This window comes from Mycetocola sp. CAN_C7 (genome assembly GCF_015752285.1).
Lineage (GTDB): Bacteria > Actinomycetota > Actinomycetes > Actinomycetales > Microbacteriaceae > Mycetocola_A.
Genome location: NZ_JADOUY010000002.1, coordinates 288,358 through 346,028, shown reverse-complemented (window position 1 = coordinate 346,028; position 57,671 = coordinate 288,358). Strand labels below are relative to the sequence as shown.

55 protein-coding genes (2 of these 55 only partly in view) are annotated in these 57,671 nt (G+C 66.1%); 51 read left to right on the top strand and 4 right to left on the bottom strand.

Translation table 11 applies throughout. The features are described from left to right. The 12 genes from IWX78_RS05310 to IWX78_RS05255 all read left to right on the top strand — a co-directional run. Window positions 1–464, top strand: partial view of a siderophore-interacting protein gene (locus tag IWX78_RS05310; RefSeq protein ID WP_196832410.1) — the final stretch only. The gene continues 490 nt to the left of window position 1, outside the view; the window shows 464 of its 954 coding nt (coding positions 491–954); its start codon lies off the left edge, out of view; it ends in the stop codon at window positions 462–464. Beyond that, window positions 464–1,501 (top strand): FecCD family ABC transporter permease, encoded by a 1,038-nt coding sequence (locus IWX78_RS05305; protein WP_196832409.1) that lies wholly within the window; start codon window positions 464–466, stop codon window positions 1,499–1,501. The genes IWX78_RS05310 and IWX78_RS05305 overlap by 1 nt, the downstream gene beginning before the upstream one ends. Further along, window positions 1,498–2,553, top strand: a complete 1,056-nt coding sequence (locus IWX78_RS05300) for a FecCD family ABC transporter permease (protein WP_334684574.1) — start codon at window positions 1,498–1,500, stop codon at window positions 2,551–2,553. Before IWX78_RS05305 ends, IWX78_RS05300 begins: the two co-directional genes overlap by 4 nt. Beyond that, entirely contained in the window at window positions 2,550–3,392 is an 843-nt protein-coding gene (locus tag IWX78_RS05295) for an ABC transporter ATP-binding protein (protein WP_196832408.1), read from the top strand. Before IWX78_RS05300 ends, IWX78_RS05295 begins: the two co-directional genes overlap by 4 nt. Window positions 3,393–3,434: 42 nt before the next feature. Beyond that, window positions 3,435–4,457, top strand: coding sequence for an iron-siderophore ABC transporter substrate-binding protein (locus IWX78_RS05290; protein WP_196832407.1), 1,023 nt, complete (start codon window positions 3,435–3,437; stop codon window positions 4,455–4,457). Between the two features lie 71 nt (window positions 4,458–4,528). Beyond that, entirely contained in the window at window positions 4,529–6,004 is a 1,476-nt protein-coding gene (locus IWX78_RS05285; protein ID WP_196832406.1) for a replication-associated recombination protein A, read from the top strand. A 331-nt stretch (window positions 6,005–6,335) separates the two neighbouring features. Next, a complete protein-coding gene (gene rpsD, locus IWX78_RS05280) occupies window positions 6,336–6,965 on the top strand; it encodes a 30S ribosomal protein S4 (RefSeq protein ID WP_196832405.1) in 630 nt (209 codons plus the stop codon). A gap of 143 nt (window positions 6,966–7,108) precedes the next feature. Then, a complete protein-coding gene (locus IWX78_RS05275; protein ID WP_196832404.1) occupies window positions 7,109–7,342 on the top strand; it encodes a hypothetical protein in 234 nt (77 codons plus the stop codon). A gap of 41 nt (window positions 7,343–7,383) precedes the next feature. Then, window positions 7,384–10,041 carry an alanine--tRNA ligase gene (alaS, locus tag IWX78_RS05270; protein ID WP_196832403.1) on the top strand — a complete coding sequence of 886 codons (2,658 nt, stop codon included), beginning with the start codon at window positions 7,384–7,386 and terminating at the stop codon, window positions 10,039–10,041. Between the two features lie 15 nt (window positions 10,042–10,056). Further along, the gene (ruvX, locus tag IWX78_RS05265; RefSeq protein WP_196832402.1) at window positions 10,057–10,533 is read left to right on the top strand and encodes a Holliday junction resolvase RuvX; all 477 of its coding nucleotides are present in this window, start codon (window positions 10,057–10,059) and stop codon (window positions 10,531–10,533) included. Next, window positions 10,530–11,969, top strand: a complete 1,440-nt coding sequence (gene mltG / locus IWX78_RS05260; RefSeq protein ID WP_196832401.1) for an endolytic transglycosylase MltG — start codon at window positions 10,530–10,532, stop codon at window positions 11,967–11,969. The genes ruvX and mltG overlap by 4 nt, the downstream gene beginning before the upstream one ends. Further along, the gene (locus IWX78_RS05255; protein WP_196832400.1) at window positions 11,969–12,835 is read left to right on the top strand and encodes a shikimate dehydrogenase; all 867 of its coding nucleotides are present in this window, start codon (window positions 11,969–11,971) and stop codon (window positions 12,833–12,835) included. The genes mltG and IWX78_RS05255 overlap by 1 nt, the downstream gene beginning before the upstream one ends. Window positions 12,836–12,844: 9 nt before the next feature. Here the strand turns inward: IWX78_RS05255 and IWX78_RS05250 are convergent, their stop codons facing one another. Further along, entirely contained in the window at window positions 12,845–13,582 is a 738-nt protein-coding gene (locus IWX78_RS05250) for an SDR family oxidoreductase (RefSeq protein WP_196832399.1), read from the bottom strand. Window positions 13,583–13,665: 83 nt separating this feature from the next. Between IWX78_RS05250 and aroC the strand changes: the two genes are divergently transcribed. The 7 genes from aroC (at window position 13,666) to IWX78_RS05215 (ending at window position 18,782) form a co-directional block, all read left to right on the top strand. Further along, complete coding sequence (gene aroC, locus IWX78_RS05245) at window positions 13,666–14,877, top strand: chorismate synthase (protein WP_196832398.1); 1,212 nt, start codon at window positions 13,666–13,668, stop codon at window positions 14,875–14,877. A gap of 41 nt (window positions 14,878–14,918) precedes the next feature. Continuing rightward, window positions 14,919–15,386 carry a shikimate kinase gene (locus IWX78_RS05240; protein WP_196832735.1) on the top strand — a complete coding sequence of 156 codons (468 nt, stop codon included), beginning with the start codon at window positions 14,919–14,921 and terminating at the stop codon, window positions 15,384–15,386. Then, the gene (gene aroB / locus IWX78_RS05235) at window positions 15,383–16,459 is read left to right on the top strand and encodes a 3-dehydroquinate synthase (RefSeq protein WP_196832397.1); all 1,077 of its coding nucleotides are present in this window, start codon (window positions 15,383–15,385) and stop codon (window positions 16,457–16,459) included. The genes IWX78_RS05240 and aroB overlap by 4 nt, the downstream gene beginning before the upstream one ends. A 3-nt stretch (window positions 16,460–16,462) precedes the next feature. After that, a complete protein-coding gene (locus tag IWX78_RS05230; protein WP_196832396.1) occupies window positions 16,463–16,906 on the top strand; it encodes a type II 3-dehydroquinate dehydratase in 444 nt (147 codons plus the stop codon). Window positions 16,907–17,001: 95 nt separating this feature from the next. Then, window positions 17,002–17,565, top strand: a complete 564-nt coding sequence (gene efp / locus IWX78_RS05225) for an elongation factor P (protein WP_196832395.1) — start codon at window positions 17,002–17,004, stop codon at window positions 17,563–17,565. After that, complete coding sequence (nusB, locus tag IWX78_RS05220) at window positions 17,565–17,978, top strand: transcription antitermination factor NusB (RefSeq protein ID WP_196832394.1); 414 nt, start codon at window positions 17,565–17,567, stop codon at window positions 17,976–17,978. Before efp ends, nusB begins: the two co-directional genes overlap by 1 nt. Window positions 17,979–18,104: 126 nt before the next feature. Further along, window positions 18,105–18,782: a M23 family metallopeptidase gene (locus tag IWX78_RS05215; RefSeq protein WP_196832393.1), complete on the top strand. Its 678-nt coding sequence runs from the start codon at window positions 18,105–18,107 to the stop codon at window positions 18,780–18,782. A gap of 4 nt (window positions 18,783–18,786) precedes the next feature. On the opposite strand, the gene IWX78_RS05210 is transcribed toward IWX78_RS05215, so the two are convergent. Beyond that, a complete protein-coding gene (locus IWX78_RS05210) occupies window positions 18,787–19,929 on the bottom strand; it encodes an NAD(P)-binding domain-containing protein (RefSeq protein WP_196832392.1) in 1,143 nt (380 codons plus the stop codon). A gap of 162 nt (window positions 19,930–20,091) precedes the next feature. Between IWX78_RS05210 and pyrR the strand changes: the two genes are divergently transcribed. The 29 genes from pyrR to pyk all read left to right on the top strand — a co-directional run bounded on the left by pyrR (window position 20,092) and on the right by pyk (window position 54,067). Continuing rightward, window positions 20,092–20,631 (top strand): bifunctional pyr operon transcriptional regulator/uracil phosphoribosyltransferase PyrR, encoded by a 540-nt coding sequence (gene pyrR, locus IWX78_RS05205; RefSeq protein ID WP_196832391.1) that lies wholly within the window; start codon window positions 20,092–20,094, stop codon window positions 20,629–20,631. Continuing rightward, a complete protein-coding gene (locus IWX78_RS05200) occupies window positions 20,631–21,578 on the top strand; it encodes an aspartate carbamoyltransferase catalytic subunit (protein ID WP_196832390.1) in 948 nt (315 codons plus the stop codon). Before pyrR ends, IWX78_RS05200 begins: the two co-directional genes overlap by 1 nt. 3 nt (window positions 21,579–21,581) lie before the next feature. Next, window positions 21,582–22,925 (top strand): dihydroorotase, encoded by a 1,344-nt coding sequence (locus tag IWX78_RS05195; protein WP_196832389.1) that lies wholly within the window; start codon window positions 21,582–21,584, stop codon window positions 22,923–22,925. Further along, a complete protein-coding gene (locus tag IWX78_RS05190; protein WP_196832388.1) occupies window positions 22,918–23,466 on the top strand; it encodes a PH-like domain-containing protein in 549 nt (182 codons plus the stop codon). Before IWX78_RS05195 ends, IWX78_RS05190 begins: the two co-directional genes overlap by 8 nt. Next, window positions 23,466–24,635 carry a glutamine-hydrolyzing carbamoyl-phosphate synthase small subunit gene (gene carA, locus IWX78_RS05185; RefSeq protein WP_196832387.1) on the top strand — a complete coding sequence of 390 codons (1,170 nt, stop codon included), beginning with the start codon at window positions 23,466–23,468 and terminating at the stop codon, window positions 24,633–24,635. Before IWX78_RS05190 ends, carA begins: the two co-directional genes overlap by 1 nt. Continuing rightward, the gene (gene carB / locus IWX78_RS05180) at window positions 24,635–27,928 is read left to right on the top strand and encodes a carbamoyl-phosphate synthase large subunit (RefSeq protein ID WP_196832386.1); all 3,294 of its coding nucleotides are present in this window, start codon (window positions 24,635–24,637) and stop codon (window positions 27,926–27,928) included. The genes carA and carB overlap by 1 nt, the downstream gene beginning before the upstream one ends. Continuing rightward, a complete protein-coding gene (pyrF, locus tag IWX78_RS05175; RefSeq protein WP_196832385.1) occupies window positions 27,925–28,767 on the top strand; it encodes an orotidine-5'-phosphate decarboxylase in 843 nt (280 codons plus the stop codon). Before carB ends, pyrF begins: the two co-directional genes overlap by 4 nt. Further along, window positions 28,760–29,689, top strand: a complete 930-nt coding sequence (gmk, locus tag IWX78_RS05170; RefSeq protein ID WP_334684573.1) for a guanylate kinase — start codon at window positions 28,760–28,762, stop codon at window positions 29,687–29,689. Before pyrF ends, gmk begins: the two co-directional genes overlap by 8 nt. A gap of 63 nt (window positions 29,690–29,752) precedes the next feature. Then, window positions 29,753–30,010, top strand: a complete 258-nt coding sequence (rpoZ, locus tag IWX78_RS05165) for a DNA-directed RNA polymerase subunit omega (RefSeq protein WP_196832733.1) — start codon at window positions 29,753–29,755, stop codon at window positions 30,008–30,010. Between the two features lie 16 nt (window positions 30,011–30,026). Beyond that, complete coding sequence (gene coaBC, locus IWX78_RS05160; RefSeq protein WP_334684572.1) at window positions 30,027–31,247, top strand: bifunctional phosphopantothenoylcysteine decarboxylase/phosphopantothenate--cysteine ligase CoaBC; 1,221 nt, start codon at window positions 30,027–30,029, stop codon at window positions 31,245–31,247. Window positions 31,248–31,395: 148 nt separating this feature from the next. Continuing rightward, window positions 31,396–32,589: a methionine adenosyltransferase gene (gene metK, locus IWX78_RS05155; RefSeq protein ID WP_196832384.1), complete on the top strand. Its 1,194-nt coding sequence runs from the start codon at window positions 31,396–31,398 to the stop codon at window positions 32,587–32,589. Window positions 32,590–32,591: 2 nt separating this feature from the next. After that, window positions 32,592–34,619, top strand: coding sequence for a primosomal protein N' (locus tag IWX78_RS05150; protein WP_196832383.1), 2,028 nt, complete (start codon window positions 32,592–32,594; stop codon window positions 34,617–34,619). Between the two features lie 31 nt (window positions 34,620–34,650). Further along, a complete protein-coding gene (fmt, locus tag IWX78_RS05145; RefSeq protein ID WP_196832382.1) occupies window positions 34,651–35,568 on the top strand; it encodes a methionyl-tRNA formyltransferase in 918 nt (305 codons plus the stop codon). 9 nt (window positions 35,569–35,577) lie between these two features. Beyond that, entirely contained in the window at window positions 35,578–36,999 is a 1,422-nt protein-coding gene (locus IWX78_RS05140) for an RsmB/NOP family class I SAM-dependent RNA methyltransferase (protein ID WP_196832381.1), read from the top strand. Between the two features lie 9 nt (window positions 37,000–37,008). After that, on the top strand, window positions 37,009–37,692 hold the full coding sequence (rpe, locus tag IWX78_RS05135; RefSeq protein WP_196832380.1) for a ribulose-phosphate 3-epimerase: 684 nt from the start codon (window positions 37,009–37,011) through the stop codon (window positions 37,690–37,692). Between the two features lie 13 nt (window positions 37,693–37,705). Then, the gene (locus tag IWX78_RS05130) at window positions 37,706–37,969 is read left to right on the top strand and encodes a phosphoribosyl-ATP diphosphatase (RefSeq protein ID WP_196832379.1); all 264 of its coding nucleotides are present in this window, start codon (window positions 37,706–37,708) and stop codon (window positions 37,967–37,969) included. Between the two features lie 60 nt (window positions 37,970–38,029). Further along, window positions 38,030–38,869 carry an ATP phosphoribosyltransferase gene (gene hisG, locus IWX78_RS05125; protein ID WP_196832378.1) on the top strand — a complete coding sequence of 280 codons (840 nt, stop codon included), beginning with the start codon at window positions 38,030–38,032 and terminating at the stop codon, window positions 38,867–38,869. A 13-nt stretch (window positions 38,870–38,882) separates the two neighbouring features. Next, window positions 38,883–39,647 carry an imidazole glycerol phosphate synthase subunit HisF gene (gene hisF / locus IWX78_RS05120; protein ID WP_196832377.1) on the top strand — a complete coding sequence of 255 codons (765 nt, stop codon included), beginning with the start codon at window positions 38,883–38,885 and terminating at the stop codon, window positions 39,645–39,647. Beyond that, window positions 39,644–40,024, top strand: coding sequence for a phosphoribosyl-AMP cyclohydrolase (gene hisI, locus IWX78_RS05115; RefSeq protein WP_196832376.1), 381 nt, complete (start codon window positions 39,644–39,646; stop codon window positions 40,022–40,024). Before hisF ends, hisI begins: the two co-directional genes overlap by 4 nt. Further along, the gene (locus IWX78_RS05110) at window positions 40,014–41,546 is read left to right on the top strand and encodes an anthranilate synthase component I (protein ID WP_196832375.1); all 1,533 of its coding nucleotides are present in this window, start codon (window positions 40,014–40,016) and stop codon (window positions 41,544–41,546) included. The genes hisI and IWX78_RS05110 overlap by 11 nt, the downstream gene beginning before the upstream one ends. Next, the gene (locus IWX78_RS05105) at window positions 41,543–42,157 is read left to right on the top strand and encodes a Trp biosynthesis-associated membrane protein (RefSeq protein WP_196832374.1); all 615 of its coding nucleotides are present in this window, start codon (window positions 41,543–41,545) and stop codon (window positions 42,155–42,157) included. The genes IWX78_RS05110 and IWX78_RS05105 overlap by 4 nt, the downstream gene beginning before the upstream one ends. 183 nt (window positions 42,158–42,340) lie before the next feature. Then, window positions 42,341–42,571, top strand: coding sequence for a DUF6704 family protein (locus IWX78_RS05100; protein ID WP_196832373.1), 231 nt, complete (start codon window positions 42,341–42,343; stop codon window positions 42,569–42,571). A gap of 4 nt (window positions 42,572–42,575) precedes the next feature. Next, entirely contained in the window at window positions 42,576–43,346 is a 771-nt protein-coding gene (gene trpC / locus IWX78_RS05095; RefSeq protein WP_196832372.1) for an indole-3-glycerol phosphate synthase TrpC, read from the top strand. Between the two features lie 2 nt (window positions 43,347–43,348). Further along, window positions 43,349–44,560: a tryptophan synthase subunit beta gene (gene trpB, locus IWX78_RS05090; protein ID WP_196832371.1), complete on the top strand. Its 1,212-nt coding sequence runs from the start codon at window positions 43,349–43,351 to the stop codon at window positions 44,558–44,560. After that, a complete protein-coding gene (gene trpA / locus IWX78_RS05085; protein ID WP_196832731.1) occupies window positions 44,554–45,345 on the top strand; it encodes a tryptophan synthase subunit alpha in 792 nt (263 codons plus the stop codon). The genes trpB and trpA overlap by 7 nt, the downstream gene beginning before the upstream one ends. Window positions 45,346–45,393: 48 nt before the next feature. Continuing rightward, window positions 45,394–46,365: a prolipoprotein diacylglyceryl transferase gene (gene lgt / locus IWX78_RS05080; RefSeq protein ID WP_442929211.1), complete on the top strand. Its 972-nt coding sequence runs from the start codon at window positions 45,394–45,396 to the stop codon at window positions 46,363–46,365. Between the two features lie 146 nt (window positions 46,366–46,511). After that, window positions 46,512–51,089, top strand: a complete 4,578-nt coding sequence (gene gltB / locus IWX78_RS05075; protein WP_196832369.1) for a glutamate synthase large subunit — start codon at window positions 46,512–46,514, stop codon at window positions 51,087–51,089. Continuing rightward, window positions 51,082–52,539 (top strand): glutamate synthase subunit beta, encoded by a 1,458-nt coding sequence (locus IWX78_RS05070; protein WP_196832368.1) that lies wholly within the window; start codon window positions 51,082–51,084, stop codon window positions 52,537–52,539. Before gltB ends, IWX78_RS05070 begins: the two co-directional genes overlap by 8 nt. Window positions 52,540–52,624: 85 nt before the next feature. Next, window positions 52,625–54,067, top strand: a complete 1,443-nt coding sequence (pyk, locus tag IWX78_RS05065; RefSeq protein WP_196832367.1) for a pyruvate kinase — start codon at window positions 52,625–52,627, stop codon at window positions 54,065–54,067. 54 nt (window positions 54,068–54,121) lie between these two features. Here the strand turns inward: pyk and IWX78_RS05060 are convergent, their stop codons facing one another. Beyond that, entirely contained in the window at window positions 54,122–54,298 is a 177-nt protein-coding gene (locus IWX78_RS05060; protein WP_196832366.1) for a hypothetical protein, read from the bottom strand. 147 nt (window positions 54,299–54,445) lie between these two features. On the opposite strand from IWX78_RS05060, the gene IWX78_RS05055 reads away from it, so the two are divergent. Continuing rightward, window positions 54,446–54,982, top strand: coding sequence for a DUF6328 family protein (locus IWX78_RS05055; RefSeq protein WP_196832365.1), 537 nt, complete (start codon window positions 54,446–54,448; stop codon window positions 54,980–54,982). Window positions 54,983–55,015: 33 nt separating this feature from the next. After that, entirely contained in the window at window positions 55,016–55,870 is an 855-nt protein-coding gene (gene ku / locus IWX78_RS05050) for a non-homologous end joining protein Ku (protein WP_196832364.1), read from the top strand. Here ku and IWX78_RS05045 read toward each other — a convergent pair. Next, a complete protein-coding gene (locus IWX78_RS05045) occupies window positions 55,867–57,360 on the bottom strand; it encodes an FAD-dependent oxidoreductase (RefSeq protein WP_196832363.1) in 1,494 nt (497 codons plus the stop codon). The genes ku and IWX78_RS05045 overlap by 4 nt on opposite strands. 201 nt (window positions 57,361–57,561) lie before the next feature. Here IWX78_RS05045 and IWX78_RS05040 point away from each other — a divergent pair, with 201 nt between their 5' ends. Next, on the top strand, window positions 57,562–57,671 hold the 5' end (the start) of the coding sequence (locus tag IWX78_RS05040; protein WP_196832362.1) for an SDR family oxidoreductase. The gene runs 772 nt beyond the window's last position; 110 of the gene's 882 nt are visible here — the first part of the coding sequence; its start codon is at window positions 57,562–57,564; its stop codon lies off the right edge, out of view.

Genomic DNA, 57,671 nt, shown 5'->3' with positions numbered 1-57,671 from the left:
TCCTTCTCGTCGGTGACGAAACAGCAGCCCCCGCGATCTGCAGCGTGCTCGAATCGTTGCCGACCGGTCGTACCGCACACGCCTTCATCGAAATCCCCACCGGCGACGACGTTCTTCCCGTCGACGTTCCTCCCGGGTCGCGGATCACCTGGCTCCCGCGCGGGAATGCCCCCATCGGAACCGCACTCGGCCCCGCCGTCCGCACCTGGGTCACACACAACCGGCCCCTGTACCGCGCAGCCATCTCGTCCACCGCCCAGAGGCTCGACGACGTCGACGTCGACCGTGAACTGATCTGGGATTCGCCGGAGGCGCAGAGCACCGGTGACTTCTACGCCTGGCTTGCCGGCGAGGCCGGCGTGATCAAGTCGCTTCGACGTTTTCTCGTGAGTGAGACAGGAATCGACCGTAAACGGATCGCGTTCATGGGTTACTGGCGGGCTGGGAAAGCCGAAGCCCAGTAATGGCGGCCTCAGTGGCGGTCGCTCCGCCACAGGCGCGGAGCTCGACGCGCCGACGCATCGGCCTGCTCGTCGCTGTCGCCGTGCTCGTCGTCATCGTCGCACTCAGCCTCAGCCTCGGCACGCGCGCGACGTCGCTCGACAGCGTGCTCGGCGCGCTCGTGAACCCGGTCGATGGAAACAACGACCACCTCGTGATTCGTGAACTCCGCGTTCCTCGCACCATCATCGGGATCGTCGTCGGATGCGCACTCGCTCTCGCCGGCACCCTCATGCAGGGAATCACCCGCAACCCACTGGCCGACCCCGGACTCCTCGGGGTCAACGCCGGAGCATCCCTGTTCGTCGTGCTGGCGATCGGTGTTCTCGGGATCACCAGCCCGTCCGGCTACATCTGGTTCGCCTTCGCCGGAGCGTCGGTCGCCGCGGTCGTCGTGTACGTCATCGGAACACTCGGGCGCGACGGAGCAACCCCGGTCAAACTGGCCCTGGCAGGCACCGCGCTGACCGCCGGTCTGACGTCGATCATCACCCTCCTCCTGATCACCGATGTCGAGACGCTCAGCAGCTATCGGTTCTGGTCGGTCGGTTCGCTGGTGAACCGGGACCTCGACACCGTCGGCGCGCTCCTCCCGTTCTTCGCGGTCGGCGCCGTGCTCGCGTTCGCAATCGGTTCGACCCTCAACGTGATGTCGCTTGGCGATGATCTCGCCAGGGGCCTCGGCCAGCGGATTGGACTCTCCCGCGCCTTCGCTGCTGCCGCCATCGTGCTGCTCTGCGGTTCGGCCACTGCCCTGGCCGGACCGATCGCCTTCGTCGGTCTCGTCATCCCGCACCTCGTCCGGCCGTTCACCGGGCCCGACTATCGCTGGATCCTTGCCTACGCTGCTGTTCTCGGTCCAGCCATGCTCCTGGCTGCAGACGTCGTCGGTCGTTTGCTCACCTACCCCAGCGAGATCGAAGCGGGACTCGTCGTCGCCGTGATCGGCGCCCCCGTGCTCATCGTCATCGTGCGCCGCTCGAGAGTGACCGGACTGTGAGCGCGACGCTGACGCCGGATGCCGTCTGGCCGTCTCGTTCCGCATCCGATTGGGCGCGGCGCGGCCGGGAGCGCGGGATCCTCGTCATTCTCAGCTCCCTCGCCATTGCCGTAGCCGCGCTGAGCCTCGCAATCGGTGCGTACTCCCTCTCGCTGCCTGATCTTCTCCTGACGCTTCTCGGACAGGGCACAGGGAGCGACAATGTGATCGTCTTCCGTCTCCGCCTGCCCCGCGTCGTCCTCGGCATCCTCGCCGGAGCCGCCCTTGCGGTCGCGGGAGCGTTGTTCCAGAGTCTGCTGCGCAACGCCCTGGCGAGCCCTGACCTCATCGGCATCTCGGGGGGAGCGAGCGTGACAGCAGCTGGAGCCATCCTTCTCTTCGGTGCGAGCGGTGCCGTCGTGTCCCTCAGCGCATTCGGTGGTGCTCTCATCGTCGCTGCGGCGATCTACCTCCTGGCGTGGAGGAACGGAATGAGCGGCTACCGATTCGTTCTCATCGGTGTCGGCGTCGCCTTTCTCCTGCAGGCCGTACTCGGGTACCTCCTGACCCGGGGCGACGTTCGAGACGTCTCCCAGGCGCTGGTCTGGATGGTCGGCGGCGTCGGAGGAGCTGAGTGGTCGGACATCGCTGTACTCGCTGCAGGACTCGCGATCCTCTTGCCGCTCGTCGGGGTACTCGCCGGACGCCTGCGGATCCTGCAGCTCGGCGACGACACTGCAGGCGGACTGGGGGTACCCGTCGAGCGAACCCGACTGCTCCTGCTGCTCATCGCCGTCGCGCTGTGCGCTGTCGCGACGGCCTACGTCGGTCCGATCGCGTTCGTTGCCTTCGTCTCGGCGCCGATCGCCCGGCGCCTCGTCGGCGACGGTTCCCTCGCCCTGGTCTCCAGCGCCCTGGTCGGGGTCGTGCTCGTGCTCGGTGCCGATTTCGTCGCCCAGCACGCGCTTCCGGGCGAATTACAGGTCCCTGCCGGCATCATCACGGGCATCATCGGTGCCCCCTACCTGCTGTGGCTCCTCGCCACAGCCGACCGAGGAGGCCGCGGCGCATGACCGGGAACCAGTTGCCGACCATCACCAAAGACGCTCACGACCTCGACGCCGTCGGGCTGAGCCTGTCCTATGACGGCCGTGCCGTGGTGTCCGACCTCGACCTCGCCATCCCCGACGGCGAGGTGACTGTCATCGTCGGGGCGAATGCGTGCGGCAAGTCCACTCTGCTCCGCGGAATCGCCCGGCTCCTGCGTCCGACCGCCGGCATCGTGAACCTCGACGGCCGCAGTGTCTCAAGCTACCCGTCGAAGGAGTTCGCCCGGGTAGTTGGCATCCTCCCGCAATCACCGATCGCTCCGGAGGGCGTGCGGGTTGCCGACCTGGTCGGTCGCGGAAGGCATCCGCACCAGGGGTTGTTCCGCCAATGGTCGAGCACCGACGATGAGATCGTCACCGAGGCGATGCGGGCGACCTCGACGGCGGAGCTCGCCGGTCGACGGGTGGAAGAACTGTCAGGAGGCCAGCGCCAACGGGTGTGGATTGCGATGGCACTCGCGCAGGACCCCGACATCCTGCTGCTCGACGAACCGACGACCTTCCTCGACGTCACCCACCAGATCGAGCTGCTCGACCTGCTCGCGGAACTGAACCACACCAGGAAATCCACCGTGGTGATGGTGTTGCACGATCTCAACCTCGCCGCCAGGTACGCCGACCACCTCGTGGTGATGGCGAACGGCTCGGTCGTCGCCAACGGAGCGCCGGCAGACGTGCTCACCTCCGAGCTGGTCAAGCGCGCCTTCGGGCTCGACTCGCGCATCATCGCCGACCCGGTCTGTGGGTCGCCCATGGTGATCCCCATCGGTCGATTCCATCGCCCAACCGGTCAAGAGTTTTAGGGTAGGCTTACCTAAACACCCCACGACGAATCTGGAGACCCTGTGTCCTACCGCCCCCGACTCGCCCTGCTGGCAACAGCAGCCGTCACCGCTCTCGCCCTCAGCGGCTGCGCGCCCGCATCCACCGGCTCCGGGAAAAGCACTGAAGCGCCCGAAGAAGGTGCGTTCCCTGTCTCGATCGCCCATGCGTTCGGTGAGACCGAGATCCCCGAGGCTCCCGAACGGGTCGTCACCCTCGGCTGGGGATCGACGGATGCCGCGATCGCCGTCGGCGTCGTCCCCGTCGGTATGGAAGCACAGAGCTACGGCGGAGACGAGAACGGCGTTCTGCCATGGGTCGCGGATGCCCTCGACGACCTCGACGCCGAGACCCCGGCGATCATCCCGTCAACGGTCGAAGAACCGGCATACGAGCAGATCGCAGAGCAGGCACCTGACCTGATTCTCGCCGTCTACTCCGGCATCACCGAAGAGCAGTTCGACCTGCTCAACGAGATCGCCCCGACCGTCGCCTACCCTGACGCTCCGTGGGCGACGCCGTGGACCGAGGTCGTGACCACGGTCGGGGAAGCGCTCGGCAAGAGCGACGAAGCCGCAACCGTCCTCGACGACATCGAACAAGCGACCGCCGACCAGGCCGAGGCGCACCCCGAGCTCACGGGTAAGACCGTGGCAGCCGTCGCCGACTCCGGCGGAAAGTTCTACGTCTACAAGGGCGCAGATTCCCGCGTCGACTTCCTCTTCGACCTCGGCCTCGAAGACGCCCCAGCGGTCGAGGAACTCGCGAACGGAGACTCGAGCTTCTACTACGAACTCAGCTATGAAGAGCTCGACAAGCTCGACAGCGACATCCTCGTGAGCTACTCAGACACCGAGGAAGCCGAAAGCACCTTCCTGAACTCCAGCTATGCACAGACGATCCCGGCCGTCGCTAACGGCTCAGTCGCATCCGTCGTCGGAGTCGAACTCATCGCCGCAGTCTCCCCGCCCAGCGCGCTGTCGCTGACCTGGGGCATCGACGAGTACGTCGCGATCCTCGCCGAGGCCGCTGCAGCAGTGAAGTAGCACCACTCCCACCCACAAGCCGGCCGCGCCCGCAGGACACAACTGTCTGCGGGTGCGGCTAGCCTTGTTCCATGGCAAATACGGCAGCAGCGCTGCACTCTGGCAGTGTTCCGCTCGCCGTGCGGATGCGACCGAAGAGTCTCGACGAGGTCGCCGGCCAGAAGCACCTCCTCAAACCGGGTTCACCGCTGGTGAGTCTCGCCACGAGCAAGTCCGGCGACAAAGGTTCGGTATCGGTGATCCTCTGGGGACCACCTGGCACCGGAAAGACCACGATCGCCCAGTCGATCGCTCACAGCTCGGGTCGGCGGTTCGTTGAACTGTCTGCCGTCTCTGCCGGCGTCCGCGACGTCCGTCAGGTGATGGACGAAGCGATGACAAGTCGCGATCTCTACGGGTTGTCGACGGTGCTGTTCCTCGACGAAATCCACCGTTTCACGAAAGCGCAGCAGGATGCCCTTCTGCCCGGTGTCGAAAACGGCTGGGTCATCCTCGTAGCGGCAACCACCGAGAACCCGTCGTTCTCGGTGATCTCACCCCTGCTCTCGCGCTCGCTGTTGCTGACCCTCGAGCAACTCACCGACGACGACCTCCGGATCGTGCTCGACCGTGCAATCGACGACCCGCGCGGACTCGGCGGCCGGTTCGAGGTCACCGACGACGCCCGCGACACGATCATCCGACTGGCGTCCGGCGACGCGCGACGTGCCCTGACGGCGCTCGAGGCGGCATCCGTCAGCGCTGATTCCCTCGACGCGGTCTCCACGGACGATAAGGGCGCGACGTCTCGCGACGACGCCGAAGTCGACGTCGACGAGGACGAGGACGAGGACGACGAGGAAGAGGAAGTCGACGAAGTCGACGAGGACACGGCCGCCGACGTTCCGACACCCGTTCCCAATCGCCGGCCGGTCATCACCGCCGATGTCGTGTCGTCTGCTGTCGACCGTGCGCTCCTCCGATACGACCGGAACGGCGATGAGCACTACGACGTGATCAGTGCGTTCATCAAGTCGATCCGCGGGTCCGATGTCGATGCCGCACTCCACTACCTCGCGAGAATGATCGAGGCGGGGGAGGACCCCCGGTTCATCTCGCGACGCATCATCGTCTCGGCGTCAGAAGACATCGGCATGGCCGACCCCAACGCCCTGCTCGTTGCCGTCGCCGCGGCAGATGCCGTCCAGTTCATCGGGATGCCCGAAGGCAGGATTCCACTGGCAGAGGCTGTCGTGTACCTGGCGACGGCGGCCAAATCCAACGCCTCCTATGTCGCCATCGACCAGGCGATCGCCGATGTGCGCGCAGGCAACTTCGGGCGCGTCCCGAAACCGATGCGCGATGCCCACTACGCCGGGGCCAAACGACTCGGGCACGGCAAGGGCTACCGGTACCCGCACGACGCCGACCTCGGTGTCGTCGAACAGCAGTACCTCCCGGATGAACTGCGCGGAGTGCGCTACTACCAGCCCACACAGCACGGGAACGAACGCGAAGTGTCTTCCCGGCTCGCGAAGCTCATGCGCATCGTGCGCGGAGGCCGCTGACCCGCGTTCGAGGAAAGCCGGTCGCGTCGCCATGCCTGGCTGCATCCACCGAGGTGCGAGGGCACCACTTCCGGACGAAAGCACCCCGCACGCCGGGAGCCCTCGACCGCACCGGATGCCCTCGCCGACACCGCCCGGCATCGCGACGCCGCCGGGCCTCTCCCGTGTTAGGATTGTTGCTGGCCTAGGCCCGATTTGAATGTATGGCTGCACTGAATCGGGTTGACGGACATGTTCTTTAGCCGAACTGTTCCGGCTCACCCCTCTTACTTTCCGGTCGTGCTTCTGTGCGCCGGCACCACACTGTCAGAGATTCCACCGAAAGGAACCCGTGTCTACCAAGTCACGTACCCGCAGCAAGACCCGCCTCTCGCGGTCACTGGGCATCGCCCTGACCCCGAAGGCAGCAAAGTACCTCGAAAAGCGTCCGTATGCTCCCGGTGAGCACGGCCGCACCAAGCGCAAGACCGACTCCGACTATGCGGTGCGTCTGCGCGAGAAGCAGCGTCTGCGCGCCCAGTACGGCATCCGCGAGAAGCAGCTGAAGATCGCCTTCGAAGAGGCTCGCCGCACCCAGGGCCTGACCGGTGAGAACCTGGTCGAGCTCCTCGAGATGCGTCTCGACGCACTCGTCGTGCGCGCCGGCTTCGCCCGCACCACCGCGCAGGCTCGCCAGCTCGTCGTGCACCGTCACATCCTCGTCGACGGCCAGCTCGTCGACCGTCCGTCCTTCCGCGTCAAGCCGGGACAGATGATCCACGTCAAGCCTCGCAGCGAGGGCACCGAGCCCTTCCAGGTCGCGGCCGCCGGCGGACACGCCGAGGTCCTTCCGAAGCTTCCTGCTTACCTCGAGGTCGAACTCGACAAGCTCCAGGCACGCCTCGTGCGTCGTCCGAAGCGTGCAGAGGTCCCCGTGACCTGTGAAGTTCAGCTCGTGGTGGAGTACTACGCAGCTCGCTAAGCACTGCTTATCGAACAGACGGGGTCGCGGCATTGCCGCGGCCCCGTTTTGTCGTCCCCGCAGCGTTCGGTCGGTCGTCAGGCTCACCCGATAGGATGAATAGCTTGGAAGCATCCGCCCCACAGTTATTGGAGGAGCCCCCTATGAAGAACTTGCTCTGGTTGATCGCAGGCATCGGCGCCGGCTTCGTCGTCGCCCACGAAATCAATAAGACCCAGCGCGGCAAGGAGTTTTTCGCCGATCTGGACCAGAAGCTCCGGGAGTTCAGCGAAACGGTCGCTGACGCCTACAAGGAGCGCGAGGCAGAACTCCGCGACAAGATCGACGACCTCGCCCGGGATGCCGAAGACGCTCTCGGCGACCTCAACAAGAACTGACCTGCGCTGCTGCGCACCCGAACACATCCCGAAACGGACCCATGAAGACCGCTGATATTCGCCAGCGCTGGCTCGACTTCTTCGCCGAGCGCGGCCACACCGTCGTCCCCTCCGCTTCGCTGGTCTCGGACGACCCGTCGCTGCTCTTCACCGTGGCTGGAATGGTGCCGTTCGTCCCCTACCTGACCGGGCTCGTTCCTGCTCCATACCCTCGTGCGACCAGCGTCCAGAAGTGCATCCGCACGAACGACATCGAAGAAGTCGGCAAGACTCCCAGACACGGCACGTTCTTCCAGATGTCAGGCAACTTCTCGTTCGGCGACTACTTCAAGGAAGGCGCCATCTCCTACGCCTGGGAGTTGCTCACCTCTCCTGAGAGCGACGGCGGCTACGGTTTCGACGAGAAGGATCTCTGGGTCACCGTCTACAAGGACGACGACGAAGCCATCGGCCTGTGGAAGAAGATCGCCGGCCTCCCCGAGGAGCGCATCCAGCGACTCGACAAAGACACCAACTACTGGCACACCGGTCAGCCGGGCCCCGCCGGCCCGTGCTCCGAGATCTTCTTCGACCGCGGACCGGCATACGGACGAGACGGCGGCCCGGCGACGGATGACGACCGGTACGTCGAAATCTGGAACCTCGTCTTCATGCAGTACCTGATCGGTGATGTGCGGTCGAAGACCGACTTCCAGATCGTCAGCGAACTGCCGAAGAAGAACATCGACACCGGCATGGGGCTCGAGCGCGTCGCTTTCCTCAAGCAGGGCGTCGAGAACATGTACGAGATCGACCAGGTCCGGCCGGTCCTCGACCGCGCCGCCGCTCTCGCAGGAAAACGGTACGGAGCCGACCACACCGACGACGTGCGGATGCGCGTCATCGCTGACCACGTGCGCAGCTCGCTCATGCTCATGAGCGACGGCGTCTCACCGTCCAACGAGGGTCGGGGCTACATCCTCCGCCGACTGATGCGCCGCACGGTGCGGGCCATGCGCCTGCTCGGTGTCGACGGTGCGTCCTTCCCCGAGCTCTTCGGGGCCTCCCGGGATGCCATGAAGTCGGCATACCCTGAGGTCGAACACGACTACCACCGCATCTCGCAGGCCGCGTTCGGTGAAGAGGAGACCTTCCTCCGCACCCTCGCCGGCGGGACGACCATCCTCGACCTCGCGGTCACGAAGACGAAAGATTCCGGAAGCGCTCGTCTCCCCGGCGATACCGCCTTCCTGCTCCACGACACCTACGGGTTCCCGATCGATCTCACCCTCGAGATCGCCGAAGAGGCAGGGCTCGCGGTCGACCGTTCGGCGTTCGACGCGCTCATGGCCAACCAGCGGTCACTCGCCAAGGCAGACGCCAAAGCCAAGAAGACGGCGCTGGCGGACCTGTCGGTCTACAGTGCCTTCCGCGCGCAGGGCGAAACGGTATTCACCGGATACACCGACCTCGAGACCGAAACCCGCATTCTCGGGCTCATCGTCGACGGACACTCCGTGACGTCTGCCGTCGCAGGAGACATCGCCGAGGTCATCCTCGCCGAGACCTCGCTCTACGCCGAGTCCGGGGGGCAGGAGTCCGATCAGGGACTCATCGTCGGCCAGGGCTTCGAACTCGAAGTCCTCGACGTGCAGAAGCCGGTGAAGGGACTCATCAGCCACAAGGTCCAGGTCAGCACGGGCGAGGTGGGCGTCGGCAACATCGCTCGCAGCGTCGTCGACGCCGACTACCGCCGCGGCGCGAAGCAGGCCCACTCGGGGACCCACATCATCCACGCCGCACTTCGTCAGATCCTGGGCCCCAACGCCCACCAGTCCGGTTCGTACAACAAGGCCGGCTACCTGCGCCTCGACTTCTCCTGGAACTCCGGCCTCTCCCCTGAGACCAAGTCGGAGATCGAAGACGTGTCGAACAAGGCCATCAGGAACAACCTCGAGGTCGTCACCCGTGAGCTGCCGCTCGACGAGGCGAAGTCGCTCGGAGCCATGGCACTGTTCGGCGAGAAGTACGGAGACGTGGTCCGTGTCGTCGACATCGGGGGACCATGGTCACGTGAACTCTGCGCAGGGACGCACGTCTCGTCGAGCGCCGAGATCGGGATGATCAACCTCGTCAGCGAATCCAGCGTCGGCTCCACCAACCGTCGCGTCGAGTCTTTGGTCGGGCTCGAGGCGTTCAAGGACCTCGCCGCCGAGCGGGCGATCGTCTCTCAGCTCACCTCGTCCCTCAAGACGCCGCGTGAACAGCTGCCTGACCGGATCGCCGAGCTCGTCGCGAACCTCAAGCAGGCCGAGAAGAAGATCCAGTCGTTCGAGGCCCGTGCGCTGTCCGAGCGCATTCCCGCCCTCGTCGCCAACGCCCGTACGGGTGGTCAGCACCGCATCGTCGCCGAGAGCGTCGGCGCTCTCGCCTCACAGGACGACCTGCGTGCGCTGGTCACCGGAGTGCGCGAGAGACTCGGCTCCGAGGCATCCGTCGTGGCCCTGGCCGCCACCGTGAACGACCGGCCGATCGTCATCGTCGCCACGAACGATGCCGCCAGGAAATCCGGGGCGAAGGCCGGGCAGCTCGCTCGCACTGCTGCCGGCATCCTCGGCGGTGGAGGCGGCGGCAAGGACGACCTCGCGCAGGGCGGCGGGTCGGATGCGACTGCGATTCCGTCAGCACTGTCCGCCATTGTCGACGCGGTCGCCCGCTAGCCGGTGACGTTCGGGATGCGCACGGGCGTTCGGGTCGGCATCGATGTCGGCAAGGCACGCATCGGTGTGTCCAGGTCAGACGCCCACGCCATGCTGGCGACGCCGGTTGAGACGGTTCCCCGCGCCGCAACCGGCGACGCAGATATCCGGCGGATCCTCCAGATCGCGGCGGAACTCGACCCGATCGAAATCGTCGTCGGGCTCCCGCTTGCGCTCTCCGGTTCGCGCACCGCCTCGACAGAGGACGCCGTGAATTTCGCGACACAGCTCGCGACGGCATCCACGATCCCGGTGCGACTCGTCGATGAGCGACTCTCGACGGTCTCAGCGAATTCTGCATTGCGCACGTCAGGGCGCAAGCAGAAGGGGTCGCGCGGGATTGTCGATCAGATCGCGGCCGTCATAATCTTGCAGCACGCCCTCGACGCGGAGCGCGGCAGTACCGTGCCGCCCGGCTCCCTCATCAGTACGAACGAAGGATCCCAGGAGTGACTGAACAGACGCCACGCGACGACGCGTTCGACGCCATTTTCGGATCGGGAGACGACGAAACTCCTGCCACTCGCGGGACGACGGATGCCGCAGACGCGACCGAGCAGACCAAGGCCACTGCCGCATCAGGCAGTGACGTGTCAGGCAGTGACGCCGTGTCTCCCGCGACGTCGGACACAGTATCCCAGGACGCACCGGCAGCAGCTGCCGCCGCCCCGGCATCGCGGCGCGAAGCCCGTGAACAGGCGGCACGGGGAGGATCCGCCGCGGCGACTCCGGATGCCGACGGCGCGGCCGTCCGCGCAGGCGTTCCTGCGGGTGACCGTGCCTCACGTCGATCGGCCTCGGGAGACTACCCTCCACGCGAGAAGCGCAAGAAGACCGGCTGGATCGCTGCGCTCGTCGTGCTCGTCCTCGTGGGCGGTATCGGCGGGGGAGGCCTCTACGTCTGGAATACCTTCGAGCCCCAGATCCGGTCCGTGATGGGCTGGGAAGAACCCAACGACTACGAAGGTGCAGGAAGCGGCGAGGTGATGGTGTCCATCGTCGCTGGCGACGATGGCACGGCGATCGCCCAGACGCTCACGAACAGTGGGGTCACCAAAACCAGTGAGGCCTTCTACGATCTGCTGGTAGCGCAGGATGCCGAGCCCGTCTTCCAGCCGGGCGTCTATCGGCTGGCCAAGAAGATGAGTGCGCAGTCCGCTCTCGATGCACTCCTCGACCCGGAGAACAAGGAAGAACGCACCGTTCTCTTGCGCGAAGGCATCACCGGGGCCGAGATTTTCACCGAGCTGTCGGCCGGCACCGAGATCCCCGTCGCCGACTTCGAAGCCGCAGCGGCAGACCCGGCGCAGTTCGGGATCCCTGCGACTGTTCCTTCCATCGAAGGGTGGCTGTTTCCTGCCCTGTACACCTTCGACCCTGGCCTGACCGCCGAGCAGGTCATCCAGGTTCTCGTCGACCGCACGATCAGCTCCCTGGACTCCGCCGCTGTTCCCGAAGCCGACCGTGAGCGGGTTCTCATCGTCGCATCGATCATTCAGCGCGAAGCCCGCCTCGACGACGATTTCTTCAAGGTCAGCCGGGTCATCTACAACAGGCTCGCCGTCGACATGAAGCTCGAGATGGACTCGACTGCCCAGTACGCAGACACAACCAAATCCGGATCCGTCTGGTCGACCAAGGAGGCCCTCGAATCCGACAATCCGTGGAACACCTACGTCCGATCCGGGCTGCCGATCGGGCCGATCGCGAGCCCGGGTGACACAGCCATCGCGGCCGCAATGGCGCCTGCCGATGGCAGCTGGCTCTTCTTCGTCACCGTCAACCTCGACACCGGAGAAACGGTTTTCACCGATACCGTGGCCGAGCACGAGCAGGCCGTCGCGCAGCTGCGGACCTGGTGCCGGGAGAACCCGGGCAAGGGCTGCTGATGAGCACCGAGCGGCTCGCGGTGTTCGGCTCACCGATCGCGCACTCGAGGTCGCCGCTGCTGCACCGCACCGCCTATGACCTGCTCGGGCTCTCCTGGGAGTACGGCTCCCAGGAGGTCGGTGCCGCCGACCTGGCTGGCATCGTCGCCGGGCTCGATGACGGCTGGCGCGGTCTCTCTCTGACGATGCCGCTCAAGTCGGCAGCGTGGGAGCTCGCGGACTCCCGTGACCGCCTGGCTGAGCTCACCGGCGCGGTGAACACCCTCCGCTTCACCGGAGTGGGTCCTGAACGCCGTCTCTTCGGCTACAACACGGATGTCGCTGGCATCGTCCGGTCGCTCGCTGCGGTCGGCGTCAGTGAGGCCACCCACGTGCAGATCCTCGGCGGAGGCGCGACCGCGGCGAGTGCGGTCGTGGCCGCTGCTGAACTCGGTGCACTGTCCGTGTCGATCCTTGCACGGGACCCGCAGAAGTCAGCGCCGCTCGTCGACCTGGGTCGCCGGGTGGGTCTCACGGTCGAGCTCGGCCTCCTCGACGACATCGGTCTCCGTGCCGTGCCGCAGCTCGTGGTCAACACTCTTCCCGGCAGTGCGCCGGCGCCTGTGGTCTACCCGGATGCCGTTCTGACGGGGGCCGCCTTGCTCGCGGTCGCGTACGAGCCATGGCCGAGCGATCTCGCATCGCAGTGGCAGGCCGCCGGTGGCACGGTCGCGAACGGACTCTCGATGCTCGTCCATCAGGCTCTCATCCAGATTCGGATCTTCGTCTCGAACGATCCGTTCGCGCCTCTCGACGGCGAGGACACCGTTCTCGACGCCATGCTGGCATCCGTCGGTCTCGACTCGTCGGGCATCCCGATCGCCTGAGCCCGTCGGTCATCTCGACGCGAGATACGTGCCGAACGTTCCCGAACCGGTCGGGAGCCCGCGAACCACGTTGTGCCCCGCGCGCAGTGCACGAAAGGTGGCGCCGGGCAGACGTAGCAGCACCTGACGACGGCTGTCGCCTTCTGCGCGCTGCCACTCCAGCGCGAAGTCCTGCGCCGGGCGTATCTCAGGCCCTCCGACATCAGGCACCCGTCCGGCCGGTTCCCCGGTGGCGAGGAGAGCGAGGATATCAGCCACCTCGGCGGCGTCGACCGGCTGTACCGGGACGGCGGGGACGAACAGCACAGGCAGTCGGTGTTGAACGTCGAAGATTCCGGCGAGCAGGGTGTGGAACTGGGTGGCACGGAGGATGGTGAACGGCAGCCCACTGCCGGAGAGAACTGCTTCGGCCCGCAGTTTCTGGCGGTAGTACACGAAGGGGATGCGATCGATGCCGACGATGGAGATGTAGACGATGTGGGGAACCCCGGCGCTGCCGGCTGCCCGAAGCAGGTTCGTGGTCGCGCGAGCGTCGTTTCTCCCGGTCGCGCAGTGCACGATGGAGTCAACGCCTGCGACCGCTGCTGAGAGCGACTCGCCGTACAGCAGGTCCCCGGTCACGACACCGGGCTTCCGCGAACGGCTGAGAACCCGAACGGTGTGGCCGACCGACCTCAGCCGGTCGACGACGAGTGAACCGAGCGTGCCTGTTCCTCCGGTGACGAGGATGTCCATGTTCTCTGCCATTCATCCGATCGGGTCGACGGGGCTTCTCTGCAGGCTAGCGTCCCCGGTCCGAGCGCGGCCACCCGCTGTGGAAGGATAGGAGCATGCTTCGTTGGCTCACTGCCGGAGAGTCTCACGGCCCGGAACTCATTGCAATCGTCGAGGGTCTTCCCGCCGGCGTACCCGTCTCGCTCGACGCCGTCCGAGCGGATCTCGCCAGGCGCAAGCTCGGCTACGGTCGCGGGTCCCGGATGAAGTTCGAGGAAGACGCGCTGTCCGTCTCCGGGGGCGTGCGCCACGGTTTCACCCTCGGCAGCCCGGTCGCACTCCGCATCGGCAACACCGAATGGCCGAAATGGGTCGAGGTCATGAACCCCGAGCCCGTCGAGGAGACCGAGAAGTCCCGCGGACGCAGTGCCCCGCTGACCCGTCCCCGCCCCGGCCACGCCGACCTCGTCGGCATGCAGAAATACAACTTCGACGAAGCCAGGCCGATCCTCGAACGAGCCAGCGCCCGTGAGACGGCCGCCCGCGTGGCGCTCGGCGCCGTCGCGCGTTCCTTCCTGGCCGAGCTCGGCATCACCCTGGTCAGCCATACCCTCTCAATCGGTCCCGTGCGTGTTCCGGAAGGCAACCCTCTTCCGACGCCCGCTGATGTCGACCGGCTCGACGCCGATCCTTTGCGGTGCTTCGACCCGGCCACCTCGGCCCTGATGGTCGCCGAGGTCGACGACGCCAAGAAGGACGGCGACACCCTCGGCGGTGTCGTCGAAGTCCTGGCCTACGGTCTTCCGCCAGGGCTCGGTTCGCACGTGCACTGGGACCGGCGGCTCGACGGCCAGCTCGCCCAGGCGCTCATGGGCATCCAGGCGATCAAGGGAGTAGAGGTCGGCGACGGCTTCCTCACCACCACCCGCCGCGGTTCGGCCGCTCACGACGAACTGTTCGCGCTCGGCGACCGGATCGTCCGCTCCAGCGACAAGGCCGGAGGAACCGAGGGTGGGATGAGCACTGGCACCGTGCTTCGCGTGCGCGCGGGAATGAAACCCATCGCCACTGTTCCGCACTCGTTGCGGACGATCGACATCGCCACAGGCGAGGCCGCCGGTGCGCACCACCAGCGTTCGGATGTCTGTGCCGTTCCCGCCGCCGGTGTCGTTGCGGAGGCCATGGTCGCGCTCGTGCTCGCGAACTCCGTCCTCGAGAAGTTCGGCGGTGACGCCGTCGAGGAGACCAAACGCAACCTCGACGGGTACCTCGCCGCGATTCCCGAGAGCCTGAAGAGCGCGACGGAGTCCGCTCCCGAACTCCAGTGACCGGGGAACACCTTCCGCTTCCCCTCGTCCTGATCGGACCGATGGGCGCAGGGAAGACGAAGATCGGTCGTCGGGTGTCTCGCACTCTCCAGGTGCCGTTCATCGACACCGACAAACGGATCGTGGCCGAACACGGTGCGATCACCGGGATTTTCGCCGAGCGCGGCGAGCCCGAGTTCCGCAGGCTGGAGCGCGAAGCCGTCTCGGCCGCCCTGCAGGAACCGGCAATCGTGTCGCTCGGGGGAGGAGCTGTCCTCGACCCGGCTACCCAACAGGACCTTGCCGGCCACACCGTCGTCCTCCTGACCGTCAGCGCGCAGGCAGTCGCCGCCCGGATCCGCACAGACAAGCGGCCACTTCTCGCCAACGGCACCGGCGACTGGCAGCGCATCTACGACGAACGACGGCCGATCTACGAACGACTGGCCACCATCACATTCGACACCTCGAGCGAGCCGATCGAACGCATCGCCGACCGGATCGCCGCCTGGGCGGAAGGACACTCATGACTGCCATCACCACCATCGAGGTCACCGGGGCAGACGCCTACTCCGTCGAGGTGGGCCGCGGCATCCTCGACCGCATCCCCGCTGTGCTCGGTGACGACGTCGCCAAGATCCTGCTCGTGCACCCGCCGACTCTCGGAGCCCGTGCCGAGAAACTGCGTGAAAGCCTCGCCGACCGCTATCAGGTGCTCCTCGCCGAAATCCCGGATGCCGAAACCGGCAAACGGGTCGAGGTGGCGGCTTTCTGCTGGCAGATCATGGGCCAGGCCGACTTCACCCGCACAGACGCCGTTATCGGCTTCGGCGGGGGAGCGACCACCGACGTCGCCGGTTTCGTCGCAGCCACCTGGCTGCGCGGGGTCCGACTCGTCCAGGTTCCGACCTCGGTCGCCGGGATGGTCGATGCCGCGATCGGCGGCAAGACGGGGATCAACACGAACGAGGGTAAGAACCTCGTCGGGTCGTTCTACGCGCCCGCTGGTGTGATCGTCGACCTTGATCTGCTCTCCACCCTCCCGAGGAACGAGATCCTCGCCGGGTTCGCCGAGATCGTGAAGTGCGGTTTCATCGCCGAGCCCGAGATCCTCGACCTGATCGAGGCCGACGTCGACGCGGTCACCGACCCGACGACGGATGCCTTCCGCCGGGTCGTCGAACTGTCCATCGCCCTCAAGGCACGCGTGGTCAGCGAAGATTTCAAGGAGGGCGGCATCCGCGAGATCCTCAACTACGGCCACACCCTCGGTCACGCGATCGAGCACGCGGAGCGTTACCAGTGGCGTCATGGAGCAGCCGTCGCTGTCGGCATGATGTTCGCCGCTGAGCTCTCCCGGCTCGCCGGACGGCTGCCCGACGCTGTCGCCGATCGGCACAGGAGCATCCTCGATTCGCTGTCGCTTCCGACGGAATACCCCGTCGGGCGCTGGAACACGCTCCTCGCCACCATGCAGCGCGACAAGAAGGCGCGTGCAGGGATGCTGCGATTCATCGTGCTCGACGATCTCGCGAAGCCCACCGTTCTGGCCGGTCCTGAGACAGCCCTGCTCTTTGCCGCCTACCAGGAAGTAGGCTCCTGAACCATGAGCTCGCAGACGATATACGTTCTCAACGGCCCGAACCTCGGACGCCTCGGGAGCCGCGAACCCGATGTCTACGGCTCGGGCGACCTCGACGACCTGCGCGCGCTTCTCACCGCCGTCGCCCCTGACAACATCGCCATCGATCTCCGTCAGACCAACGACGAGGCCGAACTCATCGGCTGGCTGTACGAGGCGGTCGATTCCGGTTCGCCCGTCATCCTCAACCCGGCCGCGTTCACCCACTACAGCTACGCGCTGAGGGATGCCGCTGCTCTCGTATCGAAGGCCGGGTTGCCCCTCATCGAGGTGCACATCACCAACCCGCATACCCGTGAGGTCTTCCGCCACACGAGTGTCATCTCCGGGGTCGCGACCGGGGTCATCGCCGGCTTCGGATTCGACTCCTATCGCCTGGCGCTCGCGGCTCTCTCATTCAGCCGCTGACGCTCTCTTTGGCGCCTCGTCGCCCCTGCGGGTAAACTCGTCCGGACGGCCCGGTCGGGCCGAACCTCTTCCCACTGAAACGGAACCCCCTCTTCATGGCATCTACCGCCGACATCAAGAACGGAATCGTCCTCAACATCGACGGCCAGCTCTGGAACGTCATCGAATTCCAGCACGTCAAGCCGGGCAAGGGCGGCGCTTTCGTCCGTACCAAGCTCAAGAACGTCGTCTCGGGCAAGACCGTCGACCGCACGTACAACGCCGGCACGAAGATCGAGATCGAGAACGTCGACCGCCGCGACTTCACCTACCTGTACAACGACGGCGAAGCATTCGTGTTCATGGATGTCGCCGACTACGACCAGCTCACGGTTCCGGCAACTGTCGTCGGCGATGCCGCCAACTTCATGCTCGAGAACCAGTCGGTCACTGTCGCACTCAACAACGGCAATCCGCTGTACGTCGAACTGCCGGCATCCGTCGTGCTCGAGATCACCTACACCGAGCCCGGCCTGCAGGGCGACCGCTCCACTGGCGGCACCAAGCCTGCCACCGTCGAGACCGGATACGAGATCCAGGTTCCGCTGTTCCTCGAACAGGGCACCAAGGTCAAGGTCGACACCCGCACCGGTGACTACATGGGCCGCGTCAACGACTAGTGAGCGCCCGCAGCAAAGCCCGTAAACGGGCTCTCGACATCCTCTATGGTGCCGACCTCCGCGACCTGCCGCTCCGCGACGCCCTGAGCGTCGAGGCGCAGCGGGCTGCGAGCGAACCCCAGCGGGAAGCATCCTGGCTCTATGCTCGCGATATCGTCGACGGGATCATCGACAACACCGAAGAGATCGACGAGCAGATCGAGACCTACGCGCAGGGCTGGACCCTGGCGCGGATGCCTGCCGTCGACCGCGCGATCCTGCGGATCGGCGTGTGGGAGATCCTGTTCAACGATGAGATCCCTGCAGCCGTCGCCATCGATGAGGCTGTCGAATCCGCGAAGACACTGTCGACGGACGACTCAGCCGGCTTCGTCAACGGACTGCTCGGAAAGATCGCACAGGCCAACGGCTGAGACGGCCGCTCAACGCCCGTTCCACACCGGTGGGACGGGCGTTCTGTGTCTGCAGGCTTTCTGTGCGTTCGGCATTCTGTCTGTCCGGTGTTCACCCGACTGATCGACGCGAGTACGCTCTGGGCCATGGCGAACTTCACCGAGCACCCGGTCGTCGTCGACTTCCCATTGCGCGGAGACGGCTGGCGTGCGGTGACGACGCCGGCCACTCGCGTGCCGAGCCACGGGACCGACCTGCTCGGCCAGCGGTTCGCCTACGATTTTCTCCGTGTCGACGCGCGGGGGAGCTACCACCCGGGGAGTCCGGCACGCACTGCCGTCGCGGGTGTCAGAACCCGGGAGTGCTACGCGTGGGGAGCAGCGATCTATTCTCCGGTCGACGCCGTGGTCGTCTCCGCCGTCGACGGGATGCCGGAGCGCACCTGGATACATCCGGTCAGGGAGGTCGCCCGTATGGCGTGGAACGGCTTCACATTCAGGCCCGACCGGATCCCGTTCATTCTCGGCAACCACGTCCTACTCCGGTTCGGGACGCTGTTCGCCGGATTCGCCCACCTCGCGCCGGGGACGGTCGACGTGGCGACCGGTCAGCAGGTCGCGGCAGGGGAACTGGTCGGCCGGATCGGTCACACGGGCAACTCGACGTCTCCCCACCTGCACTTCCAGCTGATGGACTCCGCCGACCTGATGGCGGCGCACGGGATCCCGTGCGCATTCCGCGCGTTCGAGATCCAGCGGGATGGCGCGTGGGTCGGCGCCGATGGCATCCCTGGCAGACGCGATCTTCTGCGATCGACGACCTGACCGATCAGCGTGCGGATTCCGCAGCGGCCGCATCGAGGAAACGCACGAGGCCCGCGACAGCAGACCGCCCGGCCCTGTTCGCGCCGATCGTCGACGACGACGGCCCGTAGCCGATGAGATGCACGCGAGGTTCGACCGCGACCGCAGTGCCATCCATGGCGATACCACCGCCGGGAAGCCGAAGGTGAAGCGGTGACAGATGGTCGAGGGCAGCGCGGAAACCGGTGGCCCAGAGTATGGCATCCGCGCGCTCGAACGTCCCATCGGCGCGGTGGACGCCGTCCGGTTCGATCGCGGTGAACATCGGATGCCGCTCGAGTACACCGCGAGCGGCTGCCGCCCGCAGTGCAGGCGTCCAGATCAAACCGGTGACGGACACGACGCTCTGAGGCGGCAGTCCCTGTCGCACCCTGTCCTCGACGAGTGCAACGGCTGCGTGCCCCGCCCGGCTGTCGAACTCCTCGTCGCGCCACACCGGTTCCCGTCTGGTGAACCACGTCGTCGTGGTGACGGCCGAGATTTCGTCGAGGAGCTGCACTGCCGAGATGCCGCCGCCGACGACGAGCACGTGTTGTCCGATGAACTCTTCTGCCGCCACGTAGTCGGCGACGTGCAACTGGCGACCCCGAAACGTCGACTGTCCGGGGTAGAGCGGCCAGAACGGGCGGGTCCAGGTGCCCGTGGCGTTGATCACGGCTCGTGCCGTCACCGTTCCGACATCCGATTCGACGCGGAGCAGACCGGTGGGGTGTTCGTCTACCCTCACCACCCGACGTACCCGAACCGGGCGCACAACGGCGAGGTCGAGTTGCCGCTCGTAGTCGCCGAAGTAGTCGGTGAGAAAGTCTGAGCTGGGTTGTTCCGGGTCGACATCGGGCTTCGGGACCCCCGGGAGGTCGCTGATCCCGTTCACCGTCGCCATGACGAGGCTCCGCCAGCGGTGGCGCCACGCACCGCCGGGCCCGTCTTCGGCATCGAGGACCAGATACCTGCGCTCGGAGCTGTCCTTCGCCACGCCCGCGGGCACGAACCCCCGGCGTTGCAGGTGGTAGGCCGCTGAGAGCCCGGCCTGGCCGGCGCCGATCACGACGACGTCGGCAACGACGGGCTCGCCTGCCGATACCGGTGTGGGGGAGTAGAGGGTCACGCCCGGCTGTAACGCCGATGTCGCCGAAGTCCTTCCCAGCACACGATCTCCCGTACGGTGCGAACCAGGGGCACGGCATCCCAGCGCAGCGGCCACTGGTAAGATGGAATCACATCGACAACCTTTAACGCCGTCCAGAGAGACGGAGAAGGGAGTCAGCGAATGAGTGCGCGTGTCGTACTGCAGCAGGCTGACATCGCCCGAGCGTTGACTCGGATCTCGCACGAGATCCTGGAGTCCAATCGCGGCGCAGAAGGCCTCGTCCTTCTCGGCATCCCCACCCGTGGTGTGATCCTCGCCGACCGCATCGCCCGGATCATCGCCGACATTTCAGGCTCACCCATCGACGCAGGGTCACTCGACGTGACCATGTACCGCGACGACCTGGCGAAGCATCCGACCCGCACACCTTCACCGACGCACATCCCCGCGTCTGGGATCGACGGCAAGACGGTTGTCCTCGTCGACGATGTTCTCTACTCGGGCAGGACGATCCGCGCCGCCCTCGACGCCATCGGCGACATCGGCCGCCCACGCGCCGTCCGCCTGGCCACCCTCGTCGACCGCGGCCACCGCGAACTCCCGATCCGCCCGGACTTCGTCGGCAAGAACCTGCCGAGCGCTCAGACGGAGCGGATCAACGTGCGCCTGGCCGAACTCGACGGCGCCGACCTCGTCTCGATCGATGCGGCGGTGCTCTGATGCGCCACCTGCTCTCCACCCGCGATCTCGACCGGGATACCGCCATCCGGCTCCTCGACGTCGCTGAAGACATGGCAGATACCCAGCATCGCGAAGTGAAGAAGCTGCCCACCCTGCGCGGCAAGACCGTCGTCAACCTGTTCTTCGAGGACTCGACCCGCACCAGGATCTCGTTCGAAGCGGCTGCCAAACGCCTGAGCGCGGATGTCATCAACTTCAGTGCCAAAGGATCCAGCGTGTCGAAGGGAGAGAGCCTGAAGGACACCGCCCAGACGCTGCAGGCGATGGGAGCGGATGCCGTCGTCATCCGGCACCCCGCATCGGGCGCTCCCCAGACCCTCGCGACGAGCGGCTGGATCGACGCCGGCATCCTCAACGCCGGTGACGGCACCCACGAGCACCCGACCCAGGCACTGCTCGACGCCTTCACCATGCGTAAGCGGGTGCACGGCGACGGCTCACGCGGCCACGGACTCGACAGCCTCGCGGTCACCATCGTCGGCGACATCCTGCACTCGCGGGTCGCGCGCTCGAACGTGTGGCTGCTGACGACGCTCGGCGCCAGCGTCACCCTCGTCGCTCCTCCCACCCTCGTGCCCGTCGATACTTCGGCCTGGCCCGTCACCATCAGCTACGACCTCGACGACGCGATCGCCGCGAAACCGGAGGTACTGATGATGCTCCGTATCCAGGGCGAACGGATGCGGGATGCCTTCTTCCCGAACAGCCGCGAGTACGCGAGACGGTGGGGACTCGACGACGCGCGGCTCGGCCAGCTCGAGCCGACTACCATTGTGATGCACCCCGGACCGATGAACCGGGGCCTCGAAATCTCCGCTGCCGCCGCCGATTCGCCCATGTCAACCGTGCGCGAACAGGTGACAAACGGGGTTTCCGTGCGGATGGCCGCACTGTATTTGCTGCTGTCCGGCGATCGGGAGAACTGAACCATGTCGACCACCTACCTGATCTCGGGCGCCTCGCTGCCGGACGGAACACGCACTGACCTGCTCCTCGCCGACGGCGTGATCGCCGACGTCGGCACGTCGCTGAGCTCGGCAGGCGCCGAACGCGTCGACGCAGACGGGCTCATCGCTCTGCCCGGCCTCGTCGACCTGCACACCCACCTCCGCGAGCCCGGCTACGAACAGAGCGAGACCGTGCTCACCGGAACCCGGGCGGCCGCTGCCGGTGGTTTCACCGCCGTCTTCGCCATGGCCAACACCTCGCCGGTCGCAGACACCGCCGGCGTGGTCGAGCAGGAACTGTCGCTCGGCGAACAGGCGGGCTATGCCACCGTTCAGCCCATCGGCGCCGTCACCGTCGGTCTCGCCGGTGAACAGCTCGCCGAGCTCGGTGCCATGGCGTCGTCCCGCGCCCGCGTCCGCGTCTTCTCCGACGACGGCTTCTGCGTCTGGGACCCGGTGCTCATGCGCCGCGCCCTCGAGTACGTGAAGTCGTTCGACGGCGTCATCGCCCAGCACGCCCAGGAACCCCGCCTCACGGCCGGCGCTCAGATGAACGAGGGCGCCGTGTCGGGCGAGCTCGGACTCACCGGCTGGCCTGCGGTCGCCGAAGAGTCGATCATCGCCCGGGACGTCCTGCTCGCCGAGCACGTCGGCAGCCGGGTGCACATCTGCCACGTCTCGACGGCAGGCTCCGTCGACGTTCTCCGCTGGGCGAAAGGCCGAGGCATCGCGGTCACCGCCGAGGTGACGCCTCACCACCTGCTCCTCGACGAGGAACTGGTCCGCAGCTTCGACGCGAGGTACAAGGTCAACCCGCCTCTCCGCCGTCGCGAAGACGTGCTCGCGCTCCGCGAAGCGCTGGCAGATGGCACCATCGACATCGTCGCCACCGATCACGCACCCCACCCGGTCGAGAACAAGGACTGCGAATGGGATGCCGCGGCGAACGGCATGGTCGGCCTCGAGTCAGCGCTCAGTGTGGTCCATGCTGCCGTCGTCGCTGACGGCCGACTCGACTGGTCAGACGTGGCACGGGTGCTCTCGAGCGCCCCCGCCCGGATCGGCCGCATCTCCGGGCACGGCCAGAGTCTCGTTGTCGGCGCGCCGGCCCAGGTCACCCTCTACGATCCGAACGCCAGCCGAACCTTCGGCACCGCCGATCTCGCCGGAAAGGGAGTGAATTCACCGTATCTCGGGCGTGAACTGCCCGGTCGTGTCGTCTCGACCTTCCACGCCGGGTTCGCCACCGTCCTCGACGGAAAGCTTCGTCCCGCAGACGAGGTCGCAGCACACTCACGGTCACGGCGGACGGAGAACCATGCCTGATCGCATCCTCCCGGCCGCCATCGTCCTGGCCTTCCTCGCCCTGCTCCTGCTCGGGATGTGGCTGGCCTGGCGCGCCCGATCCAGGAGGGATGCCGGGGTACCGGCCGGAACTCCGCTTCCCGCCGACGGCATCCACCCGATCGAGTCGACCGCCGTGCTCTACGTCGCAACGACGAAGACCGGTCAGCCTCTCGAACGCCTCGCCATCCGCGGCCTGGCGTTCCGTGCCAGCGCAGACCTCACCGTCGCCAACGAGGGAGTCGTGCTCTCCGTCCCCGGTCAGGAGCCGGTCTTCATCGCCGCCGGGCAGATCCGGTCGGCGCAGCCGGCCACCTGGACGATCGACCGGGTGGTCGAAACAGACGGACTGCTGTCTGTGAGTTGGCTGGCCGGTCACACGGATGTCGACAGTTACGTTCGCGTCATCGATCCGACCAGACACTCCCGTGTCCTCACCGCCCTGACCTCCCTTGTTCCGACGGCGTCAGCGTCGTCGACCTCCCAGACAGACCCCACCGACTCCACCGAGAGTGAGAAGTAATGAGCAGCTCGAGTTTTGGCTCCGCGACACCGGCCGTCCTCGTCCTCGAAGACGGCAGCCGCTACGTCGGACGCGCATACGGCGCAACAGGCAAGACCCTCGGCGAGGCTGTGTTCTCCACCGGCATGACCGGCTACCAGGAGACCCTCACCGACCCGTCGTACGCCGGGCAGATCGTCCTGATGACCGCCCCGCACATCGGCATCACCGGTGTGAATGATGAAGACAAAGAGTCGAGGCAGATCTGGGTCGCCGGGTTCGTGGTCCGTGACCCCTCCCGGGTCGTCTCCAACTTCCGCGCCCAAGACAGCCTCGACAACGATCTCGTCGCAAGCGGCGTGGTCGGCATCAGCAACATCGACACGCGCGCCGTCACCCGCCACATCCGCTCGGCGGGGGCCATGCGTGCCGGAATCTTCTCCGGCGAGTTCTTCGACCTGTCGGAAGGCGACCAGCTCGACCAGGTCAAGCAGGGTGTGGAGATGACCGGGAGGAACCTCTCACACGACGTCTCGACCATCGACCCGTACGAGGTACAGGCAGAGGGCGAGCGCATCGGCCGCGTCGCCGTGCTCGACCTCGGCATCAAGACCTCGACGGTGAAGTACCTTGCAGAGCGGGGCTTCGACGTGCTCGTGCTGCCACAGAACGTCACAGCGGAACATGTGCTCTCCCTGAACCCCGACGCCCTGTTCTTTTCGAACGGGCCAGGCGACCCCGCGGCATCCGACGCCCACGTCACGCTGCTCCGCGAGGTTCTTCGCGCTGACGTGCCATACTTCGGGATCTGCTTCGGCAACCAGTTGCTCGGTCGCGCGCTCGGATTCGGCACGTACAAACTTCCGTTCGGCCACCGCGGGATCAACCAGCCGGTGCTCGACAAGGCCACAGGGCGTGTCGAGATCACCTCGCAGAACCACGGCTTCGCCGTCGACCTGCCGATCGAGGGCGATCACCAGTCCCCAGAGGGCTTCGGGCGCGTCACCGTCAGTCACTACAGCCTCAACGACCAGGTGGTCGAAGGACTTGCGTGTCTCGACATCCCGGCATTCAGCGTGCAGTACCACCCCGAGTCTGCTGCTGGACCCCACGACGCCAACCACCTCTTCGATCGATTCCGCGACCTTGTGATCGCCAAACGGACCAACGCAGCAGGAGACGACAACTAATGCCCAAACGCGACGACATCCACAGCGTCCTCGTCATCGGTTCAGGTCCGATCGTCATCGGCCAGGCGGCCGAGTTCGATTACTCCGGTACCCAGGCCTGCCGTGTTCTCCGCGAGGAGGGCGTCCGCGTCATCCTCGTGAACTCGAACCCGGCCACGATCATGACCGACCCTGACTTCGCCGATGCGACATACATCGAGCCGATCACGTGGGAGGTGCTCGAGACGATCATCGCCAAGGAGAAGCCGGATGCGATCCTGCCCACTCTGGGTGGGCAGACGGCCCTCAACGCCGCGATCCAGCTGCACGAGCACGGCATCCTCGAGAAGTACGACGTCGAGCTGATCGGCGCGAACTTCGAGGCCATCAACAAGGGTGAGGACCGCCAGATCTTCAAGGAGCTCGTTCTCGAGTGCGGCGCCGACGTGGCGAAATCCTTCATCGCCCACACAGTCGATGAAGCCGTCGACTTCGCTGAGCAGCTGGGCTACCCGCTCGTCATCCGGCCGTCGTTCACGATGGGTGGCCTCGGCTCCGGTTTCGCGTACACCCGCGATGAACTCGTGCGTATGGTGACGGACGGCCTTCACCAGAGCCCGACGACCGAGGTCCTCCTCGAAGAGTCGATCCTCGGCTGGAAAGAGTACGAACTCGAGCTGATGCGCGACACCGCAGACAACACGGTCGTCGTCTGCTCCATCGAGAACGTCGACCCCGTCGGCGTGCACACCGGTGACTCGATCACCGTCGCTCCTGCCCTCACCCTCACGGACCGCGAGTACCAGAAACTCCGCGACATCGGAATCGACATCATCCGAGCCGTCGGCGTCGACACCGGCGGCTGCAACATCCAGTTCGCCATCGACCCCGCCGACGGCCGCATCATCGTCATCGAGATGAACCCCCGGGTCTCCCGCTCGAGCGCCCTTGCCTCGAAGGCCACCGGATTCCCGATCGCCAAGATCGCGGCCAAACTCGCCATCGGCTACCACCTCGACGAGATCCCCAACGACATCACCAAGGTGACGCCGGCGAGCTTCGAACCGACGCTCGACTACGTCGTCGTGAAGGTTCCCCGGTTCGCATTCGAGAAGTTCCCGGCGGCGGATGCCACGCTTACGACCACCATGAAATCGGTCGGTGAGGCGATGGCCATCGGCCGCAACTTCGCGACCGCTCTGCAGAAGGCACTGCGTTCGCTCGAGAAACGTGGCTCCAGCTTCCACTGGGGCGATGAGGTCCGTTCGATCGACGAACTGCTCGCGGTCGCCGCCGTCCCGACCGACGGCCGCATCGTCGTCGTGCAACAGGCGCTTCGCAAGGGAGCAACAGCAGAGCAGGTCTTCGAAGCCACGAAGATCGACCCGTGGTTCCTCGACCAGATCGTGCTCATCAACGACGTCGCCGACTACGTCAGGGATGCCGCGCGGCTCGACACCGACGTGCTCCGCACAGCCAAGGACCACGGTTTCTCCGACGTGCAGATCGGCCAGTTGCGTGGCTTCGGCGAGGCAGAGGTACGTGAAGTGCGACACATCCTCGATGTGCGTCCGGTGTACAAGACCGTCGATACCTGTGCGGGGGAGTTCCCCGCGCTGACGCCGTACCACTACTCCAGCTACGACTCCGAGACCGAAGTCATGCCGTCTGACCGCCGCAAGGTGGTCATCCTCGGCTCAGGACCGAACCGGATCGGGCAGGGCATCGAGTTCGACTACTCCTGTGTGCACGCGTCATTCGCGCTGCGAGACGCCGGGTTCGAGACGATCATGATCAACTGCAACCCCGAGACGGTGTCGACCGACTACGACACGAGTGACCGGCTGTACTTCGAGCCGCTGACGCTCGAAGACGTTCTCGAGGTCATCGACGCCGAGAGCAGGGCAGGTGAACTCGTCGGCGTGGTCGTTCAGCTCGGCGGGCAGACCGCCCTCGGCCTCGCCGCCGGACTCAAGGCTGCCGGTGTTCCCATCCTCGGAACCACCCCGGAGGCGATCAACCTCGCCGAGGAACGTGGAGAGTTCTCCCAGATCCTCGACGCCGCCGGGCTTCTCGCACCGAAGAACGGAACGGCCACCGAAGTGACCGGAGCTGTGACCATCGCCGAGGACATCGGCTACCCGGTCCTCGTCCGCCCAAGCTTCGTGCTCGGCGGCCGCGGCATGGAGATCGTCTACGACAGCGCGACGCTCCGCGACTACTTCGACCGGATGGCCGGCCAGGGCATCATCGGCCCCCAGCACCCGCTCCTCGTCGACAGGTTCCTCGACGATGCGATCGAAATCGATGTCGACGCTCTCTACGACGGAACCGAACTGTACATCGGCGGGGTCATGGAGCACATCGAAGAGGCCGGAATCCATTCCGGTGACTCGAGCTGCACCCTCCCGCCAATTTCGCTCGGTCGGGCACAGATCGACCGCGTCCGTGAGGCCACGCTCGCGATCGCGCAGGGCATCGGAGTGCAGGGACTGCTCAACGTGCAGTTCGCGATCGGTGCCGGCATCCTCTACGTGCTCGAAGCCAACCCGCGCGCTTCCCGCACCGTGCCATTCGTGTCCAAGGCCCTTGGGATCCCGCTGGCGAAGGCGGCGGCGCTCGTGATGACGGGTACGACGATCTCCGAACTCACAGAGTCCGGACTGCTCCCACCCGTCGACGGCTCACGCATCCCGATGGACTCGCCGGTCTCGGTCAAGGAAGCCGTGCTCCCATTCAAGCGATTCCGCACCAAGGACGGCCGTATCGTCGACTCGATCCTTGGCCCCGAGATGCGGTCGACGGGCGAGGTCATGGGAATCGACCAGGACTTCCCTCGCGCATTCGCGAAGAGCCAGACCGCCGCATACGGCGGCATTCCGCTCTCAGGCACGGTCTTCGTCTCGGTATCGGACCGCGACAAGCGTTCCATCGTTCTCCCGATCCTCCGCTTCCACGAGCTCGGCTACGACATCGTCGCGACGGAAGGAACCGCTGAAATCCTCAACAGGAACGGCATTTCCGCTCGCACCGTCCGCAAGTACAGCGAAGGCAACGAGTCCGAACTGGGTGAGCCGTCGATCGTCGAGCTGATCAACCGACACGAAGTCGATATCGTGATCAACACGCCGTCGGGACGCTCCGGGCGCGCCGACGGATACGAGATCCGCGCCGCCGCCGTTGCCGAGGACAAGCCGCTCTTCACGACCATCGCCGAGCTCACCGCTGCTGTCGCCTCGATCGAGGCCGTGCGCAACGGCTTCACGGTGCGCTCGCTGCAGGAGTACGCCGCGGATCGGGCGTTGCGGGCATGACCGTCAGCTTCGCCGAACGTCTCACGACGGTCTTCGACGGGCCAGGGCGGCTCTGCGTCGGCATCGACCCGCACGCCTGGTTGCTGACCTCGTGGGGACTGCCGGACAGCGCAGACGGAGCGCTGGAGTTCGGCCTCAGGGTCGTCGATGCCACCGCAGGCTCCGCCGGGATCGTCAAACCGCAGGTCGCGTTCTTCGAGCGGTTCGGATCCCTCGGATTCGCCGCTCTCGAACGGGTCATCTCGAGCGCTCGCGAACAGGGGCTCCTCGTCATCGCCGACGCGAAGCGGGGAGACGTCGGCTCGAGCGTCGACGCCTACGCCGAGGCCTGGCTCGGCACCGGATCGCCGCTCGAATCGGATGCAGTGACGCTCAACCCGTTCCAGGGCGTCGGTTCGCTCACCGGGCCGTTGGAACTCGCCGATCGGAACGGAAAAGGGGTCTTCGTGCTCGCCGCCACCTCCAACCCGGAGGGCATCGAACAGCAGCAGGCAAAACTGGCCTCCGGTTTGACCCTGGCGCGGAGTATCCTCGACGACGTGACGTCGTGGAATGAAGCACACGCTGCCGGGCCGCTCGGTTCGGCCGGAGTGGTGCTCGGCGCGACGCTCGACCTCACCGGATTCGAGCTCGGGGGAGCCCGTACCCCGACCCCTCCCGTCCTCGCGCCCGGCTTCGGGCACCAGGGGGCTTCTGTCTCCGACCTGGCAGCCATCTACGGGCCCCTGGCGCCCGGCGTTGTCGTCTCCGAATCACGGGCACTGCTTGCAGCAGGGCCAGACGGCATCCGCCAGGCTGTCGCCACCCGAGCAGAAGAGGTGAGGCGCGCCAGTGCCTGAGCCAACCGATCGAACACCACCGGAGGTCGACCGCGTCGCCGCGTCCAGGGCCGCCGTCGAAGCCCGCCGCGCCCGCGCCGCGCTGAAGAACGCCATCGCGGACGGGTCGGTGTCTGCACTTTCCGTCCTCGACGACGGGCTCCGCGACCCTGACGGCGTCGCCGGACGTATGCGTGTCACCGACTTCCTGCTCAGCGTCCCCGCCATCGGCCGGACCAAGCTCGCCCGCATCCTCGACGACCTCGGGATCTCGCCCTCGAAGCGGATCGGCGGGCTCGGCCATAACCAGCGGGGTCGACTGCGCGACTTCGTCATCGACCGCGAAGCACGCAATCGCGGACGTCGGAAGAGCCGACTCGTCGTACTCGCCGGGCCGACAGCCGTCGGCAAGGGCACCGTCGCCACCCACATCCGCGAAAACTATCCGGATGTCCTTCTCTCGGTATCGGCAACCACCCGGGCACCGCGCCCTGGAGAGGTCGAAGGAGTGAACTACTTCTTCGTCGATGACGCCGAATTCGACCGGCTCATCGCCGACCACGAACTCCTCGAACACGCCACAGTGCACAATGCCTACCGATACGGCACCCCGCGGGCGCCGATCGACGAGGCGCTACGGCGAGGCCACAGCGTACTTCTCGAGATCGACATCCAGGGTGCTCGCCAGGTCCGCGAAGTGATGCCTGAGGCCACGCTCGTCTTCCTGCTGCCCCCGAGCTGGGACGAACTGGTTCGCAGACTCGTCGGTCGCGGCACCGAGGATTCGGAGGAACGCGAGCGTCGGCTGAGCACCGCGAAGCATGAACTCGCCGCCCAGGACGAGTTCGATTACCGGGTCGTGAACGGCACAGTGGGCGAAGCAGCCCGGGAGGTCGTAGACTTGATGCAGACTCGTGGCCCATCAGACGCCGTCCAGGCGTGACTCTCGGCCACCGACAGACCTCCGGTCTCCAATCCGCAACACACGAGGAGTGTGACTTCAGTTATGGCCGAAAAGCCCAAGGGAATCATTGACCCGCCCATCGACGACCTTCTTTCCAAGGTCGATTCCAAGTACGCCCTGGTGATCTTCGCGTCCAAGCGCGCCCGCCAGATCAACGACTACTACTCCGACCTGCACGAGGGAAGCCTCTTCGACAACGTCGGGCCGCTCGTCGACTCTCACGTCGAAGACAAGCCGCTCTCGGTCGCGCTTCACGAGATCAACGAGGACAAGCTCGTCCTGCGTCCCATCGCCGAGTAACACCGAATACTCACCGATGACAGGTTCTCTGAATGTCGTTGTCGGCATAACGGGTGGCATCGCCGCGTACAAAGCGGTCGGTGTCATCCGTTCTTTCGTTCTCGCGGGGCACCGGGTCCAGGTCGTCGCGACCACGGGGGCACTGCGTTTCGTCGGGCGCCCCACGCTCGAGGCGATCTCCAGGAACCCGGTGCACACCGAGCTCTATGAGGGAGTCGCCGAAGTGAGGCACGTGGCGATCGGGCAGGCTGCCGACCTCATCGTCATCGCACCGGCAACGGCGAACACCATCGCCAAACTCGCGGCCGGTCTCGCTGACGACCTGCTCGGGAACACCGTCCTGGCGAGCACAGCACCCGTCGTCCTCGCCCCCGCGATGCACACCGAGATGTGGCAGAATCCTGCGACACAGGCAAACATCGCCACCCTTCGGTCTCGCGGCGTCACTGTCGTCGGACCGGCAAGCGGCCAGCTCACTGGCACCGATTCGGGCCCGGGGCGCATGGAAGAGCCCGACGCGATCGTGGACGCAGCCCTCGCCGCCGTTTCCGGCGAGACAGCCAGGACACCCGGCGACCTCGACGGTTGCGCCATCGTCATCACCGCAGGGGGAACCCGCGAGCCGCTCGACCCCGTCCGCTTCCTCGGCAACCGGTCAAGCGGCAAACAGGGGGTCGCCCTCGCAACCGCGGCCGCACAACGCGGTGCAGCCGTAACGCTCATCGCCTCACACCTCGACGTCCCCGCGCCGAACGGCGTGACCGTGATCGATGCCCCGAGTGCCGCCGAACTTCAGGCAGCGGTGACGGATGCCGCGCCGCGCGCCGACATCGTCATCATGGCAGCCGCCGTGTCTGACTACCGCCCTGCCGAGGTGCAGGAGTCGAAGATCAAGAAGGAAGACGCAGGAGACGAGCTCTTGCTGAGACTGGTCAAGAATCCTGACATTCTCGCCGGGCTTGCGCACAACGCCCGGCCCGACCAGACCATCGTCGGATTCGCGGCGGAAACCGCGCATGGCGACGATGAACTGATCCGGATCGGCCGGGCAAAACTGGCCAGGAAGGGCTGCGACTTTCTTGTCGTCAACCGGGTCGGCTGGAACGAGGGTTTTGCGCGTGACACCAACTCGGTGGTCATGCTCGCACGGGGCGGAACCATCGCACTCACCGAGTCCGGCGACAAACTCGCCGTCGCAGAACGGATTCTCGACATCCTGCTGGCAGAACGTCGCTGACCACCGTCACGTGGACCTGTCGCCCGTTCGGCCGGGGATATAGTGATGAAGGCTTTTCGGCCCGCGCACTGTCGGTGGTTCCCTCGAGAATCGGGTACACGCGGTCCGACCGCATCATTGTTTTCGCCCCGTACCTTTTGGAGTTGGTATGACGCATCTGCGCCTGTTTACCTCGGAATCCGTCACTGAAGGTCACCCAGACAAAGTCTGCGATCAGATCTCCGACAGCATCCTCGACGCGATGCTCGAACAGGATCCGAACAGCCGGGTGGCCGTCGAGACGCTCGTCACGACCGGGCTCGTCCACGTCGCAGGCGAGGTCACCACCGAGGCGTACGTCGAGATCCCCGCGCTCATTCGCGAACTCGTCACGAACATCGGCTACAACCACTCAGACGTCGGCTTCGACGGAGCATCCTGTGGCGTGTCCGTCTCCATCGGCCAGCAGTCGCCAGACATCGCGCAGGGCGTCGACGACGCCTTCGAATCGCGCGAAGAGTCCAGCAGCGACGCGCTCGATGCTCAGGGTGCCGGCGACCAGGGCATCATGTTCGGCTTCGCGACGACCGAGACGCCCCAGCTCATGCCGGTGCCCGGCTGGATCGCCCACCGCCTCGCCGAGAAGCTCTCCGCCGTCCGCAAGTCGGGCGAGCTCGAGTACCTGCGCCCAGATGGCAAGACCCAGGTCACCGTCGGCTACGAGGGCAACACACCCCGGTCGGTCGAGACCGTTGTGCTCTCCACGCAGCACCATGACGGCATCGAGCTCTCCCGGCTCCGCGCCGACGTCGAGGAGCTGGTCATCCGGCCCGTTCTCGAGTCCGTCGAACTCGACACCTCGTCTGTGAACTTCCTCATCAACCCGACCGGCCGGTTCGTCATCGGCGGGCCGGCAGGCGACGCAGGTCTCACCGGCCGCAAGATCATCATCGACACGTACGGCGGAGCGGCCAGGCACGGCGGTGGAGCCTTCAGCGGCAAAGATCCGTCGAAGGTCGACCGGTCGGCCGCGTACGCCATGCGGTGGGTCGCGAAGAACGCCGTCGCAGCCGGGTTCGCTGACAGACTCGAAGTGCAGATCGCATACGCCATCGGCAAGGCGGCGCCCGTCGGCCTCTATGTGGAGACCTTCGGCACGGCGAAGGTCGCAGACGAGACCATCGTCGACGCCATCCGTGAGGTCTTCGACCTGCGCCCGGCCGCAATCGTCGCCGCGCTCGACCTCAAGCGTCCGATCTACGCAGCGACCGCCGCATACGGACACTTCGGCCGGGAGCTGCCCGACTTCACCTGGGAACGGCTCGACAAGGTCGACGACCTCCGAAGCGCCGCCGGCCTCTAGCCATGAGCGAGGGTGACGCAGCCGGAACGGACGGAACGGACGGGGCGGACGCACCCGTAACCCGACGTCCGGCTGCGGCCCGCGTCGTTCTCGATTCACCACTTCCACAGCTCGACCACCTGTTCGACTACAGCATTCCCGACGAACTGCGCGACCTCGCCGTGCCAGGCGTCCGGGTGACGGTTCCGCTGCGCTCAGCCGGCCGGATCGCACGCGGGTACATCGTCGAGGTGGTCGAGGCGGCTGACGGGTTCGACGGGGTGCTCAGTCCGCTGGACTCGGTCGTTTCTGCCGTGCCCGTGCTCAGCCCGGCGGTCTGGACTCTGGCCAGGACGGCATCCGATCGCGCGGCCGGTGGAGCGAGCGATATTCTCCGCCTGGCCATCCCTGCCAGACAGGTGAGGGTCGAGAAGATCTGGCAGCGGGAGCAGGACGAACCCCGCAACGAGACTCCGCTCGCTCCCGCGCCAGCACTCGAGGGTTACGGACCCGAGCTCGAGCGACTACTCACCGACCATGCTCGCGTCGCACTCGATGTCATTCCCCGGGTCGACAGGCTCGCCTCGGGCACCTGGGTGGGTCGCTGGGCAATCACCCTGGCCCAGGCCGCCGCGCGGGTCGTCTCTGCGGGGGAGAGCGCCATCCTCGCCGTCCCCGACTATCGCGACAGCGACCAGCTTCTCGCCGCGCTGGCCGACCTTCTCCCGGTCGAACGCATCACCCGCGTCGACGCGAACCAGCCCAACGCCGAGCGTTACCGCGGTTTCCTCGACTGCCTCACGGACACGCCACGGGTGATCCTCGGCAACCGCTCCGCCGTGTACGCCCCTGCGTCCCGGCTCGGGCTTCTCGCGCTCTGGGACGACGGTGACCCGCTGCACTCCGAACCCCTCGCCCCCTACGTGCATGCCCGTGACGCCGCCCTCATCCGGCAGGAGCAGTCAGGTGCCGCGCTGATCTTCGCCGGGCACACCAGGAGCGCAGACGTCCAGCGTCTCGTCGAGGTCGGCTGGCTCAACCCGATCGCCCCGGAGCGTGCCTCGTCGCCCCGCGTCCTCGTCACAGCCAGGGCCGATCACGAAGAGGCGGGAGCGGTTGCTGCCCGCATCCCGTCGATGGCCTGGCGGCAGGCGAAGGAAGCACTCGCATCAGGTCCGGTGCTCGTGCAAGTCGCCAGGCCAGGGTATGCCCCCGTCCTCGCCTGCGGTACCTGCTCTTCAGCCGCTCGCTGCACCTCGTGCGGCGGCCCGCTCGGAATTGCCCGAGCCGGTGCTGCGCCCGCCTGCACCCTGTGTGGGGCGATCGCGGCCAACTGGGTGTGCCCGACCTGCGAAGGCACCAAACTGCGCCTCGTCACGCGCGGCACCGGACGAACGGCCGAAGAATTGGGCCGCGCTTTCCCCGGTGTTCCCGTGATCGTCTCAGACGGCGAACGCCAGGTGACGACGGTCGAAGCCCGTCCGGCCCTCGTCGTCGCCACCCGTGGCGCCGAACCGGTCGCCGCGGGCGGGTATGCCGCCGTCCTCCTCCTCGACGGAGACCGGATGCTGGCCGCCGAGCACCTGCGGATCGGGGAGGACTGCCTGCGCTGGTGGTCCAACGCCGCAGCCCTCGCCCGCCCGGGTGCCCCCGTCGTGCTCACCGGCGTCACCGGCGACCTGGCACGGGCCCTCGCCACCTGGACCCAGCCAGCCTTCGCCTCAGCGGAGCTCGCCGACAGACACTCGCTGCGGTTCCCTCCTGCTGTGCGTGCGGCATCCGTCAGCGGTGACCCGTCCGCCGTTGCCGATGCGCTCGACGAGGTCCGCGACCTGCCCGGTGCGAACATCCTCGGCCCGACCGCGACCGACGACGGGGTGCGCGCGATCCTGCGGCTCGACTACGGCCAGGCACGCGACGCCGCCAAACTCCTGCGGGGTGCCGTCGTGAAAAACGCTGCGCGGCGTCGCAAAGCCCCGCCGGGAAAGGCCGGCTACCGCCCGCCACCTACACTGAGAGTCCGTTTCGACGACCCGGAGATCCTGTCATGACCGCCCGTGAATCCCGAAGACCTGCCACACGATGAGACTGATTTTCGCCGGAACGCCCGCCGTAGCCGTTCCCAGCCTGCTCCGGCTTCTCGACGGACCCCACGAGGTCGTCGCGGTCCTGACCAGGGAAGATGCACCGCTCGGTCGCAAGCGCATCCTCACGCCGTCACCGGTGGCCCAGGCTGCTGCCGAAGCCCGCCTCCCTGTGCTCAAAGCCAACCGGCTCACCGACGAGACCACAGCAGCCATCACCGGCCTTGCCGCCGACCTCGGGGTGATCGTCGCGTACGGCGGATTCCTCCGCGAACCCCTGCTGTCCGCGCCGCGCCACGGCTGGATCAACCTGCATTTCTCGTTGCTCCCCGCCTGGCGAGGGGCAGCGCCCGTGCAGCATGCACTGATCGCCGGCGACACCGTCGGCGGCGCGAGTGTCTTCCAGCTCGTGCGTGAGCTCGACGCCGGCGACGTGTATGCGACGCTGCCACACGCAATCGACCCGGATGCCACCGCAGGGCGACTCCTCGACGAGCTCGCCCTCTCCGGTGCCACATTCCTGGCCGACATCGTCGACCGGATCGCTGCAGGAACCATCACTCCCGTTCCCCAGGCCGGTGACGTCAGTCTCGCGCCCAAACTCAGCATCGACGACGGGCGGATCGATTGGACCGCGCCAGCGGAGGAGGTCTACAACCGGTATCGCGGCGTGACGCCGGAACCAGGAGCTCACACGAGAATCGACGGTGCACGTTTCAAGATTCTCGATGCACGTCGCGCTCCCGACCTTCGGCTCCCGCCCGGTCGGTTCGATCTCGTCGACAGCCGGGTGGTCATCGGCACAGCGACGACGGCGCTCGAACTTCTCCGCGTGCAGCCGGCAGGAAAACCGGCCATGTCCGCCGCGGACTGGTGGCGCGGGCTCGGGCGATCCCCGGCGATTCTGGCAGAGTAGGACCACATCATGACCCCTCCAACCGCACCCCTGCCGTCCCGCGTCCAACCCGCCAGACGGGTCGCGTATGACGTCCTCGTCGCCGTCAGCACCGACGATGCCTACGCCAACCTGTTGCTCCCGACCCTGATCGACCGGGCTGCACTCAACACCGCAGACGCCGGCCTGGCCACAGAACTGACCTACGGAACGCTGCGGCTCCGCGGCTACTACGACCGCGTGATCAGTCTCGCGGCCGGCCGGCCGGTGACCGAGATCGACGCCGGCATCCTCGACGTCCTCCGCCTCGGTGCGCACCAGCTCCTCGCAACGAGGGTCGCGCAGCACGCTGCCGTGAACGAATCCGTCGCACTCGCCCGCCTGATCGGTTCGCGGTCCGCCGTCGGTTTCACCAACGGGGTGCTGCGAACAATCTCGCGCTCGACTCCCGAGGAGTGGCGCGAGCGCGTCCTCGCGGCCGCATCGAACGCCGACGATCGACTCGCCGCGGACTCCGCTCATCCGGCCTGGATCATCCGGGCGTTCAGACAGGCGCTGACCCTCGAAGGCAGGGGAGACGAGCTCGTCGACCTCCTCGCCGCAGACAACCGGGCCCCTCGGGTCAACCTCGTCGCACTTCCCGGCCTCGCCGACGCTCCGGACGACGCCGACCACAACCGCTACTCTCCGTTCGGGTTCACCCTCGCAGGCGGAGACCCTGACACCGCCATCAGGCACGAGAACGGACGCATGCGGGTACAGGACGAAGGTTCGCAGCTGGCCGCGCTCGCGCTCAGCCGTGCGCGCGCCGTCGAACCCGGTGAGCGCTGGCTCGATCTCTGCGCCGGCCCCGGCGGCAAGACCGCGCTCCTCGGTGCCGAGGCGGCTCTGCACGGCGCGACCGTCACAGCGAACGAGGTCGTCCCCGCACGGGCACAACTCGTCCGCCGCGCCGTCGCCCCTGTTCCCGGCGACATCATCGTCACCGAGCTCGACGGAACCGACATCGGCGGGTTGCAGCCTGAGTCCTGGGACCGGATCCTCGTCGACGCGCCATGCACGGGCCTCGGCGCCCTCCGACGTCGCCCTGAAGCGCGCTGGCGCAAGACCGCAAAAGACGTGGGCGAGCTGACCGTCCTCCAACAGTCACTTCTGTTGTCCGCGTTCGAAGCGTTGAAGCCCGGTGGCGTCCTGGCCTACGTCACCTGCTCTCCGCACGTCGCCGAGACCCGCGGCGTCGTCGCAGACGCGCTTCGCCGGCTCGGCGACGCCGCCGAGCCCCTCGACACCGCGCAGGTCGTCCAGTCAGTGGCGGTCCAGCACCTCGACCTGCCCGAACCGGCTGAAACCGGAACTGGATCGACCGTGCAGTTGTGGCCCCACCGGCACGGCACGGATGCGATGTTCATCGCGTTGATCGGCAAGTCACCGGCGACGCCCCCCACTCGTTAGGCTGACGGAATGTCGATCCGAATCTCCCCGAGCATCCTGGCCGCCGATTTCGTCAACATCGAGCGCGATCTCGGCCGGATCGCCGCGGCAGACCTCGTCCACGTCGACGTCATGGACAACCATTTCGTACCGAACCTCACCTTCGGGCCCCAGATGGTCGACCGGATCCAGCAGGTTTCGTCGCTTCCTCTCGACGTGCACCTGATGATCGACGAGCCGGACCGCTGGGCCCCCGGCTACGCGGAGCTCGGCGCGTTCAGCGTCACCTTCCACGCCGAAGCGACCACAGAACCCGTCGTGCTTGCTCGCCGTCTGCGTGACATCGGTGCGCGAGCAGGTATCGCCCTCAAACCGGGTACCCCGGTCGAGCCCTACCTCGACCTTCTCCACGAATTCGACCAGGTGCTCGTCATGACCGTCGAGCCCGGCTTCGGCGGTCAATCGTTCATGCCGGAGACCATGCCCAAGCTCACCCTGCTCCGCGATGCGCTGTCGCGAAGCGGGGGAGACGTCTGGCTCCAGGTCGACGGAGGAATCAACGAAGACACAGTGAGCATCGCCGCCGAAGCCGGGGCGAACACGTTCGTTGCCGGGTCGAGCGTGTTCAGCTCCGACAATCCAGAGCTGAGGATCAGCGCGCTCCGCGAGGCGGCGGCATCCGTTCACTCGCACAGGCACGCCTCACGGAGCTAGTACCCTGATAGACGTGAAAACATTCGACGACCTGTTCGCAGAGCTCAGCCGCAAGGCCATCGAGCGCCCCGAGGGCAGCGGCACCGTCCGCGAACTGGATGCCGGCGTTCACGCCATCGGCAAGAAGATCGTCGAAGAGGCCGCTGAAGTGTGGATGGCCGCTGAATACCAGAGCGACGCCGAGACGGCCGAAGAGATCTCACAGCTGATCTACCACCTTCAGGTCCTGATGATCGCCAAGGGACTCTCGCCGGAGGACGTCTACCGACATCTGTGATGTCTGCCCGTCCGGGCTCGAACCACCTCCGACTCCAGATACCCACCGAGGAACGTCAGCATGTTGAGAATCGCAGTGCCCAACAAGGGCTCACTGGCTGAGACAGCCGCACAGATGTTGTCAGAAGCCGGTTACGCCGGCCGGCGCGACCCGAAGGAACTCCACCTCGTCGACGCACACAACGACGTCGAATTCTTCTTCCTCCGCCCGCGTGACATCGCCACCTACGTCGGCTCAGGAGCACTCGACGTCGGCGTGACCGGACGCGATCTCCTGCTGGACTCCGGGTCGGTGGCCACCGAGATCGAGAGCCTGGGTTTCGGCGACTCCACGTTCCGGTTCGCCGGCCCCACCGGGCGGTTCTCCGAACTCTCCGATCTCGCCGGTTTGCGCGTCGCCACCAGCTACCCGGGCCTCGTCGGCCGGTTTCTCGCCGGGCACGACGTCGACGTGACCCTCGTCCCGCTCGACGGGGCTGTGGAATCCGCAGTGCAGCTCGGCGTAGCGGATGCCGTCGCCGACGTCGTCTCGACCGGCACGACCCTGCGCAAGGCCGGCCTCGACATCTTCGGCCCTGTGATCCTCGAATCGACAGCGGTGCTGATCGGGTCGCCACAGGAGAAGACCGGTCTGGCCACGCTGCTCAGGCGCCTGCGGGGAGTCCTCGTCGCCCGTCAGTTCGTGATCATGGACTACGACCTGCCCGCGACACTTCTCGACCAGGCCACCGAGATCGCCGGCGGCATCGAGTCCCCGACCGTGTCCCCGCTCCGCGACCCCGACTGGGTCGCCGTTCGGGTCATGGTTCCCCGTGAGCGCACCAACCAGATCATGGACTCGCTCTATGAGCTGGGGGCCAGGGCGATCCTGGTCAGCGCCATCCACGCGGCAAGACTCTAGCGAGGACGCGGCCATGACCGTTGCCTGTCGCGTGATCCCGTGCCTCGACGTGGCTGCCGGCCGCGTCGTCAAGGGAGTGAACTTCATGAACCTGCAGGATGCGGGGGATCCCGTCGAACTCGCCCGCCGGTACTACGACCAGGGCGCGGACGAGTTGACGTTCCTCGACGTCACTGCGACCGTCGATAACCGGGCGACCACCTACGACGTGGTCACCCGCACCGCCGAGCAGGTGTTCATCCCGCTCACCGTCGGAGGGGGCATCCGCACGAACGACGACGTCGCCCGTCTCCTGGGCAGCGGCGCTGACAAGGTCGGGGTGAACAGCGCCGCCATCGCGCGTCCGGCGCTCGTCGGAGAGATCGCCGACCGATTCGGCGCCCAGGTTCTCGTGCTCTCCCTCGACGTGAAACGCGGCGGGGCGACGCGGTCGGGATTCGTCGTCACCACCCACGGCGGACGCACCGAAACCTCGCTCGACGCCCTCGACTGGGCGCGCGAGGCGATCGAACGCGGGGCGGGCGAACTGCTCGTGAACTCGATCGACGCCGACGGCACGAAAGAAGGATTCGACACCGAGCTGATTTCACTCATGCGTGAGATCAGCAGTGTGCCGGTGATCGCCTCAGGAGGCGCCGGCCGCGTGGAACACTTCCCGCCGGCGATCGAAGCCGGAGCGGATGCCGTGCTCGCTGCGAGTGTGTTCCACTCCGGCATGCTCACCATCGGTGATGTGAAGCACGAACTGACAACGAAAGGGATACTGGTGCGCTCATGAGTGTGTCATCGACCATCGAGCAGATTCAGTTCGACGCTGACGGACTCGTCCCCGCGATCATCCAGCAGTGGGACACCGGTGAGGTGCTGATGCTCGGATACATGAACGATGAGGCGGTCAGACGTACCCTCAGCGAAGGTAGAGTCACTTTCTGGTCCCGGTCCCGTCAGGAGTACTGGCGCAAGGGCGACACCTCCGGAAACGCCCAGTACGTGAAGGGCGCCGCACTCGACTGCGACGCGGACACGCTTCTCATCCGGGTCGAACAGGTCGGCGTCGCCTGCCACACCGGAACCCGAACCTGCTTCGACGCTCACGAGCTCAGCCCGGCGATCGGCGACGAACCAGACAGCGAGAGTGCCGACGATGAAAACTAGCGGAGCGGGAACGACGGCGCGGGCGGAATTCGATGTCCTCGCCAAAGACCACCGCGTCATCCCCGTCATCCGTGAGCTCTTCGCCGACGGTGAGACGCCTGTGGGGATCTACCGCAAGCTGGCGATCGGCAAACCGGGAAGTTTCCTGCTCGAGTCCGCCGAACAGGGGGGTATCTGGTCACGGTTCTCGTTCGTCGGAGTGTCGTCGTTCGGGGTCCTCACCCAGCACAACGACAGCGTCAGGTGGATCGACTACGGGTTGTCTGGGGCGCGTGCGCTCGGCGACCCGGACAAGTTGCGCCCCCTCCAGGCCATCGCCGAGCTCCATCGTCGCTGGGAGACTCCGCACGTCGACGGGCATCCGCCCCTCACCGGCGGACTCGTCGGGTTCATCGGCTGGGAGGCGATCAGGCAGATCGAACACCTGCCCCACCGTCCGCCCCGCGAGTTCGACGTACCGGGCCAGGCGCTCTGCTTCGTCGCTGACCTCGTCGTGCTCGATCACCGCAACGGCACCGTCCAGCTCATCGCCAACGTGCTCAACGACGGTCTCGACGACACAAACACCCTGTGGAAGGCGGCGCAGACACGTCTCGACGCCATGCAGACACAGCTGGCCAAACCCAGCGACGCCTGGCTGGCCGAAGTCGATCTCGCCACTCCGGCCGAGCCGCGCTACCGCACGAAGAAGGCTGACTTTCTCGACGCAGTCGTTACCTCGAAAGAGCGGATCAGGGACGGTGACATCTTCCAGGTCGTGGTCTCGCAGCGGTTCGACCAGGACTGCCATGCGGAACCGATCGATGTCTACCGGATCCTGCGCAGCCTCAACCCGAGCCCGTACATGTACCTGCTCACCCTGCACACCGTCGACGGCAAGCCATACTCGATCGTCGGATCGAGCCCCGAAGCGCTCGTCAAAGTGCAGGACAAGCGGGTGTTCACGCACCCGATCGCCGGCTCGAAACCCCGCGGCGACACGCCCGAGCGAGATGTCGAGCTCGCTGCAGAACTCTCCGCCGATGCGAAGGAACGCGCCGAACACCTCATGCTCGTCGACCTGGCACGCAACGACCTGCTTAAGGTCTGCACGCCGGGCAGCGTCGAGGTGACCGAGTTCATGCGCATCGAGCGGTTCAGCCACATCATGCACCTCGTCTCCAGCGTCGAGGGCACGCTGTCGGACTCCGCATCCCCGATCGATGTCTTCACAGCAACATTCCCGGCCGGCACCCTCTCCGGCGCTCCGAAGCCGCGCGCGCTCGAGATCATCGACGAACTGGAACCCGCCCAGCGCGGGGTCTACGGCGGCGTCGTCGGCTACTTCGCGTTCTCCGGCGACACCGACCTGGCGATCGCCATCCGCACGGCAACGATCGTCGACGGGGTTGCCCACGTGCAGGCCGGAGGAGGCCTCGTCGCCGACTCAGACCCGGAGAGCGAATACCAGGAGTCGCAGAACAAAGCCGCTGCGCCCCTGCGGGCGGTTGCCGTCGCCAACGCCATGAAGCGCGTTCGATGACCACCGAGCCGGCAACACCGGTGAGGGGCAAACGGGTCAAATACATCCTGATCGTCGCCTCGCTGGCGCTCTCGGCCCTCACCCTCGTCGCATGGACCCAGACCTGGCTCGACGTGCAGCTCGTCGAGGGCTCGGCCACTGCGGCTGTCACCGTCGACGGCAACACCGCAGCACCTGCTCTCGCCGCACTGGCCCTGGCCGGTCTCGCCCTCACGGCAGCCCTGGCGATCGCCGGGGTCCTGTTCCGGATCCTCCTCGGAGTGCTCGACGCGGTCCTCGGCGTCTGCATCGCTCTCTCGGCGATCCTCGTGCTGACGTCTCCCATCGGCGCGAGCGAGGCGGCGGTCACGACGGCTACCGGAATCGCCGGTTCGTCGTCGATCGCCGACATCGTCTCAGCCACCTCGCTGACGATCTGGCCGATTCTCACGCTTCTCTTCGGCATCCTGCTCGCCCTCACCGGGGTCGCGATCGCGATCTCCGGGCGCGGCTGGCCGTCGTCTTCGCGCAAGTATTCGGCCGTCCGGCTCGAACCCGTCGACGGCGATGCGATGCCGGACAGCGTCGACAGCTGGGACGACCTCACCCGCGGAGACGATCCGACCCGCTGACGGGCCCCCACGGCGACGGGAAGCGCAGCCACGGTCGTGCGACGACAGAAAGGGCTGCGTTTCACGCCGCAAAACCGCCGAAATCGTCTGAGCACCGGGGCGTTCACGCACACGCGGCCGGGCAACGGCACCGGTCCTCTGCACCCGGTAGACTTGACCGGCACTGAATACTGAAGGAGTTCCATGAGCGCAGAGTCGACAGACCAAGGACACGGCCACTCACCGGCCGCCTGGACGGCCGTGACGGTGATGCTGATCGCATTCACACTCGGCACGTTCGCCTTCTGGTTCGACCAGGCCTGGCTCGTCTGGGCGTCGGCCGGGCTCCTCGCCGCCGGTGCGCTCCTCGGCTGGATCATGAAGAAAGCCGGCTACGGCGTCAACGGCGCGAAGTCCGACCCGAAGGGTCACTGACCCCGTGCTGGCCGATCTCACGGCTGGCGCACTCCACGACGCTCGCGAGCGCGAACTCCTGCGCCCGCTTTCCCGTGTTGAATCCGCAGCAGCGGATGCCGCGCCGCCTCTCGACGCCCTCTCCGCGCTGTCACCGGCCGAGCGGGTCAAAATCATCGCCGAGGTCAAGCGCGCGAGCCCATCGCGCGGCGACCTCGCCGACATCCCCGACCCCGCGCAGCTCGCCGTCTCCTACGAACGTGGAGGGGCGAGCGCGATCAGCGTGCTCACCGAAGGCCGCAAGTTCAAGGGGTCACTCGACGACCTCATCGATGTCCGTGCCTCCGTCGGCATCCCCGTGCTGCGCAAGGACTTCATCTCGATCCCGTACCAGGTGTTCGAAGCCCGCGCGGCAGGAGCCGACCTCGCTCTCCTCATCGTTGCGGCGCTCGACCAGCGCACGCTGACCGAGCTCTACACCCTCATCACCGAACTCGGCATGACGGCGCTCGTCGAGACGCACAGCGCAGACGAACTCGAACGCGCGCTCGATCTCGGCGCGGGTCTCATCGGCGTCAACGCCCGCAACCTCTCGACGTTCGAACTCGACCGGGACCTGTTCGGCAGTCTCGCGCCACAGATCCCGTCCGGTGTCGTGCGCGTGGCCGAATCGGCGGTGCTGCGTCCCGCGGACGTGGCGCACTACCGCGATGCGGGCGCGGATGTCGTACTCATCGGGGAAGCGCTCGTCACGAGCGACCCCATCCTCACCCTCGGCGAATTCCTGGCGGTATAACCATGGCACTACGAGACGAAACCGGCCCATACTTCGGCGACTTCGGCGGACGGTACGTTCCCGAATCGCTCATCGCGGCTCTCGATGAATTGTCCGAGGCCTGGGAACTGGCGAAACAGAATCCCGGATACAAGGCCGAGCTCGACGAGCTCCACCGCTCGTACACGGGACGCCCGTCGATCCTCACCGAAGTGCCGCGGTTTGCGAAGCACGGCGGGGGAGCGCGGATGATCCTCAAGCGCGAGGACCTCAACCACACCGGCTCGCACAAGATCAACAACGTGCTCGGGCAGGCTCTCCTCACCAAACGGATCGGCAAGACCCGCGTCATCGCCGAGACCGGCGCCGGGCAGCACGGCGTCGCGACGGCGACAGCCGCCGCTCTGTTCGGACTCGACTGCGTCATCTACATGGGTGAGGTCGACACCGAGCGTCAGGCGCTCAACGTCGCCCGGATGCGTCTCCTCGGTGCCGAGGTCGTCTCGGTGACGACCGGCTCACGCACCCTCAAGGACGCCATCAACGACGCCATGCGCGACTGGGTGACCAACGTCGAGACCACCAACTACATCTTCGGCACGGTAGCGGGACCGCACCCGTTCCCCGCCATGGTGCGTGACCTGCAGAAGATCATCGGTGAAGAGGCCCGCCAGCAGGTTCTCGACCTCACCGGCTCACTCCCGGATGCCGTCGCCGCCTGTGTCGGCGGGGGATCGAACGCGATGGGCATCTTCCACGCCTTCCTCGACGACGCCGATGTCGCGCTCTACGGCTTCGAAGCGGCAGGCGAGGGAGCAGACACGCCACGCCACGCCGCGACGATCACGAAGGGCCGCCCCGGTGTGCTTCACGGGGCCCGTAGCTTCCTCCTACAGGACGAAGACGGGCAGACCATCGAGTCACACTCGATCTCGGCCGGTCTCGACTACCCGGGCGTCGGCCCGGAACACTCGTGGCTGTCGAGCATCGGCCGGGCGAACTACCGCCCGGTGACGGACGCGGCCGCGATGAGCGCCCTCCGCCTGCTCAGCCGCACCGAAGGGATCATTCCTGCGATCGAGAGTGCGCACGCCCTCGCCGGTGCGCTGGACCTCGGCAAGGAACTCGGTCCTGAGGCAACGATCCTCATCAACCTGTCCGGCCGCGGAGACAAAGACATGGAAACGGCCGGCCGCTACTTCGACCTCATCGATCAGGGAGCAGAACAATCGTGAGCACAGTGGCATCTGTCCTCGACGCCAGGCGTGAGGCTGGCAGCGGCGCGCTGATCGGCTACCTCCCCGTCGGATTCCCGACGTTCGACGAGAGCGTCGACGCTGCGGTCGCTATCGCCGAGAACGGCGTGGATATCATCGAGCTCGGTCTGCCGTACTCCGACCCGGTGATGGACGGCCCCGTCATCCAGAAGGCAACCCAGCACGCTCTCGCCAACGGCTTCAAACTGCGTCACGGGTTCGAGGCGGTTCGCGCGATCACCGACCGGGTCGACGTGCCTGTGCTCGTCATGACGTACTGGAACCCCGTCGTGCAGTACGGCGTCGAGCGCTTCGCCGACGACCTCGTCGCTGCGGGTGGCGCCGGGCTGATCACCCCTGACCTCATCCCTGATGAGGGTAAGGACTGGCTCACCGCCTCGGAGCGCACCGGCCTTGACCGGGTCTTCCTCGCAGCACCATCGTCGAGCGATGCCCGACTGCGGCAGGCCGTCGAGTCCAGCAGAGGATTCGTCTACGCGGTCTCCACCATGGGGATCACCGGCGCCCGCAGCGACGTCGACCAGGCCGCGAAAGTGCTTGTCGCCCGGCTCCGTGAAGCCGGCTCCCTGCATTCCTGCGTCGGCCTGGGTATCTCGACGGCCGAGCAGGTCCGTGAGATCCTCGGCTATGCCGACGGCGCCATCGTCGGCTCCGCCCTCGTCAAAGCGCTCGCAGAGGGCGGCGTCGACCGGGTCGCCGCCGTCGCGCGGGACCTGGCGCGTGGCACGCTCCGCGCGAACTAGAGTTGTACGCGCACGTTCGAGAAGCAACCCCAGAAAGGCATGGAGCCAGTGCCCATCCACTTGAGCATCCCGAGTCCGGACATCAGCTCCATCCAACTCGGTAACTTTACGATCCACTTCTATGCCCTCTGCATCCTCGCGGGCATCATCGCCGCGGCGTTCCTCACGAACCACCGGCTGACGAAGCGCGGCGCCGAGCCGGGGATCGTCCTCGACATCATCCTCTGGGCCGTTCCGTTCGGCATCGTCGGCGCGCGGATCTTCCACGTGCTGACCCACCCGAACGACTACTTCTATCCGGGAGCAGACCTGCTGCGCGCCCTCTACATCTGGGAGGGAGGCATCGCCATCTTCGGCGCGCTTCTCGGTGGTGCGCTCGGTGCGTGGATCGGCTGCCGGATGACCGGCATCCGCTTCTGGACGTTCGCGGACGCCGTCGCGCCCGGGTTGCTGCTCGCGCAGGCCTTCGGCCGGTTCGGCAACTACTTCAACCAGGAGCTCTTCGGAATCCCGACCACCCTGCCGTGGGGTCTGGAGATCGACGAGTCCAACGTGGCCTGGCCGGTCGGCCTGCCCGCAGGCACCCTGTTCCACCCGACCTTCCTCTACGAAGTGATCTGGAACCTCGCCGGTGTCGTCGTCATCCTGGTACTCGAGCGCATGTTCCGCCTCCAGTGGGGCAAGGCCCTCGCCGTCTACCTCATCTGGTACGGTCTCGGTCGCACCGTCTGGGAGTCGATCCGCATCGACCCGAGCGAGGTCTTTCTCGGGCTGCGCGTCAACGTCTGGGCGGCCCTGGTTGCGATCGTCGTCGGCCTGGTCATCCTGTTGGTCCAGTCCCGCCGTCACACCGGGTTGGAGCACAGCCCGTACGTGCACGGCCGGGAATGGGACGGTGCCGGTGCTGGGGTACAATCGACACACACCGATACGGACTATGTGGATCTCGGCGAGCCCGAAGACCCCGCCCCCGCATCGGCAGACGCCGCCGCCACAAGCGGGATCGGCTCAAAATCGTAGGTTTGCCTGGCCCAGACGGCTTCTGACAACCCAGCCAACCGCCTGCTGTGCGCTATGACAGCGACACCCGCCGGCCGGTGAACCCTTTCACGTCCCCGGGCCATCGTCGTCCCACCGCCGCTATATCTTTGTGAGGACGGTCCCCGATGGAGCCTCGACCCACGTTTTCCCAGTTCAGCCTGACCCCGCAGAAACAGGGTTTGTACAACCCTGCACGGGAGAAGGACGCCTGCGGGCTGGCCATGGTCGCCACCCTGCGTGGCACAGCCGGCCACGACATCATCGTGAACGCGCTCGACGCACTGCGCAACCTCGAGCACCGCGGTGCGATCGGCTCCGATGCGGGAACCGGCGACGGCGCAGGCATCCTCACCCAGATCCCCGACGACTTCTTCCGCGCGGTTGCCGAGTTCGATCTGCCGCCCGTCGGCGAGTACGCCGTCGGTATGGCCTTCCTCCCGCTCGACGAGAACGCCAGGGCCGAACTCAAGACCGGGATCGAACGCATCGCCGCTGAGGAAGACCTCGCGGTGATCGGTTGGCGCGACGTTCCGACGAACCCCGACAACCTCGGCAAGCTCGCCCACGACGCAATGCCGGCATTCGAGCAGCTGTTCGTATCGAGCACTGACACGACGGATGCCGACGAGCCGCTCTCCGGGATCGCACTCGACCGCCAGACCTTCCGCCTGCGCAAGCGCGCCGAACGGGAGCTGAACGCCTACTTCATCTCGCTGTCGTGCCGCACGGTCGTCTACAAAGGCATGGTCACGACGCTCCAGCTCGAGCCGTTCTACCCCGACCTGAGCGACGAACGCTTCGCCTCCAAACTCGCCATCGTCCACTCCAGGTATTCGACCAACACGTTCCCGTCGTGGCCGCTCGCGCAGCCGCTACGGATGATGGCCCACAACGGCGAAATCAACACCGTCGAAGGCAACAGGAACTGGATGCGCGCGCGTCAGTCGCAGCTCGAGTCCGAGTTGATCGGCGATATCCGTCCCCTCCTCCCGATCATCACCCCTGGCGCCAGCGACTCGGCATCGTTCGACGAGGTGCTCGAACTCCTCACGCTGACCGGGCGGACCCTGCCCCACGCCATGATGATGATGGTGCCTGAGGCCTGGGAGAAGCAGGCAGGACTCAGCCAGCAGCAGCGGGACTTCTACGAGTTCAACGGTATGCAGATGGAACCGTGGGACGGCCCGGCCGCCCTGACCTTCACCGACGGAACTCTCGTCGGTGCGACGCTCGACCGCAACGGGCTCCGCCCCGGTCGCTGGCTGGAAACCACCGATGGACTCATCGTCCTCGGCAGTGAGATCGGTGTGCTCGACATCGCGCCCGACCGGATCAAGCGCAAGGGACGACTCCGCCCAGGCAAAATGTTCCTCGTAGACACCGAGGCGCAGCGACTGATCGAAGACGACGAGATCAAGGCCGAACTCGCCGCATCCCGACCGTGGGGGGAATGGCTCGAGGCCGGACGGATCAACCTCAGCGACCTGCCCGAACGCGAGCACATCGTTCACACCCCGGCCTCGGTCACCCGCAGGCAGCGTACGTTCGGCTACACCGAGGAAGAAGTCCGCATCCTTCTGCGCCCGATGGGCCAGACCGGCGCCGAGCCGCTCGGCGCCATGGGGTCGGACACGCCGATCGCTGCGCTGTCGAAACGCCCCAGACTGCTCTTCGACTACTTCACCCAGCAGTTCGCCCAGGTCACCAACCCGCCGCTCGACTCGATCCGTGAAGAGGTCGTCACCTCGCTCAAGCTCGGTCTCGGCCCCGAGCGGAACCTGCTGATCTCCGGCCCCGAGCACGCCCGCCAGGTCGTCCTCGACTTCCCGGTGATCGACAACGACGAGCTTGCGAAGATCCAGCACATCGACCCGAAGCACGGGTCGAGGACGACGACGACCATCCGCGGGTTGTACCGCTTCGACGAGGGCCCTGACGCCATGCGGGACCGTCTCACGGCGATCTGCGCCGAAGTGGACGAGGCCATCGAAGCCGGCGCTCTCTTCATCGTCCTCAGCGACCGCGACTCGAACAAGGACCTGGCGCCGATCCCATCGCTGCTCCTCCTCGCGACAGTGCACCACCACCTGATCCGCGCCGAGAACCGGCTCAAGGTCGGGCTCGTCGTCGAAGCCGGTGACGTCCGTGAGGTCCACCACGTCGCAACACTGATCGGTTTCGGCGCGTCTGCCATCAACCCATATCTGGCGATGGAGACCTGCGAGGACCTCGTCCGGAGCGGCATGATCGAAGGTGTCACCCCCGAGAAGGCGGTGCGCAACGTCATCTACGCGCTCGGCAAGGGCGTGCTCAAAATCATGTCGAAGATGGGCATCTCCACCGTGTCGTCGTACGCAGGGGCTCAGTGTTTCGAAGCCGTCGGCCTGAGCCAGGATTTCGTCGACGAATACTTCACCGGCACCGAGTCGAAGCTCGGGGGAGTGGGCATCGACGTCATCCAGGCCGAGAACCTTCGGCGCCACCAGGCCGCCTACCCGCTGAACACGGCCGAAACCTCGCACGAGCGTCTCGAAACCGGGGGCGAGTACTCATGGCGGCGTGATGGCTCACCCCACGTCTTCAACCCTGACACGGTGTTCCGTCTGCAGCACTCGACGCGCACCCGCCGGTACGACATCTTCCGGGAGTACACCCGGCTCGTCGACGACCAGTCCGAAAACCTGATGACGCTCCGCGGACTGTTCAGGCTCAAGACTGCAGATCGCGAGCCGGTACCGATCGACGAGGTCGAATCCGTCGAGTCCATCGTTAAACGCTTCTCCACGGGGGCGATGAGTTACGGCTCCATCTCCCAGGAGGCGCACGAGACCCTGGCGATCGCGATGAACCGGCTCGGAGCGAAATCGAACACCGGAGAGGGTGGTGAAGACACCGACCGTCTGCTCGACCCCGAACGTCGAAGCGCGATCAAGCAGGTGGCATCCGGCCGGTTCGGCGTCACGAGCATGTACCTCACTCACGCAGACGACATCCAGATCAAGCTGGCACAGGGAGCGAAGCCCGGTGAGGGCGGACAACTGCCCCCGACGAAGGTGTACCCGTGGGTCGCGCGCACCAGGCACGCCACCGCTGGAGTCGGGCTCATCTCGCCGCCTCCCCACCACGACATCTACTCGATCGAAGACCTCAAACAGCTCATCTTCGACCTCAAGCGCGCGAACCCGTCGGCCAGGATCCATACCAAACTCGTCAGCCAGTCGGGCATCGGGGCCGTCGCCGCCGGGGTCGCGAAGGCGCTCTCCGACGTCATCCTGGTCTCCGGCCACGACGGCGGAACCGGTGCAAGCCCGCTCAACTCGCTCAAGCACGCCGGCACGCCCTGGGAACTTGGCCTGGCCGAGACGCAGCAGACGCTCATGCTCAACGGGATGCGAGACCGCGTCGTCGTGCAGGTCGACGGGCAGCTCAAGACCGGCAGGGATGTCATCATCGGCGCCCTTCTGGGAGCAGAGGAGTTCGGCTTCGCCACCGCGCCGCTCGTCGTGTCCGGCTGCATCATGATGCGGGTCTGCCACCTCGACACCTGCCCGGTCGGCGTCGCTACCCAGAACCCGGTGCTCCGCGACCGGTTCACCGGCAAGCCGGAATTCGTCGTCAACTTCTTCGAGTTCATCGCCCAGGAGGTCCGCGAGTACCTCGCCGAACTCGGGTTCCGTTCGCTCGAAGAAGCGATCGGCCATCACGAACTCATCGACGCCAACACAGCGATCGAACACTGGAAGGCGTCCGGCCTCAACCTCGAGCCGATTCTCATCGGGCCGGAATTCCGGCCAGGCGAACCACGGACCCACGCGCGCAACCAGGAACACGAGCTGGACAAGCACTTCGACGTCGAACTGATCAAGCGCAGCCACAACGTGCTCGAACACGGGGGCCAGATCCGGATCGACCTTCCTATCCGGAACACCGAACGGGCTGTCGGAACGATGCTCGGCCACGAAGTGACCAAGCGGCACGGCGAGAACGGCCTCTCCGCGAACTCAATCGAGGTGCACCTCACCGGTTCCGCCGGGCAGTCCTTCGGCGCTTTCCTGCCCAACGGCATCACTCTCCGCCTCGAAGGCGACTCCAACGACTATGTGGGCAAGGGTCTCTCCGGCGGTCAGATCATCGTGCACCCGCACAGGACGAGCACATTCGAAGCGTCCGAGAACGTCATCGCCGGAAACGTCATCGGGTACGGTGCGACGCAGGGCAGCATGTTCATCTCCGGCATCGTCGGTGAGCGCTTCCTCGTCCGCAACTCCGGGGCGACCGCTGTCGTCGAAGGCGTCGGTGATCACGCGCTCGAGTACATGACCGGTGGTCTTGCCCTGATCCTCGGCTCCACCGGACGGAACCTCGGCGCCGGAATGTCGGGCGGAACGGCATACGTGTTCGACCTGCAATCCGAGCAGGTGAACCGTGAGGCGCTGCAGAGCGGCGAGTTGGAACTCACTGCACTCGGTAGCGCTGACGTCGAGATCGTCCGTGATCTGCTCGAACGCCACTTCTCCGAGACCGGGTCGGAACTCGCCGGTCGCATGCTCGCCGATGTCGAAGGCACGATGAACCGTTTTGTCAAAGTGTTGCCCCGGGACTACGCAGCAGTGCTGCGCACCCGTCAGGACGCCGTCACCGAGGGGCTCGACCCCGACGGAGACGTGGTCTGGGGCCGAATCCTGGAGGTAACCGGTGGCTGATCCCAAAGGATTCCTGAAAGTAACTGAGCGCGAGCTCCCGAAGCGTCGCCCCGTTCCGATCCGGCTGATGGACTGGAAAGAGGTGTACGAGCAGGGCGACCCCACCCAGCTCCGCCGCCAGGCCGGCCGCTGCATGGACTGCGGTATCCCGTTCTGCCACCAGGGCTGCCCGCTCGGGAACCTCATCCCCGAGTGGAACGACCTCACCTGGCGCGGCGAGGGCAGGCAGGCCATCGAACGCCTCCACGCCACGAACAACTTCCCCGAGTTCACCGGGCGGCTGTGTCCGGCGCCGTGTGAGAGTTCCTGTGTGCTCGGCATCAACCAGCCGGCGGTGACCATTAAGCAGGTCGAGGTGTCGATCATCGACCAGGCCTTCGCCAACGGCTGGGTCGATTCGCATCCGCCTGAGAGCCTCACAGGCAAGACGGTCGCCGTCGTCGGTTCCGGCCCCGCCGGGCTCGCCGCCGCGCAGCAGCTCACCCGCGCAGGGCACACCGTCGCCGTGTACGAACGCGACGACCGCATCGGCGGCCTGCTGCGTTACGGCATCCCGGACTTCAAGATGGAGAAAAAGCACATCGACGCCCGTCTCAAGCAGATGGCAGATGAAGGTACCCGGTTCCGCGCCGGAGTGAACATCGGCGTCGACATCAGCTGGAGCGACCTGCGGTCCCGCTACGATGCCGTCATCATCGCGACCGGCGCCATGGTTCCACGTGATCTTCCGATTCCCGGCCGGGACTTCTCCGGTGTTCACTTCGCCATGGACTACCTGGTGCCGCAGAACAAGGCAGGCGCCGGCGACGACGTCCCTGGCCAGATCACCGCCGAAGACAAACACGTGGTCGTTCTCGGCGGAGGCGACACCGGCGCCGACTGCATTGGAACCGCTCACCGCCAGGGTGCTGCATCGGTGACCAACCTCGCCATCGGCAAGCAGCCCTCTGCGGTTCGAACGGACGCCCAGCCCTGGCCGCTCATGCCGACGCTGTTCGAGGTGCAGAGCGCACACGAGGAGGGCGGGGAGCGCGAGTACCTCGTCTCCACCGTCGAATTCCTCAGCAATGAATCAGGTGAGGTCCGTGCGATCCGCGTCGCCGAGACCGAATTCGTCGACGGCCGTCGCGTTCCGAAAAGCGGAACGGAACGGGAGATCCCCGCTGACCTCGTTCTGCTCGCCCTGGGCTTCACCGGCCCGGAATCCGAGCACATCGCCCCGCAGCTGGGTGTGCCGTTCGACGACCGCGGCAACATCAGCCGGGACAACCAGTACCAGACGAGCGAACCTGGCGTGTTCGTGGCCGGCGATGCAGGTCGCGGACAGTCGCTCATCGTCTGGGCGATCGCCGAAGGCCGCGCTGCGGCATCCGCTGTCGACACCTACCTCGAGGGTGAGACCAGCCTTCCGGCGCCCGTGCGCCCGACCGATCGCGCCCTCTCGCTCTAGACTCGAAGGCGAGCCCCTTGGCCGCCCTCCTCCAACACCATCAGCCCGCCAGTGCGCCTATGCGCAGAAATATGGAGCAGCACCTATGAGACGAGCCAAAATCGTCGCGACCCTCGGCCCGGCAACCGCCAGCTATGAGAACATCCGCGCGATCATCGACGCCGGAGTGAACGTCGCCAGGATGAACCTCAGCCACGGTTCGTACGACGTCCACGAGAGTGTCTACGCGAACGTCCGGAAGGCTGCTGCTGACGCAGGCAAGCCCGTCGCTGTCCTCGTCGATCTCCAGGGCCCGAAGATCCGCCTCGGCAAGTTCGAGGGTGGACCGTACGACCTCGCTCAAGGCGACATCTTCAAGATCACCACCGAAGACGTGGTCGGGACCAAGGAGCTGTCAGGCACCACGTTCAAGGGCCTTCCGCACGACGTCAAGCCCGGTGACTTCCTGCTCATCGACGATGGCAAAGTCAAGGTCAAGGTTCTCGAGACCGACGGTGTCGTCGTGACCACCGAGGTCATCGTCGCCGGTGCCGTCTCCAACAACAAGGGCATCAACCTTCCTGGCGTCGCCGTCAACGTCCCCGCCCTGAGCGACAAGGACGAGGCGGACCTCCGCTGGGGCATCCGCCTCGGAGCAGACTTCATCGCGCTGTCCTTCGTGCGCAACGCCGACGACATCCGCCGGGTCCACGAGATCATGGACGAAGAGGGCAAGCGTCTCCCCGTCATCGCCAAGATCGAGAAGCCGCAGGCCGTCGATCACCTCGAAGAGATCATCGACGCATTCGACGGAATCATGGTTGCCAGAGGCGACCTCGGTGTCGAACTGCCGCTCGAGGCCGTACCGATCGTTCAGAAGCGTGCCGTCGAACTGTGCCGTCGCATGGCCAAGCCCGTCATCGTCGCCACCCAGATGCTCGAATCGATGATCTCCAGCCCGATCCCGACCCGCGCAGAGACCTCCGACGTGGCCAACGCTGTTCTCGACGGTGCGGATGCCGTCATGCTCAGTGGCGAGACCAGTGTCGGCGACTACCCCGTGATCACGGTGCAGACCATGGCCCGCATCGTCGAATCCACCGAAGAGCATGGACTGGAGCGCATCCAGCCTCTCGGAACCAAGCCACGCACCCAGGGCGGTGCGATCACGCTCGCCGCCTCTGAAGTGGCAGAGTTCGTCGACGCCAAATTCCTCTGTGTCTTCACCGAATCCGGCGACTCGGTGAGGAGAATGGTCCGACTGCGTCACCGCATCCCGGTTCTCGGATTCACCCCCGACGAGAGCATCCGTCGCCGGATGCAGCTCAACTGGGGCGTTGAGACGTTCCTGGTCGATCGCGTGACCCACACGGACGCGATGTTCGGTCAGGTGGACGATGTGCTGATCGGGAGCGGAAAGGCAGAGGTCGGCGACAAGGTCGTCGTGATCTCCGGTTCCCCTCCCGGAATCACGGGCTCGACCAACGACCTGCGCGTCCACAAGGTCGGAGACGCCCACCACGGCGTCGTCCCGGCGTACCAGAACTAAACAGCTGTCGAAACAGGAGAAGCGCGGACCCGTCTGGTCCGCGCTTCTCCTGTTTCACAGGTCATCGGGGAGGACGTCGTCTCTCTCGGACTCGAAGTCTGCCTCATCAATCGGCCGTTCATCATCGAGCACGATCTCCAGGTCGTCATCGACCAGGTCGTCCGGCAGCACAGCCAGCTCCTCGTCGTCGCCGAGCTCGTCGGGATCCTGGTAGGTCTCGGGGTGTGCCATCCGAACTCTCCTCACCGCATCCGGGCAGGCGTGCGTGGCTCGACGCCCACGTGTGCTCGAAACATTAGGCTTGCGGATGCACCAGACGTAAGCCCTTGACCGCCCTGACGGCTGGTGTTAATACAGGATCGAACGACAGGACACGCGATGGCAAACAAACAGGGTGCTGACACCCCGCCGCCAGGCGTCGATGCCGTGAGCGACGGGCGCCAGGAGACCGATTCCGAGCGATCCGACCGTAACTGGGCCGACCTGCTGCAGGAACTCCGGGTCCTTCAGGCCGGCACACAGATCCTCACCGCGTTCCTCCTCGCCATCGCCTTCCAGCCCCGGTTCACAGAACTCGACCCCTTCCAGCTCGGCCTGTACCTCACCCTCGTCGCCGTCTCCATCCTCACCACGGTGCTCAGTCTTCTGCCGGTGAGTGCTCACCGGATCCTGTTCAGGCACCTTCTGAAAGAGATCACCGTCAGTATCGGCGACCGAATGTTGAAAGCAGTTCTGATCGGGTTCTCACTCACGATGATCGGAACAGCCATGCTGATCTTCGACTTCGTCCTCGGTCGGGAAGCCGGAATCATCGCTGCAGCCGTCGTCGCCGCCATCACGTTGCTTCTCGGGCTCGTGCTTCCGCTCGTGCTCCGCCGGATCATATCGCGTGGCGAATTGTCCGAACGGGACTAGGCATCGACTGCTGCGCTGGTGTTCACTGGTGGCATGAGAGCAATCTGGAAGGGCGCCATCACGTTCGGGCTCGTCAACGTACCCGTGAAGGTGTACAGCGCCACCGAGGATCACGACCTGTCATTGCACCAGGTGCATGACAAGGACGGTGGCCGCATCCGTTATCAGCGGCGCTGCGAGATCTGCGGAAAGATCGTGAAATACGAGAACATCGACAAGGCGTACGACGACGGAGACCGCACGGTCATCCTCACCGCCGATGACATGGCCTCACTTCCGGAGGAGAAGAGCCGCGAGATCGAGGTCGTCGAGTTCGTTCCAAGCGATCAGGTCGATCCGATCATGTACGACAGGAGCTACTTCCTGGAGCCAGACTCGTCGTCCGCTAAGGCGTATGTGCTGCTGCGGCGCACACTCGAGGCGACCGACCGCACAGCCATCGTCCAGTTCGCGCTCCGGCAGAAGACCCGACTCGGTGCTCTGCGCTCCCGCGACGGCGTTCTGCTCATCCAGACGCTGCTCTGGGAAGACGAAGTACGCAAGGCCGAGTTCCCTGCGCTGGACGAAACCGTCCGCATCTCCGCGAAGGAACTCGAGTTGTCGTCGTCCCTTGTCGACAGTTTCGCTGACGATTTCACTCCGGAGAAATTCCACGACGACTACCAGGATCAGCTCCGGAAACTGATCGAGGCGAAGCTCGAGCAGGGCGATGCGGTCGACACGGATGCCACATTCGGAGAGACCGAAGACGACAACGCCGAGTCCGGCGAGGTCATCGACCTGATGGAGGCGCTGCGCCGGAGCGTGGAGAAATCACGCTCCGCCAAGAAGAAAGCACCGGCGACCGAGAAACCTGCTCCCAAGAAGAAGGCGAAGAAGCCCGCCTAGTCCCTGAGCGGGAGCACGGCAGGACCCTCGAGAACGTCTCCGGCCGGGCTGAAACGGGATCCGTGCAGCGGGCAGTCCCAGGATTGCTCTGCATCGTTCCAGCCGAGGATGCCGCCGAGGTGCGTGCAGATGCCGGAACGGCGCCTGGTGACGCCGTCGACGGTGCACACCGCGACGGGAGCGATGCCGTCGCGCACGACGATGCCGTCTCCTTCTGCCGGGGCGGTCGCCGGTTCGGTCGTGAGTTCGGCCGCTGTCCAGCCTCGTGCCAGGCTCGACGCGACGGTCGCTCCGGCGCTCAGTGTGCTCCCGACCGCAGTGAACGCCGGTGGCCTGTCCTCGAGAACCTCGGCCCACGCCGGACGAGCACCCGCCATCCTGCCAGCGATCGCGATCGCGGCAGCCACACCGTTGGTCAGCCCCCACTTGGCGTAGCCCGTTGCGACGAGGATACGGTCGTCTCCCCGGGTGATCGGTCCGAAGTGCGGCAACTCGTCTGTGGACCGGTAGTCCTGCGCTGACCAGCTGTGTGTGGGAACGGCGTCCGGGAACGTCAGCCTGGTCCAGTCGAGCAGGTCGTCGACGTTCGCGGATGTCGGTTCGTCTGTGCCGACGCGGTGGCCGTTTCCTCCGATGACCAGATAGTTGCCGTCTGCCCGTGTTGCGTCACGAATCGAGCGGGACGGCTCGTCCACCGAGAGGTACATGCCCTCGAGCGTCTTGCCCGGCCAACGGTAGGCGAGAGCGTACGAGCGTAACGGCTCGAGGGTCGCAAAATGTCCGCCACGCTTCGGGAACGGTGTGCCCGTTGCGACCACCACGCGGCCACCGCGAACCTCGCCGCGATTCGTCGAGACCACGCACGGGTCGCCCGAACTCAGCTCGGAGGCGCGCACCCCTTCGATGACCAGCCCGCCGTGGCGACGAATGGTCCGAACGAGCGAGTCGAGCACGTCGACGGCGTCGATTTGGAACTGGCCGGGAAGGCACACAGCAGCGGTGATCGGGAACGGAAGTTCGAGCGCATGCCTGGCCGTTACGGTGAGGCCCAGGTCGGATGCCGCGTCCAGCTCCGCCTCGATCGTCGGCGCTCCGGCATCCGTCGTCGCATACGTCACGGCTGTGCGCTCGTCGTACGCGACACCAGAGGCGCGGATGTGACGCATGAGCCAGTCCTGCCCGGCCTGGTTGGCTGCCACATAGGCCTGCGCACGGTCACGGGAGACAGCGGATCGGATCGTCGACAACCGGCTTCCCTGTAACAACGAGATCTTGCCCGTGGTGTTGCCCGTGGTCACCGCTCCGACATGCCGAGCCTCGAGGACGACGACCGAGAAGCCTTCCTCCGCCAGCATGGCCGCGGACGCGAGGCCGGAGAGTCCCGCCCCGATCACGACGACATCGACGCGATCGAACTGACGCCACTCGTCGGTGGCGACGGGATTCGTTCTGTCGAGCCAGAGAGAGCGGTGCAGCGGTGCGTCGGCCATGACGGTGAGGTCCTTTCGGCTGATGCCGAACGGGACCCGGCAGCCGCCCAACGCTAGTGCGTGTGTACCGCCGCCCGCCACCCCCTTGAGCCGCACTGAACACGATGCGTATCGTTGCTTCGCATCGTTCGCCCGATCGGTCGCCCCGCGCGTGTTCCGACGACAGAAAGGGCGCGTGTTCCGACGACAGAAAGGCCCAACATGAGCGCCGAGAACATCGATCCGACCACCAGATACCCGTCGGAGGATTTTCCCCGGCAAGAGCAAGACCAGCCCGGCCTGACCTCGGAGACCACTCCTCGCCCCGACCA

Coding starts and splice junctions, on each gene's coding strand:
- IWX78_RS05305 (WP_196832409.1), top strand. CDS start 464: ATGGCGGCCTCAGTGGCGGTCGCTCCGCCACAGGCGCGGAGCTCGACG.
- IWX78_RS05295 (WP_196832408.1), top strand. CDS start 2,550: ATGACCGGGAACCAGTTGCCGACCATCACCAAAGACGCTCACGACCTC.
- IWX78_RS05285 (WP_196832406.1), top strand. CDS start 4,529: ATGGCAAATACGGCAGCAGCGCTGCACTCTGGCAGTGTTCCGCTCGCC.
- IWX78_RS05275 (WP_196832404.1), top strand. CDS start 7,109: ATGAAGAACTTGCTCTGGTTGATCGCAGGCATCGGCGCCGGCTTCGTC.
- alaS (WP_196832403.1), top strand. CDS start 7,384: ATGAAGACCGCTGATATTCGCCAGCGCTGGCTCGACTTCTTCGCCGAG.
- ruvX (WP_196832402.1), top strand. CDS start 10,057: ATGCGCACGGGCGTTCGGGTCGGCATCGATGTCGGCAAGGCACGCATC.
- IWX78_RS05255 (WP_196832400.1), top strand. CDS start 11,969: ATGAGCACCGAGCGGCTCGCGGTGTTCGGCTCACCGATCGCGCACTCG.
- IWX78_RS05250 (WP_196832399.1), bottom strand. CDS start 13,582: ATGGCAGAGAACATGGACATCCTCGTCACCGGAGGAACAGGCACGCTC.
- aroC (WP_196832398.1), top strand. CDS start 13,666: ATGCTTCGTTGGCTCACTGCCGGAGAGTCTCACGGCCCGGAACTCATT.
- IWX78_RS05240 (WP_196832735.1), top strand. CDS start 14,919: ATGGGCGCAGGGAAGACGAAGATCGGTCGTCGGGTGTCTCGCACTCTC.
- aroB (WP_196832397.1), top strand. CDS start 15,383: ATGACTGCCATCACCACCATCGAGGTCACCGGGGCAGACGCCTACTCC.
- IWX78_RS05230 (WP_196832396.1), top strand. CDS start 16,463: ATGAGCTCGCAGACGATATACGTTCTCAACGGCCCGAACCTCGGACGC.
- efp (WP_196832395.1), top strand. CDS start 17,002: ATGGCATCTACCGCCGACATCAAGAACGGAATCGTCCTCAACATCGAC.
- IWX78_RS05215 (WP_196832393.1), top strand. CDS start 18,105: ATGGCGAACTTCACCGAGCACCCGGTCGTCGTCGACTTCCCATTGCGC.
- pyrR (WP_196832391.1), top strand. CDS start 20,092: ATGAGTGCGCGTGTCGTACTGCAGCAGGCTGACATCGCCCGAGCGTTG.
- IWX78_RS05200 (WP_196832390.1), top strand. CDS start 20,631: ATGCGCCACCTGCTCTCCACCCGCGATCTCGACCGGGATACCGCCATC.
- IWX78_RS05195 (WP_196832389.1), top strand. CDS start 21,582: ATGTCGACCACCTACCTGATCTCGGGCGCCTCGCTGCCGGACGGAACA.
- IWX78_RS05190 (WP_196832388.1), top strand. CDS start 22,918: ATGCCTGATCGCATCCTCCCGGCCGCCATCGTCCTGGCCTTCCTCGCC.
- carA (WP_196832387.1), top strand. CDS start 23,466: ATGAGCAGCTCGAGTTTTGGCTCCGCGACACCGGCCGTCCTCGTCCTC.
- carB (WP_196832386.1), top strand. CDS start 24,635: ATGCCCAAACGCGACGACATCCACAGCGTCCTCGTCATCGGTTCAGGT.
- pyrF (WP_196832385.1), top strand. CDS start 27,925: ATGACCGTCAGCTTCGCCGAACGTCTCACGACGGTCTTCGACGGGCCA.
- rpoZ (WP_196832733.1), top strand. CDS start 29,753: ATGGCCGAAAAGCCCAAGGGAATCATTGACCCGCCCATCGACGACCTT.
- coaBC (WP_334684572.1), top strand. CDS start 30,027: ATGACAGGTTCTCTGAATGTCGTTGTCGGCATAACGGGTGGCATCGCC.
- metK (WP_196832384.1), top strand. CDS start 31,396: ATGACGCATCTGCGCCTGTTTACCTCGGAATCCGTCACTGAAGGTCAC.
- IWX78_RS05150 (WP_196832383.1), top strand. CDS start 32,592: ATGAGCGAGGGTGACGCAGCCGGAACGGACGGAACGGACGGGGCGGAC.
- fmt (WP_196832382.1), top strand. CDS start 34,651: ATGAGACTGATTTTCGCCGGAACGCCCGCCGTAGCCGTTCCCAGCCTG.
- IWX78_RS05140 (WP_196832381.1), top strand. CDS start 35,578: ATGACCCCTCCAACCGCACCCCTGCCGTCCCGCGTCCAACCCGCCAGA.
- rpe (WP_196832380.1), top strand. CDS start 37,009: ATGTCGATCCGAATCTCCCCGAGCATCCTGGCCGCCGATTTCGTCAAC.
- hisG (WP_196832378.1), top strand. CDS start 38,030: ATGTTGAGAATCGCAGTGCCCAACAAGGGCTCACTGGCTGAGACAGCC.
- hisF (WP_196832377.1), top strand. CDS start 38,883: ATGACCGTTGCCTGTCGCGTGATCCCGTGCCTCGACGTGGCTGCCGGC.
- hisI (WP_196832376.1), top strand. CDS start 39,644: ATGAGTGTGTCATCGACCATCGAGCAGATTCAGTTCGACGCTGACGGA.
- IWX78_RS05110 (WP_196832375.1), top strand. CDS start 40,014: ATGAAAACTAGCGGAGCGGGAACGACGGCGCGGGCGGAATTCGATGTC.
- IWX78_RS05105 (WP_196832374.1), top strand. CDS start 41,543: ATGACCACCGAGCCGGCAACACCGGTGAGGGGCAAACGGGTCAAATAC.
- IWX78_RS05100 (WP_196832373.1), top strand. CDS start 42,341: ATGAGCGCAGAGTCGACAGACCAAGGACACGGCCACTCACCGGCCGCC.
- trpB (WP_196832371.1), top strand. CDS start 43,349: ATGGCACTACGAGACGAAACCGGCCCATACTTCGGCGACTTCGGCGGA.
- gltB (WP_196832369.1), top strand. CDS start 46,512: ATGGAGCCTCGACCCACGTTTTCCCAGTTCAGCCTGACCCCGCAGAAA.
- pyk (WP_196832367.1), top strand. CDS start 52,625: ATGAGACGAGCCAAAATCGTCGCGACCCTCGGCCCGGCAACCGCCAGC.
- IWX78_RS05060 (WP_196832366.1), bottom strand. CDS start 54,298: ATGGCACACCCCGAGACCTACCAGGATCCCGACGAGCTCGGCGACGAC.
- IWX78_RS05055 (WP_196832365.1), top strand. CDS start 54,446: ATGGCAAACAAACAGGGTGCTGACACCCCGCCGCCAGGCGTCGATGCC.
- ku (WP_196832364.1), top strand. CDS start 55,016: ATGAGAGCAATCTGGAAGGGCGCCATCACGTTCGGGCTCGTCAACGTA.
- IWX78_RS05045 (WP_196832363.1), bottom strand. CDS start 57,360: ATGGCCGACGCACCGCTGCACCGCTCTCTCTGGCTCGACAGAACGAAT.